A 57671-nucleotide genomic window follows, 5' to 3' on the forward strand; every position below is an offset into this window, starting at 1 on the left:
GGTTCTTGGTGTTTGGTTCTTGGTGTTTGGTTCTTGGTGTTTGGTTCTTGGTGTTTGGTTCTTGGTGTTTGGTTCTTGGTGTTTGGTTCTTGGTGTTTGGTTCTTGGTGTTTGGTTCTTGGTGTTTGGTGCTGGTGCTTGGTCCTTGGTTCTTGATCCTTGATGTTTGGTGCTTTTGGCGCTTCATGCTTGATGTTTCATGCTTGATGTTTCATGCTTGTGCTTAATGCTCGGCTTACTCGCGCGCCAAACTAGAGCTGCGTTCAACCAAAAGAACCCAATCCCTACATCCCTACATCCCTACATCCCTACATCCCTACATCCCTACATCCCTACATCCCTACATCCCTACATCCCTACATCCCTACATCCCTACATCCCTACAAATGGTAAAATTATTAAACTTATTATTTAACCTGCTTCCTTTCCTCAGCTTACGCTGACTCCTTCCACCGGACTGCTTGCCGATGCATAGCGTTTACGCGGAATACGGCCAGCTTCGTACCCGGCACGTCCGGCTTCTATCGCAAGCTTCATCCCTTGGGCCATGAGAACAGGATCTTTCGCTCCGGACACCGCTGTATTCAGCAGAACGCCGTCCGCTCCCATTTCCATAGCCAGAGCCGCATCCGAAGGCGCTCCAATTCCCGCATCCACAATCACCGGCACGGTCGCCTGTTCGATGATAAAGCTCAAATTCAGCGGATTGATTATGCCCTGTCCCGTACCGATCGGAGATGCCCCCGGCATAATGGCATGCACGCCCAGCTCCTGCAGACGTCGTGCCAATAACACATCATCGGAGGTGTAGGGCAGGACCAGAAATCCTTCTTCCAGCAGGATCTCGGAAGCTTTGAGCGTTTCCACCGGATCCGGCAGCAAAGTGCGGTCACAGCCGATCACTTCAACTTTGATCATGTCGCATAGGCCGGACGCACGAGCCAGTTTAGCGATCCGCACCGCTTCTTCAGCCGTTTTGGCACCCGCCGTGTTCGGTAGCAGCTTAAATTTGCTTACGTCGAGCATCGACAGGAAATTGGGCTGCTGCGGGTCATAGATGTTCATTCTCCTCACGGCAAACGTCAGGATTTGCGATTCCGATACATCTACCGCCCGCTTTTGTACCTCGAAATCCGGGAACTTGCCGGTACCAAGAAGTAGCCTTGATTTAAACGTATAAGGTCCGATTGTCAGCATGATTATCCTCCTCCTACAAAGTGAACAATTTCGATCCGGTCCCCATCCATGATGGGCGTATCCGTGTGGTCTTCCGCTTGTAAAATGCGGCCGTTCGTCTCGACGACGAGTAAAGCTGCGCTCAGCCCCAAATGTTCCAGCAGCTCTGATACCGTCGCTGATTCGTCTGGAACTTCAATGGCATCGCCGTTAACATGAAGCTTCATATCCCGATCTCTCCTTACCTTTGAGAAAATAAGTACCGGCAGCGCGCAGAGATTGCCTGCCCGGATTATTCATGGCTCACTCCAGCAAGGACGCCCCGCTCCGGGCGGAACGCTTGGAGCAATTTCTCGGCGCCAGGCAGCTCCCGCGCCACTGCGGCAGTGCCTCCGGTGATCGCGGTTGCAGCCAGTACTCCCGTCGCCTGCGAGAGCAGGATGCCGTTGCGATAGTGGCCCAGCGCCGCGAACAGTCCCTGGAAGGCGCTGATTTCGCCGATGTAGGGCAGCCCGTCGGGCGTCTGAGGCCGCAGCCCCGCCCAGGTGCGCTCCCACGCTGCTTCTGCCAGGACCGGTGCCAGCCGCTGCGCTTTCGCGGCCAGTGAGATCAGGCTGCCCAGACGCGGCTGCAGGTCGTACGAACCCGGCAGTGCCGTCGCGCCCACGATAATGCGCCCGCCGGGCTTGGGCACGATGTAGCAGCCGGCCGAGGTGAGCGTCCGCTTGAGGAGCGGGGCAGCGCCAGTGAGGGAGAAGCATTCTCCCTTCACCGGATACAGCGGAAGCTCCACTCCGAGCGGAGCCAGAAGGCGGTCGCTCCACAGTGCGGCTGCAAGTACTGCCTCCGCGCAGCGGATCGTGCCCCCGCGTGTCCTCACGCCGCAGATGCGGCCCCGCTCCGTCAGCAGCTCAAGCGCCTCGGCGTGTTCAATCACTTGGACGCCCAGCAGCTCTGCGCCGCGAGCCAGCGCAGCCGTCAGCTCCGGCGCAAGAACATGTCCCTCGTCGGGCAGATACTCCGCGCCGCGGATATCCCGGCTCAACGCGGGTTCGAGCCGGCAGGCATTCTCCGCGTCCAGCCACTCGGCGCGGCCGCCGGCACCGTGCTGAAAGTGTATGTCCGCTTTCAGAACGGCTGCATCGGCGTCCGTGAACGCCGCTTTGAGCATACCGCTTTGCGTCAGCCCGGTATCCATCCCGGTCAGCTCGCGAAGTTCATCGGCAGCCGCCGGGAACAACTCCCGGCTCATCCGTGCCAAGTCGAACATGGGCCCGGGCTCATGCATCTCCGATTGGGCACCGAGCATACCTGCGGCCGCGCCGGATGCCTGCCCGCCGATCCGGCCACGTTCGAGCAGGACCACAGCCCGGCCTCTTTTGGCCAGCTGGTAAGCGATGGAGCTTCCAATCACACCTCCTCCGATGACAACCGTATCTACACTGAGATTCATTCTCTGTCTCCTCCTGTCTGTTCCCTTAAGCTCATCCACACTTTCAAAGCCTGAGTTCCTCCTCGTACATCCCGCTCGCCAGCAGCAGGCACTTCCTGTAACGCTCCGCCGCTTCAGCGGGATGATCCGCATTCCATATCCCGCTCAGCACCGCAATCCCGCCCGCACCCGCGCTCAGCAGTTCCTCCGCGTGCTGCGGCTTGATTCCGCCGATGGCGATCACCGGCACATCGCAATTCTCTGCCGCCTCCCGGAGCCATCCGATTCCCCGGGGTTCAAGACCGGGCTTAGAGGCTGTCGGATAAATATGTCCCGCAAGCACATAATCCGCGCCTGCGGCAGCGGCCTGCCGAGCTTCTTGCGGCGAATGCACCGACACCCCTACTCTCAGCCCGGGAAACCGCTGCTTTACAGCAGCAGGAGGGAGCCCGCTGCCAGGCAGCTGTACTCCCGCGGCGCCCGCACACCAGGCCGCATCCGCGCGGTCGTTAACGACCAGCTTATCGAGCGGGAATCCCTTGGTCACCAGACGCTCGATCAGCCTCCAAAGCTCACGGGGCGGGAGTTCTTTTTCACGAAGATGAAAGAAAGTCAGATAAGGATGTATCTCGCATGCAATTTGTACGAAAGTGTCAGGAGATTGCCGCCCGGTCGAAACCGCATGCAGCTGCGGATGTGCTTTGTATCTGTTCGTTGACCCATCGGTTTTTCTCATATCCTCTCCCCTTCCCTGGCTGCTTCCCGCCTGCCTTCCGTGATGCAATCGCTACTTCCAAAGGGGCTGCCGGTAAAAGATACAAACGCAAAAAACCACTTCCCGCAGAAAGTGGCTGACCCGTATCCATACTGCTCCTTACTGCCGCCCGCTTCAATAGCTTGAAGCAATCTTCAACTCTTCCCCGGTAGCGGGCACCCATGATGATCATAGGGATCTAACACCTGTGGGTAGGGATATGAAGATGAAGGTTCCGGCTTGCAATGAACATAAAAAGACCGAACGGAATATACCGTGCGGCCTTGGATTGGCAGGGTTATTCTCTCTACGCTGGCATTACCCAGATCAGATACGGTTAGTGACATGCGGTCACAGTCTCAGCCAGACTTCATCCAGCTCCCGATACATATAAGGTTATTCTTACCATACCCTATCGCTTTGACGATTACAAGCTTTTATTTTCCAGTTGAAAACTCTCTAATTCCTTACGGATTGCTGCTTCTTCCCGTAATTGAAAGGAAGTTTCCCACATACTTCCCGTGTCGTCGCTTGTCTTCGTGCGTCAAACGAAGGCTTGCCCGGGTAATAGATTTGTACACTTGCTTCGGAGATTTGATGAAAGATACCGGCCGATGCAAACCTGTTTATACGAAAGGGGAAATCGACGATGGCAGGGCTAACCAATGAAGAAAAACAATTGATAGAACAACGTTTATATAGCGAAAAAAACGAGCTTGAACATATTCTGGATAACGACCGGAAGGAGGAATCCATCCGCGATTCTACAGGAGAACTGTCCTCTTACGACAATCATCCCGCCGATATAGCTACAGAAGCTTTTGAACGGGGGCGTGATCAGGCAGTGGATGAGAATATCCAGCAGCAGCTTGCGGACGTCAAACAAGCGATCGGCCGTTTTGAGACAGATACCTACGGTAAATGTGAGGTATGCGGCGAGCCGATTCCATTCGAACGGCTCGAAGCTATTCCTTGGGCGTCCACTTGTGTGGAGCATTCCGAAGTTCGTGAGAGCGGGGATACGGCCGCAGAGGTTCAGCGTCCTATCGAAGAAGAAGTGCTGGAACCGATCCTTGCTTCTCCTAACGATGACGATCGGGGTCAGGCCGAAATCGACGATACCGATGCATGGAGAACAGTTAAGAACTACGGCAACAGCTCAGATACCCAGGAAACGGGTAACAGTCGTCCGAAGACCAACGAAGATCCTTGTGAATGAGCAGAATCCCGGAATCCGATCATAGGTCGGGTGATCCCATAAAAAAAGCAGCGGCTGCTTCCCTCTTCATTCCGGGAAGCAGCCGCTGCTGCGTATAAGGGTCGTATGGCCTGATGCAGGGATATTGTTATAGCATACACCGCTATAGTTGCAGGCAGCGCTGGATTTTACTAGTGTGGGGTCTTCTAAAAAAAGTCCCGGAGTCTATTAGCGCAAAGCGATAAGATTCCAGCTCCCAGCTTATTTATTGTCCGGCTTATTCTCATAGCTTCCGCCGTAGCTGTTCCCGTAATATCTGTTGTCCGTTTCCTCGCGGGCATCTTCAGCATGATTGTCATCCCGCTGCACATACTGGTTCGACCGGCCGCTGTTTCCCTGATCACGGTCCTCTTGATTAACCGGGGAGTCTGCGAACGCCTCCTCATATTTACCCGCGTATGGAACTCCGCCTTCTTGCTCCTGCTTGGCGATATCCTCTTCGCTCAAATGATAGCCGCAGCCCGTACAGTACTGCATGCCGGGTTCGATATCTTCTTTGCAGTGCGGGCAGAAAGGCTTGAGATCCACGATCGCATTAAATTGGGCCGGCTCTGTATACGGCTCGAATTTTCGGCCGCAGTTAGGACAGAACCTGGTATCGATGGCGACAACATGGCCGCATTCGCATGACTTTTCGTCATACAGGCTGTACATGCGGTCCCGCATGGCTTTGATTTCGGCGTCAAGGGTGCTCAGATCGCCCGTTACGGCTGCAACCTGACTGTCTGGGTATGGATCTTCATGTTTGTAGGCTTCATAGACGATTTCACCGATTTGGGTATACAGTTTCTGCATATCTTTCTGCTTGGCCGCTATTTGCAGCTTCAGCCGGTTTACTTCGATTGTTTGCTGCGCTCTCTTACCCGCTTCGGCTGCGCCCTGTTTAATCTTCCCAATAAATCCGGACATAGGTACCTCCTCAATGATCAAGATTGCATGGGCACAATCTACATATTTCGACATCACCATTATACCTGTTTAACGGCAGTTGTGCGAATGACATTCACCCTATATTCTATGGGCCTGTTCCGGAAAAAAGGACAACAGTTCTTCAGCATCCCCTGAATACTAGGCCAAAACACTAAAAAAGCCGTCCCTGTCCATGACAGAGAACGGCTCCGGCAGGTCCCAGGCAAGCAGGACAAACCGTTTTTATTCGCTCTTCAAAGCAAGGTCAAAACCAACCTCAAACATCCGGTTCCAAGGCAGGTGCACATTGGTAATATCGATCCGAAGCGGTGTAATGCCGTTAAGACGCTCTTCCGCAAAAGTACGGAGCTTGTCCGCGATAAGATCTTCAACCTGCTGCTGTACGCCAGGCAGACTGAAGTAGTTGGCTCCGAGCCCGGGCAGGACTTTCTCCGTTACTTCCTTGCGGATAATCGCCTGGTAGCCCCAATCCTCCACCAGCCGGTACAGATAGAACGCCCGGCTGCTGCGCTGCTGATCTACGCTGCGCGTGAGCGCCCCTTGCGAGTCAAGAGGCACTCCGGCGGCTTCGCCGACACCGGACGCTGCGGCCGGAATTCCGGCCGCGGAGACAGCCGCTGCCGCCTCTGCTGGCAGAGAAGCGCCAGACACAGCCGCCTGCGCAAAGGCGCCCGCAGAGGCGCTCTCTGCGCCCGCGTAGTACGCTTCGATGATCGCGTGGGCGATCACCGTGCCCAGCGTATTGCCGGAGGTGTTCCATCCGGCATACGCGGACAGCCCCTCAAGCAGGCCCAGGCGGGCTAGCAGCTTGAGCAGGACTGTGTCTCCGCCGTTGCAGACGGAGACGTCAGCCAGCGCCACGGTGCGGCCTTCGCCGAGGTAGACGCGCATCGCCTGGGCGAACTCGCGCATATTCACTTCGGAGAAGTAGGTGCGGTGGCGCTGTCCCCACGCGTGGGACGTCTCGGCCATATCGGCCTCGCCGGCAGCCGGCGAGTGGACCATCAGCACGGCGTCTGCACCATGCGAGCTGTCCGCCATAAAGGCGCCCGCACTGGTCAGGTGCGCCTTGATGCTCTCGCCCAGGCTGCGGTCCTCATACTTCGGAATGCAGAAAGGCCCGCGTGTAGACGAATAGCGCACATATACTTTGGGCAGATACTGCTTCGTTTCGCAGAAGATCCGCGCGAACAGCGTGCATCCGATCTCATCGGCGCCCGGATAGATCGCTACACGGTCAAGCAGATCCAATTCCTCGGAGCGGATGGCAAGCGCCCGCTGTTCCAGCGGCGAGAAGCCGTAACGGGAGTTATCGTCCAGAGGAATGATCAGATAATCGATGATGCCCTCTGCAGCAAGCTGCAGGGCCTGATGATTCACAAAGGAGTTAATACCCCGGCGGCCTACGAAATCGGCCAGGACCTCCGGCGGTACTTTTGCCAGAATATCCGCGTAAGTCTGCTCCTCTTCCTCCGTCAGCACTTCCTGCTCCTTCTTATCCCGGTACCAGCCGTACAGGAACAGTTCGCGGCCATAGTCCGCGTAATAATCCGGCTCCTCTTCACTGCTGGAATAAGCCGGTACGCGCATAATGAGATTGAATGCATGAATACGCAGCTGAGGGCGTACTCGCTTCAGTTCACGCAGTACTTCCAGGCGGTCCAGCGTATCCTGCTCCGTCAAGTGGTGCAAACGCGAGGGCACAATGCCCCCATATACGAGCATATCGAGGGAAACGATGGCATGATCCGCCTGCTCCCCTTCATGAAGCAGCCAGTCCTGCAAAGCAGCCGTGTCTGCCGGCGACTTCTTCCGGCCTAGAATGGCTACGGGCGGTACCGACATTTCCAGATCGGTCATAGCCGCCAGCTGACGCGGGAATTCCAGATTGCAGGGCCGCTCGTCCAAGGGTACAAAAGCGATTTTCGTCATTCTTGAGATCCTCCTCATATACATGGAAAAATAGGTTCGGGCTTCTTCCGGATCTGGATAGGTATGTGAATAACAAGATGAACGTCATCCAGCCCAAGCAAGAATTAACTGTGCTTTCTATTGTATTCCATCCGGTTCCGTCCGCTTCCTTCTACGAACTTCCTCCCTGTTCACTTCCAAGCTTCATTTGCCTGTAACGCCTGACGGAAGGACAGGCAGCCGGATCTATGTCATACCGCTTTTACCCTTGAGACCGGACAAAGTCGGTAAACCGCTTCGTAATCTGCTGAGGACGCGTTATGGCTCCACCGATTACGACCGTATAAGCGCCGCTGCGGAAGCATTCGACCGCTTCTTCCCGGGTATGGATGCGCCCTTCGGCAAACACAGGTACAGAAGCTCTCGCAGAGAGCTCCCGGATCAAATCAAAGTCCGGGCCTTCCTGCTGCGGGCTGTACGGAGTATATCCGGACATTGTAGTCGAGAGAATATGGAACCCGAGCTCTTCCGCCCGCAGCCCTTCCTCCACTGTAGAAATATCCGCCATCAGCAGGGCATCTCCCCGGCTTCTGAGCTTTGCCGCCAGCTCTTCCAGCGTCTCCCCTTTGGGACGGGGACGGGAGGTCGCATCCAGCGCTACGATGTCCGCTCCTGCGCGAATGACCTCTTCGGCTTCCTCCAGAGTAGGAGTGATATAAACTTCACTGCCTTCATAATCGCGTTTCCACAGCCCGATCAGAGGCAAATTCACTTCCGCTTTAATAGCTGCAATATCTACCGGGGTGTTGGCCCGTATCCCGACTGCGCCTCCCGCTTGCGCGGCTATTGCCATTTTCGCCATCACTTCGCTGCCGAACAAAGGCTCCTCAGGCAGCGCCTGACACGAAACAATGATTCCTCCCCGTACTTTTTCCAGCATGGTTTTGTCCATAATTGTACCTCCAGTGTGTGTAGGACGATCTGCAAATTAAGACGTATCCCCATTCATCTTACGGGTCTCTCCCACGGATGGCCTTTGTTCTTGTTCGTAGTTAGGCCAATCTATCTGTATGTGCGCTGAATTGTTCACTTGTACGATCTAATCGTTCTTGCCGGTAATCCCCGTCTAAAAAGATCGGGTTGATCTCATTATATGAAGTAATTATCCGTAATTCAATATAATTTTGGAGTAAATTTTCTTTCCATTCTCCGTACATAACCCTTTCTACCCCTATCATCGCATAAAAAAGAACCGTGTGCTTGCGCACACGGCTCTATCTTCCCTTCTATTAGCCCTTCATCCATCCGAAGGGCTCGGAACCCGGGGCCCCGGTCGGAGCAGGCTCCTGCCCGTCCTGGGCCATAAACCAGCCGCGCAGCATCGTTAAGAGCTGCGTGCTGTTCACCGGCTTCGTGATGTAATCCGAAGCTCCCGCTTCCAGACACTGCTCGCGGTCGCCCTTCATCGCCTTGGCGGTCAGCGCGATGATCGGGAGGTCTGCGAAATGAGGTCTGCTGCGGATTTCGCGCATCGTTTCGTAACCGTCCATAACCGGCATCATAATATCCATCAGGACGATGTTGATATCCGGCGACTGCTCCAGGATTTCAATTGCATCATGCCCGTTCTCGGCGGAGAGAACCTTCATATTCTGACGTTCCAGAATCGTTGTCAGTGCAAAGATATTACGGATATCGTCATCGACGATCAGAACCGTTTTAGACTCGATATGCTCATTGGACTGATGATTCTTAATCAGAATTTGTTTCTGATCATCCCTCAGGTTATCCAGTTTGCGGTGCATGAACAACATCGTTTCATCAATAATGCCGATTGGCGTTCTGACATCCTTGATCACCGCAATGGAGCGCAGTTCCTCCAGATCCGCTTCTTCTTCTCTGGAGAGCTTCTGGCTGCGGTTAATCAGCACCGGCTTGTGTTTATTTTTAGCGTTCTTCTGCATCTCTCTGACAAACTGGGCCGGGCCCATATCCGGTAAATCCGTATCGACGAGTACACAGTCGAAATCTTTGGATTTCAACTGGTTCAGCGCCTTACGCCCCGTATCTGTCGAGCTGATTTTGATATCTGAATTCTTAACAAGATCCACGGTCTGCCTCCGGCGGTCCGCATCCGACATCCCGACAAGCAGCTGCTGGTAAGGCTTCTCGCTGAATGCATTCAGCTTATCGATAGCATTCTCCAAATCCTCGTTCTTGATCGGTTTACACAGGAAATCGAATACACCGCGCTGCAGAAGTTCGGTCGCATCATCTTCAATCGTCATGACCGTAACCGGAATATGACGCAGCTCGATGTCATCTTTCAGCTGATCGAGTACAGAGGAGCCATTCATGTCTTCGAGCCTTAGATCCAGCGTAATTGCTACCGGGTTGTATTTCTTCGCCAGCGCCGCAGCTTTGTTGCCTTTAGGCGTGATAACACCCTTCAGTCCTTTTTTATGAAGCAGATCCAGCAGAATTTCGTTGAACTTCATGTCATCTTCGATAATCAGGAACACACGATCTCCGGGTTCGATATTATTGCGGTCATCTACAAGCTGCGTCGGCTCAACCCGCTCCACATTGAGATAGCTCTGAGGAGGAGGCGTAACGTCAATCACTTCCGGCACATAGGTTGCAGCAGCTTCCAGCATAGCCGGATCAAGATCAACCGGCAGGAACAGCGTGAAGGTGCTTCCCACGTTTACGACACTGAAGAGCGTAATTTCGCCGCCCAGCATGCCGGCAATTTCACGGGAAATGGCCAGCCCCAGTCCGGTACCGCCATATACGCGGTTCGTACTGCCATCGGCCTGCTGGAACGCTTCGAAGATAATTTGCTGCTTGTCCTCCGAAATTCCGATCCCGGTATCCCCTACCGAGAATGCGAGAACCATCCGGGCACGGTTCAGCGATTCATTATCCGGACTCCAACCGCTGGAAACGCGGCGCATAAGCAGGACAATTTCACCCTTCTCGGTGAATTTAAACGCGTTGGACAACAGATTTTTCAAAATTTGCTGCAAGCGCTTGGAATCAGAAATAATGGATTCAGGCAGAGCTTTCTCCATCTTAATCTTGAAATCAAGCTGCTTGTCATGGGCAATATGACGGAACGTACGCTCCATCGTATCGGAGATTTCGGTCAGCTTGATTTCGTTGAGATCCGGTGAAATCGTACCTGATTCAATCTTCGACAAGTCCAGAATATCGTTAATGAGATTAAGCAGATCCAGACCGGATTCGTGAATGGTCCGGGCAAACTTCACTTGATCGCCGGTCAAGTTATGATCCGGATTCTCGGACAGCTGCTCGGCAAGAAGCAGCAAGCTGTTGAGCGGAGTCCGTAGCTCATGCGACATATTCGCCAGGAATTCGGACTTGTATCTGGACGTCAGGGCAAGCTGCTCCGCCTTCTCTTCGAGGAAGTGCTTAGCCTGCTCCACTTCGTTGTTCTTGCTCTCCACTTCCGCCTTCTGAATGACGAGCAGCTTCGCTTTGTCTTCCAGTTCGTCGTTCGTATGCTGCAGCTCTTCTTGCTGCTTCTTAAGCTCCTCGGCAAGAGATTGGGACTGGGACAGAAGTTCTTCTGTCCGCATGTTCGCCTGCATCGTGTTCAGCACAATACCGATGCTCTCGGTCAGCTGATCCAGGAAGGCAATATCGATCTCGGTAAACCGGCGGAAGGAAGCGAGCTCCATAACCGCCAGGACCTGATCCTCGAACATAATCGGCAGCAGCACGATATTGAGAGGAGCCGCCTCACCCAGACCGGAGCCGATAACTACGTAGTCTTCGGGTACATTGGTCAGGAGGATACGCTGCTTCTCAATCAGGCACTGGCCGACGAGCCCTTGCCCCATGCGGAACTCATTCGACAGATGTTTGCGCTGCTGGTAAGCATAGCTGGAGAACATCCGCAGGAGCGGCTCTCCCCCGTTAGCCTCATTCATATAGAATACACCGTGCTGCATGGAGACAAGCGGTGCAAGCTCGGACATGATCATGCGGCAGACTTCATACAGATCACGCTGGCCTTGAAGCAGCCGGCTGAATTTCGCCAAGTTCGTTTTTAACCAATCCTGCTCGGTATTGATCCGGGTCGTTTCTTTGAGATTACGGATCATCTCGTTGATATTGTCTTTGAGTGTGGCAACTTCCCCGCCCGCGGCAACATCAATGCTCCGGGAAAGATCACCTTTCGTTACGGCCGTGGCTACATTCGTAATCTGCCGCACCTGAGTGGTCAAGGTTGACGCCATGTAGTTAACGTTATCCGTCAAGTCGCGCCATGTACCCGCAGCTCCCGGAACATGCGCCTGGCCTCCCAGTTTACCTTCCGCGCCTACTTCCCGCGCAACAGTGGTAACCTGGTCAGCGAACGTATCGAGCGTATCGATCATACTATTGATCGTTTCGCTCAGATCATAAATCTCACCCGCCGCGTCTACCGTCAGCTTCTGTTTCAAGTTACCGTTCGCGACGGCAGTCACGACCTTGGCGATGCCCCGCACCTGGTTGGTCAGGTTCGTCGCCATCGTATTTACGTTGTCAGTCAAGTCTTTCCAGATCCCGCCGACCCCGTTCACATGCGCTTGGCCTCCCAGCTTGCCGTCCGTACCTACTTCACGGGCAACACGCGTAACCTCGGAGGCAAAGGAACTGAGCTGGTCCACCATCGTGTTGGTCGTGTTCTTCAGCTCCAGCAGCTCGCCTTTCACATCAACCGTAATCTTCTTGGACAAGTCTCCGTTTGCTACGGCTGTCGTCACGTCCGCGATATTACGAACTTGACTGGTCAAGTTGCCCGTCATGTAGTTCACCGTATCCGTCAGGTCTTTCCATGTCCCGGACACGCCTTTAACATCCGCCTGGCCTCCGAGCTTGCCGTCCGTACCGAACTCGCGCGCCACACGGGTAACCTCGGAAGCAAAGTTGCTGAGCTGATCCACCATCGTATTAATCGTGCTTTTCAGCTGCAGCATTTCACCCTTAACGTCGACCGTAATTTTGCGCGACAAATCACCTTTCGCAACGGCAGTCGTTACGTCCGCGATATTCCGAACCTGATCCGTCAGATTGCTCGCCATGTCGTTAACGCTCTCCGTCAGGTCTTTCCAGGTCCCCGCTACACCTTTAACCTGGGCCTGTCCGCCCAATCTTCCTTCCGTACCTACCTCACGCGCCACGCGCGTAACTTCGGATGCAAACGTACTGAGCTGATCCACCATCGTATTAATCGTGTTCTTCAGCTCCAGAATTTCGCCCTGGGCGTCTTCGGAAATTTTCTTGGACAAATCACCGTTCGCTACCGCCGTTGTCACAACCGCGATATTCCGGACCTGATTGGTCAGATTGCTCGCCATGTCATTAACGCTGTCGGTCAAATCCTTCCATGTACCGGATACGCCTTTCACGTTCGCCTGACCGCCAAGTCGTCCGTCCGTGCCTACTTCCCGCGCCACACGCGTGACCTCGGACGCAAACGTGCTGAGTTGATCCACCATCGTGTTGATCGTGTTCTTCAGCTCCAGAATTTCACCTGTCGCATTTACCGTAATCTGCTTGGACAAGTCACCCTTCGCAACAGCGGTTGTCACTTCCGCGATATTGCGGACCTGATCAGTCAGCGTACTCGCCATGTAGTTTACGCTATCCGTCAGGTCTTTCCATGTACCGGACACGCCTTTAACATCCGCTCTGCCGCCCAGCTTGCCCTCGTTACTGACCTCACGGGCTACACGCGTAACCTCGGAAGCAAAGATGCTGAGCTGATCCACCATGATATTGATCGTACTCTTCAGCTGTAGAATCTCGCCTTTGGCGTCTACGGCGATCTTTTTGGACAAATCGCCTGTCGCTACCGCTGTCGTAACCTCGGCGATATTCCGCACCTGATTCGTCAGGTTCGTCGCCATGTAATTCACACTCTCGGTCAAATCGCGCCATGTACCGGACACGCCTTTCACGTCCGCCTGACCTCCGAGAATACCTTCCGTACCTACCTCACGCGCCACACGCGTAACCTCGGAACCAAACGTGCTGAGCTGATCGACCATCGTATTGATCGTATTCTTCAGTTCCAGAATCTCGCCCTGCGCTTCTTCGGTAATCTTCTTGGAGAGATCCCCGTTCGCTACCGCCGTCGTCACAACCGCAATGTTCCGGACCTGATTGGTCAAATTGCTCGCCATATCGTTAACACTTTCAGTCAGATCGTACCAGGTTCCCGACACGCCCTTAACGTCGGCTTGTCCGCCGAGCTTACCTTCCGTGCCTACCTCACGGGCCACACGGGTAACCTCGGAGCCGAACGTACTGAGCTGATCCACCATCGTATTGATCGTGTTCTTGAGCTCCAGGATTTCACCTTTGGCGTTAACTGTAATTTTGCGCGACAAATCGCCCTTCGCCACAGCCGTTGTCACGTCCGCGATATTCCGGACCTGATCGGTCAGGTTGCTCGCCATATTGTTCACGCTTTCGGTCAAATCGCGCCATGTACCCGAGACGTCCGTAACCTCGGCTTGTCCGCCCAAGATTCCCTCCGTACCTACCTCACGCGCCACGCGCGTAACTTCGGCAGCAAAAGTGCCCAACTGGTTAACCATCCGGTTAATGTTGTTAGCCGTACGCAGAAATTCTCCCGTCAGAGAACGCCCTTCGAAATCGACTTCGACTTTCTGGGACAGATCTCCCTGCGCAACTGCGTTAATCACACGAACCATTTCGCCTGTCGGCTGGATGAGATCACTGATCAAATTATTCAGCGAATCATTGAACGTATTCCAGCTTCCACCATTAGTTCGGCACATGAAACGGCGGTTTGTATTGCCTTCTTTGCCTACGATGCGCTCAACGGTCTGGACTTCCTGCACCACATTTTCCTGCATATCCAGAATATCGTTCAGGGTGTCCGCAATCTTACCCGGCATCCCGTTCAGGTCGTAAGGCATCCGAACAGAAAAGTCGCCTTTTTTAAAAGCCAGCAGCACTTGAAGCAATTGCTTTTCGTCTAAAATATCCGTTGATTCACTGGATTTCTTTTCATGTTCCGACATACGGCTTTTCCTCCGAATTTGTATATAACATAGTATGATTTCATGGGTGGTCGATAGTTATGTTAACTCTAATGGTAGTGGTTCTCCAGTATGATTACAATAGCAAGTAGAGGAAATTCAGCAAAATATTTTGTAAATAGAACTTATTTAGAAGGTGTAATTTTCGTGTCTCCGTTCCCCGCTTGCCTCGTCAGGCTCTCCCCTCTTTTCCCGTATTGTCCTGGTAAGCCCGTTAGATGTAAAACTGTGAATACCTTGTGCTGCTATTGTTACGCAACTTTGCCTTTTAAGGTTCCCTAACAGAACAATTCGCACGCCTCGGGAAAAAGGAAGTTCCTTCAAATTCGCTTGACAGCTTTCGACACCAAGGCACGTTGCTGCGCTTTTATACCCCAAATAAGCAGGTATGAAACAGGAAATTATAGAGAATATCATTTTTTTTTAAAAAAGCCCGAATTTTCGTTTTACCTGCCGCTGAAAGAAGAGATTTTGACCCAATACAGCAAGTTAACGGGCGGGTCCCAAAAAACCTTACATTAAATAGAGGAAGATTGTGAGGATTTCTGTATCCATCCGGCAGCTGCCAGCGCTTAGCTTCACTTATTATCATTTACACATCTGCAGCCTTCTCCTATAATAAAAAGGAGCTAAGCACTCTTATTTACTTCATATTACGAAAAATAGTTTCATTTCAAAAATAGACGAACGGGGGATTTCCCATGTCTTCTCACGCAGCCATCGGTATCGACATCGGCGGAACTCATATCAAAAGCGGGCTGATCGGACCGGATGGTACGGTGCACGCAACCCGCAAACTGGAAACAGAAGCATCAGCGGGCAAGACCGGGCTCATGGCCAAGCTCAGCGAACTCATTCAGGGTTATAAGCATGAGGCCGATCAATTGAGCCTGAATATCGCCGGCGTCGGTATCGGAAGCGCAGGCTACATCAACCGGGAAGGCAGCGTCGCCTTCGCGACCGATAACCTGCCCGGATGGAGCGGCACGACCCTGCGTGCGGACATTGAGGAACTGTCCGGTCTGCCTGCAGCCGTGGACAATGACGTCAACGTCATTGCGCTCGGCGAGCAATGGCTTGGCGCAGGACGAGACTGGGACAGTTTCCTCTGCGTCGCGCTCGGCACCGGGGTCGGCGGCTGCTTCATCCGGCAGGGCCTTCCGCTGCGGGGCCGTGACGGTTTTGCCGGGGCCTACGGCCACATGGTCGTGGCGGCAGGAGGGCAGCCGTGTACATGCGGCCACCGAGGCTGCTGGGAGCAGTACGCGTCGGTGACCGCGCTGAAGCGCCTCATGCGCGAGCATGGCGCGGAGTCGCTGACTAGAGCGACTCCGCCGGAGCTGTTCGCGCAGGCGCGCGCCGGGGATGAGGCTTCGATGGCTGTCGTCCGGCAGTATGCCGAATATATTGCCATCGGGCTTAGCAGCCTCATCCATGTGTTCAACCCGCCCGCCATTGTCGTGGGCGGGGCGGTTACCGAACAGGGGGATTTCCTGTTCGATCTGATCCGGCGGCATGTGAAGGATATCACCATGCCCGCTTATACGGCGACGCCGGTGCCGATCATCCCGGCCGAGCTTGGCGGATCGGCTGGCATGTTTGGCGCCGCGAGACTGCTGTTCGGCCAGATCGCGGCCGTACAGAAGTAAAGGCAAGAGGCCCCCGCGAATTCATCTTCGCGGGGGCCTCTTCTTATGCAGCGGGCAGGCTGTCCCGGAACGGGATCGCCCGCTGGGAGCGCACAACCGTACTAATCCTGCGCCCGGCCGGTACGCTGCTCTCTCCTGAGCTGGTACCTCTGGTACGTCCAGATGCACACGGTCAGCCAGAAAGCGCTGGCGAGGAACCCTCCCAGTACATCGCTGGGGTAATGAACGCCAAGATAAATACGGCTAATTCCCATCACCAGTATCATCCCTCCAGCCAGCACAAGCAGAATCGTTCGTCCGACCGTGCTTCTGATATGTTTCCACAGCAGGAAGATCAAGATTCCATAGAGCGCAAATCCAGCCATCGAATGTCCGCTCGGAAAACTGAAACCGGTTTCTTCCATAATAATATTAAGCGTCGGCCTTTCGCGCTGGAACATTTTCTTCAGAATCGTATTCAGAAGTGCCGCGCCGCCTATCGCTGCGATCAGAAGCACCAGCTCCGACCTGTGCTTCAGCACCACGTACAAATACAGTCCGGCCGCAACCGTAATGACGGGCACAAAAGCAGTAGAGCCTACTTTATCCAGCAGCATAGCGAATCGGGTCCAGCCGGGACTCTCCAGGCCCTGTACGGCTGAAATAATGGCCAGATCAAAGGCGGCAATTTTCTGCTGGCTTACCATCAGCGCAATCACACCAAAGCCCACCGCAGTGAATAAACTTATCAGAAAAGCGCGCGTTAACATTCCCTGTAATTTTGTATGCATGGTGATTGGATTACCTGCCTTTCTATGCGACAGTCTGCCCTTGCGGGCCTTCAATTCTCAGAGAGTTGTACCTGCCTGATCATACCATATTCTATAAGTAGTTTAAAAATCCGGATCATTCCCGTGCCCGTCCGGCCACCGTCATCCACTCCGCTTCCACATGAGGTAAAAAGAGGAAAGTCCCCCTTCAAAGTAAAATCTTCTCCCTTCTACTGACAAGCGATATCTTAGATAATTGAAAGAGTAAACCATGTTTACAGAAACAGGGAGCGCTTTAGTTCAACGTGTTATGAAAGCGCTATCTCAACCGCTTTTCCTACCTCATCGGCAGGCGGTTCAGACGGGGGTGATGCTACCAATAACATACCGATCTTCATATCTATCCATCTAATTCAATTATTAAGGAGGAATTCAGATTATGATCAGACAGGCTTTCCTGTCGGGGAACCCCCTAGTTGTGCGTATCCTGCTTGCTCTCATGCTATGTCTTAGTCTGCTCCCTACAGGGGCATCTCAAGCCGCAGACCAAACGCCGGCCCACTCACCGGAGGTCATATTCCGCGTGGATGCCACGGACTCAAGCGCCGCACAAGCAGCCGAGAAGACGGCCAATTTCAAGGCTGGCGCGATCACAGTTGCCGCAGCTTGCACCCCTGCAGAGTGGAACGCAAGCACTGCCTACACGGGCGGGCAGCAAGTTACCTACGCGAGCAAAGTATACGAAGCCAAGTGGTGGACACAAGGTGACCGGCCGGACTTATCCGGCACATGGGGCGTCTGGAAAACCATCTCGGATTGCACGGGCGGAGGCGGCGGTACGGACCTCACCGCTCCATCGGCGCCTGCTAATCTGAGCGCAGCTCCGGCATCCGCAACAAGTGTGGCACTTTCCTGGCAGCCTTCCACAGATAACGTCGCCGTGACGGGTTACAATGTGTACAACGGAGCAGTACTTGCCGTATCGACAACGGGAACAAGCACGACCGTAACGGGGCTTACTCCCAATACGACATACTCCTTCACGGTAAAAGCTAAAGATGCAGCCGGGAACCTCTCCGCAGCCAGCGCGGCTTTGATCGTTAAGACATCGGCTGGCGGCGACGGCGGCGGCTCCAACCCGCCGAGCGGCATTATCGGCGCTTATGTAGCGGCCTGGAATTTCCCGAATGTCAGCACGGTGCCGGCCCATAAGCTGACGCATGCTTTCTACGCCTTCGCGGACGTGGCCGGCAATGGCGTGAGCGGCGGCAATGCCTCGCATCTTGCCCAACTGGTTACTCTGAAACAGAAGAATCCCGCTCTGAAGGTGCTGATTTCCGTCGGCGGCTGGGGACGTTCGCAGGGCTTTGTCAGCGCGTCTTCCACCGAGGCTAACCGTACCGCTTTTGCGAACAGCGCTCTTCAATACATTCGCACGCATAAGCTGGATGGCATCGATCTGGACTGGGAATATCCGGCGGCAGGGGACAAGCAGAATTATACGCTGCTGCTGAAGAAACTCCGTGAAGTGCTGGATGCCGGAAGTGCGGCCGATGGCCGCACAGGCGCAGCGCGCTACCAGATTACGGCGGCCATGGGGGCCTCCGAATATTCCCTTCAGGGAATTGATCTGGCGGCTGTCCATCCTTATTTCGACTTCATTAACATCATGACGTACGATATGCAGATTAATTCGAACAGCCACCATGCGAACCTGTACACCTCCTCCCTGAACCCGAACTACAGCGTGCATAATTCCGTACAGCTTTATAAAGGGCGCGGTGTACCGGCAAATAAAATCGTGATCGGCGGAGCCTTCTATTCCCGTGGACTCGGGGAATACAAGTATGACGATCTCAAGAACAACTACATCAACAAGAACGGCTGGGTCCGCCAATGGGACGATACGGCTAAAGCGCCTTACCTGACCAAGGGCAGCAGCTTCCTGAGCTACGATGACACCGAATCGCTTACTCATAAGGTGAATTACCTGAAGAGCGGCGGCCTTGGCGGCATCATGTTCTGGGATTACGGCCAGAATCTGGACGGCGAGCTTCTGCAAGCAATCTACAGCACAATGAACTGACACTGAGGCAGCAATCAAGCCCCAGCCAAGAAACGTGCAAAAGAGGTGCCCGGGAGTCCATTACGGACCCCCGGGCACCTCTTCTTCATAAACAGGGCTTCTTGCCGCGTCTATTGCTCTATCGTTTCCCAACTCCGCCCTGCCGCCTGCCGGCTCCGCTTACCGTCCCCGTCTACCTGGGCTTGCCGTGCTTTACCAAGCCTCAGACTTGGCAGGATCGGAGGATCAGCGGCTCTTAACGAGCAGCTCTACCGCTTCTTGTACCAGCTTGCCGGTATCTTTGCCTTCCTGCTCTTCCTGACGGATGCAGTGTTCCAAATTCGTGGCCACAATATAGGCCATGGCTTTGTCAGCCGCGCTGCGGACCGCTGAGAGCTGGGCTACTACGTCCTTACAGTTCTTCTCGTCCTCCATCATCTTGAGAACACCCCGGATTTGCCCTTCCATCCGTTTCAAACGCCGTACAATATTTTCATCATAATTCATAAGGATTCTTCCTTTCTTTACACACGCCTCTAGTTAAGATTATACCAAAAAAAACGGACGAGCTTACAGCATCCCGTTAAACGCTTCAAAATTATGCCGAGCTTGGTCCATATCAATAAGGGCAGGGTTCCCCGCGCTTCCTTCCCGGACCGTTTAGAAATTCTTGCGGTGTATAGGCACTAGAATGGAAGCCATCCTCAACTTTGGCCCTTCCGTACCTTTATTTAAAATCAGAAGACCTTCTTCTGCACGGCCTCGTGAGGCAGATTAGATAGGTCATTTATATTCGCATGTATCGGATATATCGCATTTATACCCCTATGGGTATAAATTCACTATAATACTCTCTTTCATTTCTGTCAACATGTCCACACGACTCTTTCTTCCTATATAAAAAAACCTGTGGATAACCATATCTGTGGATATGTTTATACAAACGGTTAAACTTATACACAATAGGCATTTAGACACCTGTTGATTTGTGTATAACCCTGTGTATATCTTCACCAAAACCTATCCTTACAGGATTGACGGGATACGAGTATACCACAATCTTTTCCCAGAGAACAGATGAAGTTAGTTCTCACCGCCTGCACACGCAGCAAAAAAAGCAGCCCTCCACAATCCGGAAAACTGCCCTCTAAAGTCTATCCACCGTGTGGATCTAATTACTTCTCCATGTACGTACACTTTGTACGAATTTTGCGGGTTCATCGGTCGCATCCGCCAAGGCATCCTTCAGGAAAGCCGGCTCTAATGCATACGGCCAGACATCTCCATCCTGACCCGAGTTATTCAGATGAAGCTGAATCTGATTGAGCCCCTCAAACTGTGATTGCCGAGCCTGCAGGTAAATCTCCTGGATGCGCTCGGCGCTCCCTCCTATCCCCAGCATGCTGCGGACACCGGAAGCGATCGTCTTCATCCGCTTGCAGTTGTCCTGGACATTGTGGGTCGCAATCACCTGCTCGTGAACTACGTATTCGTCAATCAGAGCACCAAGCTGCTGCAAGTCCACTTCCTTGAGATCGAGATAGAACAAGCGCTCGGGGCTGCCGCGCATCTCTTCGAACACTTCCTTCAAGGGTGGAATCCGCTCGCCCTTGAAGAATTCACTGAATTTCACCCCCTCATCCCACTGCCGGATTGCCTCGAACGTAAAGGAAGAGACAGGACGGTCCTTGACATCATCCGGCGCCGTTGTCGTTCTTGCAGGCGTCTCATCATGCAGGCATACCATGATCCCGTCGCTTGTCGTCCGGATATCCCCTTCGGGGATTCCTCCGAGGCATCCATGCGTACAGATTGGCCGCCATCGTATTGTCGGGGCGCTCATAGGCTCCGCCTCCACGGTGTGCCTGCGAATCGAACAATGCCACGCAATAAAGACACTTTAACCGTGAGGTCAAAGTGTCTTCAAGCGTGCATCCGCGGGTCCAATGCACCTGATCTGCTGCCGCAACAGGAGAACGGATGGGATACACCCCTGTCTTACAGAAATCTCAATCGATGTTCACCATTATGAGAGCTTACTTCCCGGACTCTGCAAACAAATAAAACATATAATCGGTCGGAACGCTCCGATGACCCAGCTGCCGCAGCATAGAGGAAAGGTTGCCCCGGTGGTAGGTTCCGTGATTAACGACATGCTGGACGGCTTCGGAGAGCTTTGTACGATAAACGCCGAACTGAGGATGGGACAGAACAAATAAAGCATCCAGGTCCGTTTCCTTAAGAAATACGTGATAACGCTCGTAAATCCCGTTATACCGTGCCCACACCTCTTCTAATGGAATCTCTTTGCTTTCATCCGTAAGTTTCGTCAGCAGCTCGCTGCTTTCTTCAAAACTTGCACCCGAGAGCACATTAAGCCACCTGGCATCTATCGCATACATGTGGATAATCGCATCCGCGAGAGAAGCAAACGTACTCTGTATGCGGCGGCGGTGTTCTTCGGCTGGCAGCTCCAGAATGGACGTGATGACTCTTCTGTTGGCCCACTCATGATAATTAAACTGCCGCTGAGCCGGGTGAAGATTTGTATGTCCGCCGGACGTGAGCGATTTCTCCTGATTTATATCCATTTGGCGTTCAATCCTCCTGTTTATATTTTATTCCTAAATTTGTTTTATTCTAGATAACTTATCTATATCCTGTATGGGGCGGCAAAAACATAAAAAAGCTCAGCCGTCTGGCTGAGCTTCTCAGGAAAGTAATCCTGTTTATTTAATAGCGCTGCTGATTTCTTTCACCATTTCAGCTACGGACACCAATCCGCCGCCGGACAGGTACCAGTAATCCGGGTTCAGGTAAACAATGTTGCCTTCTTTGAAAGCTTTCGTTGTTTTGACCAGTTCGTTCTCGATCACTTTCTTACTGGCTCCTTCGTTGCCGATCGCGGAATCACGGTCAACTACGAACAGGTAATCCGGGTTTTTCTCAACTATGAATTCATTGGAGATGGTATCCCCGTGAGTGGACACTTTAATGGTCGGATCTACTGGTTTTACACCCAATACGTCATGAATAATACCAAAGCGGGAGCCTGGGCCGTAAGCACTGATTTTACCGCCGTTTACCAGCGTAATCAGACCCGTCTTGCCATTTGCTGTCGCTTTCTCATTCAGCGCCTTGATGGAAGCTTCTACGCTCGCCACTTCTTTCTCCACTTCAGCTTCTTTACCGAAGATCAGACCGAGGTTCTTATTGTTTTCTTTGTAGGAATCCATGTATTTGGAAGCGTCCACGCCCATGAAGATCGTCGGAGCAATCGAATTCAGCTCTTTGTATGCTTCCTGTTGACGACCGGAAATAATGATCAGGTCCGGCTTCAATTTGTTAATGACTTCAAAAGCCGGCTCTTTCAGGCTGCCTACGTTCGTGTACTTAGCATCTTTGTATTTCTCCAGGTATTTAGGAAGTCCGTCCTGCGGTACGCCCACTACCGGTACGCCCAGTTTATCCAGGGAATCCAGTACGCCCATATCGAAAACGACAACTTTAGCCGGATTGGTTTTGAACGTCGCCTCACCAAGCTGGTGCTTGATCGTAATGTCCTTGGCCGGTGCAGTTGATGTGGTCGGCGCTGCCCCATCCTTGGATGCGCCGGATGTTACCTCTTTATTGTTCCCGCAGGCCGCTGTAACGACTGCCAGGATTAACGTCATGAACAGCATCGAAATTCTTCTTTTGCTCACTTGAATCACTCCTATAAAATAATTTGTATTGTACACATGTGGATAAGCCGCATCTCGGTGTGAGTTTATCCACTGTTGAATAACATCTTCAGGTAGTACAGATAGGCTAAGATTCTCAACTGCTAGTTAAAATAGAGACAGAATCGGTTGCCATTCACGTTGTGGATCTCGATATCCATATCGTAGATCTCCTTCAACACGGCAGATTCTATAATCTCGTCCGTCGTCCCTTCCTTGACGACCTTGCCGTCCTTGAGGGCGACAATGTAATCGGAATGGCAGGAAGCGAAGTTGATATCGTGGATTACGATGACAATCGTCTTACCAAGCTCCTCCACCAGCCTTCTGAGCACCCTCATAATTTGCACGGAATGCTTCATATCGAGGTTATTCAATGGCTCATCGAGCAGAATATACTCCGTATTCTGAGCCAGCACCATCGCCAGATAGGCTCTTTGCCTCTGGCCGCCGCTGAGCTCATCCAGGAATTTATCCTGCATCTCTTGAAGCTCCATATAAGCGATCGCTTCATCGACGAATTTGTCGTCTTCGGCAGTAAGTCTGCCCTGAGAGTATGGGAACCGCCCAAAGTTAACCAAATCCCGGATAGTAAGACGTATGTTAATGTGGTTGGACTGCTTGAGAATGGAAATTTTCTTGGCCAGGTCGTTACTTTTCCACTGCCCGATTTCCTGGCCGTCAATCACCACTTCACCTTCGTCCTTTGTAATCAAACGGCTGACCATCGATAACAAAGTACTTTTGCCGGCGCCGTTAGGTCCGATAAAAGAAGTAATCTTCCCCTTCTCGATCCTGACGGAGACATTGTCGACCACTTTTTTGCTGCCGTATTGTTTGGATACGTTTTTTACCTCTACCACGATTTTTTCTCCTTTAATAGAAGATAGATAAAGTAGACACCACCGATGAAGTTGATAATCACGCTCAAAGTTGTTGAGAAGGTGAATACCCGTTCTACAATCAGCAGACCTCCCACTAAAGCAATGATGCTGATCAGGATGGAGCCTGTAATAAGATCCTTGTGCCGGTAGGTTCTCAGGAATTCATGAACCACGTTCGCAACCAGGAGACCCAGGAACGTAATCGGCCCGACGAGCGCAGTGGCAATCGAGATGAGAATCGCGACTACGACCAGCAGCCTTTTGACCACATAATCATAATCAATCCCCAGGTTTATGGCATGTTCCCTGCCGAGCGCCAGCACATCCAGATATTTGGTAAACCGGGCGAAGTACGCAATGACCAGCGCCAGCAGGACAATCGAGATGATCAGCAAATCCGTGTTCACGTTGTTAAAGCTGGCGAACATTTTGTCCTGTACCCGCAAGAACTCATTCGGATCAATCAGAACCTGCATGAACGAGGAAATACTCTGGAAGAACGTCCCGAAGATTAGCCCGACCAGCAGGAGAAAGTACAGATTGTTGCCCTCTCTTTTGAAAAGCAATTTGTACAGCACCCCGGTGAACATAACCATGAGCGCAATGGAAAGAAGGAAGTTGACGTTCTTGTTAAGCAGGAAGCTGGCTGAGCCGCCCAGGAAGACGATGGCTGTCTGGAACAGCATATACAAGGAATCCAGTCCGATAATGCTCGGCGTCAGAATCCGGTTATTCGTAATCGTCTGGAAGACCATTGTCGAGAAAGCGATCGCTCCGCCCGTCAGAATAATGGCGAGGATCTTCTTGGGTCTACTCCGCAATATGTAGTCCCAGTTGCCTGCTGCATCAATCGTCATAAAGATGGCAATCAGGACGAGTGCGATGACGGCTAGGATACTGATTTTCAGTTGTACTTTTGCATTCATAATGCCTTTCTCCTCATAAGCAGATAAAGAAAAATTCCACTTCCGATAACGCCGACGGTCAGTCCGATGGAAATCTCATACGGGAAGATGATAATCCGGCCCAGGATGTCACAGAACAGAACGAAGACGGCGCCCAGCAAAGCTGTATGAGGAAGACTTTTCTTCAGGTTGTCGCCCGTGTACAAAGTAACGATATTCGGAATGATGAGACCCAGGAAAGGCAGCATACCGACGGTTAGCAGAACTACGGAAGACACAAGCGCTACGATGATAAGGCCGATGTTGACGACCTGTTTGTATTTGAGACCGAGATTCGTGGAGAACTCCGCCCCCATTCCCGCAATGGTGAAGCGGTTCGCGTAGAAGTAAGCAATGATCAGAATCGGTATGCTTACATAGAGCAGCTCGTAGCGTCCTTTCATGATCATCGAGAAATCACCCTGCAGCCACGCGGACATGTTCTGGATCAGACCATTCTTATAAGCAAAGAAGGTTGTAATGGAATTGACGATGTTACCGAACATCAATCCAACCAAAGGAATGAAAATCGTATCCTTGTACTTCACCCGGTCTAGAATCTTCATAAAGATGAAGGTACCGAGGAGGGCGAAAGCAAAGGCCACAAGCATCTTCTGGAGCGGAGTCGCAGATCCGAACAGCATCATCGCAACGAGAATACCGAACCTCGCAGAATCCATCGTTCCGGCCGTTGTCGGTGATACAAACTTGTTGCGGCTTAGCTGCTGCATAATCAGACCGACAACGCTCATTGAGATTCCCGCGATCAGAATCGCGATTAATCTTGGCAGCCTGCTGACAAGCATAATTTGTACTTTATCATCACTCAGGTTAAACAGATCCAAAGGGCTTATGTTCTTAACCCCAATAAACAGTGAGATAAAAGATAAGACGATTAGCGCAATGACGAGATATCTCTTTTTCATAACAGTTCCTTTGGGCGGCGTAGTAATGTTGAATGAAAATTTCATTAATCGGAATCTTTATCAGTAAGAATGAGACTCATTATCATTTAGGCTTACTTAGAGTATTATAGCACCTCCCCCTCATCTGTCAATCTTATAAAGCGAATTTGGGTTGTATATTTATACATTTGAACAAATATTGAAAAAATCAGCTGTTTATGCGGGATTATTAGGACAAACCAAGGGTTTATATTTCATATAGAAACAAAATTATGCAGATTATAATGATTATTAATCACCTTGTATTCAGGCGCAAAAAAGCACGGAGGTGAACCTCCATGCTTTTTTACTTCCCGTGTATGCAATTAAATAAACAAGTTCACTTTCGCCTGGCTGGCGTCGCCCAGATAAGCGGCTACACCGGCGTATTCGATATCATCGATCAACTCTTCCTCTTGCAGGCCGAGCAGATCCATTGTCATCGTGCAGGCAACGAGCTTCACGCCCTGCTCCTGCGCTAACTCAATCAGCTGAGGAAGCGACAGCGCGTTGTGCTTTTTCATGACGTGCTTGATCATCTGCGGACCCATGCCGGCAAAATTCATTTTGGACAGGCCCAGCTTCCCGGGGCCTCGCGGCATCATCCAGCCGAAGGCTTTCTCGAGAAAGCCTTTCTTCACGTTCACGGCTTCGTCTTTGCGGAGCGTGTTGAGGCCCCAGAAGGTGAAGAAAATCGTGACCTCGTGGTCATAAGCGGCTGCACCGTTAGCTATAATAAAAGCGGCAATGGCTTTGTCCAGTTCACCGCTGAAAAGTACAATGGTCGTTCGTTCCTTCTGATTCTCCATCTCCATGAATCGCACCTCATTACTCTTTGTATTTTACCTTTACCCGTATAGGTATACACTAGATTAAAATTTTTTTGATTTCAACCGTTAATATCCTCCATGACCTCTTCGGAAGCCCCACAAAAGGGAAGCGAACACCGGGTTCGGGTCCGCTTCCTTTTCCTAGCTTTTTTTCACATAAAACGTGTACACGCCATTGTCTTCCTCATGCTTCACAAGCTCGTGCTTCGTCTGTTTCACCCAGGCCTGGAAATCATTCAGCGAGCCTTTATCGGTGGAGATGACCTGCATAACCTGCCCGCTCTCCAGCGTATCGAGAGCTTTCTTGGCTTTAACGATCGGCATCGGACAAGCCATGCCTTTGGTGTCTACTGTAATGTTGGATTCCATGAGTATCTTCCTCCTTAGTTGTCATGAACGGCGCAGCGGTTCGGCCCTATCTCCATCTCGCGCTGCTCTTCTTCACCGGGCGTAATTCTGCCCATGTTCGTCTGTCTGATTTCCTGATAAGCGTTCGGCTGCGGCGGCAGGTTCTCGGATACCGTGCTTCTGAACTCCGCTTCATTCTGAATATTCAGGCCCGGATTATCTTTGAACAGGTCACCCAGACGGGCGGATACCAGGCCGCCTTCGCCCAGCTCCGCAAACTTGCCGAAGTGAGCCGGAAGAACGAGCAAGTCGTCCGACAACTGCTTGTAGCGGTCATACAGCGTGGTCCGCAGGTCCGCGACCCAGTCCTCCGCTTTACCCGCCAAGTCCGGCCGTCCAATCGATGCCACGAATAGAATATCGCCTGTCAGCAGATACTGGTCATCGACAATAAACGATGTGCTCCCGATCGTGTGGCCCGGAGAATAGATCGGCTGAATGCCGATTCTTGTGCTGCCTACCGTGATATCTGAGCCTTCCTCCAGCTTCTCATAGCTGAAAACCACTTCATCGGCGTCTTTCGGAGGCAGCCAGTAGGTTGCGCCCGTCTGCTCCGCTAATCTACGTCCGCCGGAAATATGGTCCGCATGCAGATGCGTATCCAGCGTGTGCTTGATGACGGCGCTATGCTCCTTAGCAAAATCCGCGAATACATCTGTGGTGCGCACCGCGTCGATCACAGCCGCTTCTCCGCCGGAGATCACCATGTATGACAGACAGCCTTTACCGATGCGTACGAACTGGTAGATTTCTCCCCCGTCCTTCAGGTCGCCGGCTTTAACCGGCTCCAAATGCTCGCTCCAGGATTTCATTCCTCCCAGTAGATAAGCTATATTCGTCCGGCCGCTCTCTGCTAACTGCTCTGCGACGAACTTGGAAGAGCCTTCCTTGGCGCAGACAACCAGCACTTCCCCGTCAGCCGGAATCTTGTCCAGTACGTGGTCCACGCCGTCAAGCAGCTCGAAATAAGGGACGTTAATAACCTCCACCCGGCTGCCTTCGATCTTCCAATCGTTAAAATCATCCTCATTGCGTACATCCAGTATAAAAAGAGGCTCGTCACGAAGCACTTTGCGGGTTACTTCAGCTGCTGTCATTCCCCGTATTTCCGCTGTACTCATTCCTTATTCTCCTCCCGTTCCCTATTGTGTTTGTACACCTATTGCTATTGCGCCTTTAATGATTCAAGCAGTTAACTTTCCTTAGAATGTGAGAGTTACATTCGCGTCGAAGGCAAAATCCAGGAAGGTTGCCGCGCCGCCAACTTCAATACCCGGTACGAAATCTTCTTCTTTAAGTCCGATTACGTCCATTGTCATCTGGCAGGCGATAATGCGGACGCCCATTTCCTGCGCCATTTCGAGCAGCTGCTCGATTGCGGGTACGTTGGCATTCTTGAAGCCTTCGGCCATCTGCTCTTTGCCTGCCGGAAGCGGCAGCTGCTTGTGCATGTCCTTGTGAATCAGGTTCAGCCCTTCGAAGGTAAAGAAGACGGCAACCTGGGCATCGGTCGCAGCCGCTGCCGTGGCGATGTTAAATACTTTATAAGCGTCAAATAATCCGCCGTTGGATGCGATAATCGCTACTTTGTTAGTCATGATCGTAAGCCCTCCTGAGATTCTGATGTCATAAGTCAAATTCAATTAGTCCTGCTCTTGGGAACCATTCCACTCCGACATGCCCGGCACTACATTCTTGATCTGTTTAAATCCCTTCTCCGTCAAAAGCTGCGCAGCCATATCACTGCGTCTGCCTGTCCGGCAAACTACGTGCAGCTCCTCCTCCGGGTTAAGCTCGCCCAGTCTTTGCTCCAGCTCTCCGAAGGGAATCGAAATCGCGCCAGGAATACGGCCGAACGCATATTCAGCCGGCTCGCGCACGTCCAGCACCCGGGTTTGCGGGTTATCCTGAAGTTTCTGCTGCAGTTCTTCATTAGATAAGGTGTACGGAAACAGGCGAGCTTCTTTTACTTCGGAAGGATCGGATTTACGGATGAAATGGTGCAATACATCCCCTTCCTGATTAGAGCCCAGATACTGGTGGCCGGTTGTCCTAGCCCAGCTCTTGAGATCCGCTAGGGAGCCTTTGTCCGTCGCCTGCACTTCCAGCACTTGTCCGGACTGCAGCTGTTCGATAGACTTCTTCGTTCTGACAATCGGCATCGGGCATGCCAGGCCTCTCGCATCTACGACTTGGTCCGCTTTAATGGATGACATAATATGGGGTGCCTCCTTGGTAGGTAGTTTGCTCTACTAGTCCGACCCTACTCCTGCATCGAAGACCTTCATGCCTTCTTAGCAAGAGCTGCGTCTGTTTAGTATCCATTCTTTCTCCTGGCTTCATTCACGAGCCAAGACTTCGGATTTTCTAAACCTTGTCTTCATTTATACCGATACCCGTATGGGTATATAAACACTATACTTGGATTTGTTCACTTCGTCAAGTCGGGGTGGCGGGTAATCTTTGCCTGATTCCATCCGCATACAGAGCAAAATTCTGGTTTGGGCGGCTGCACAATCGATAAAGGTTACTCCCGCGAAGTTAATCCGGTATAATGGACAAGGCTGTTAACCTTAAACTACTGTAAGGCGGGGCGGTATATACCTATGGATTTTATTATTGCCGGGATCGTCGTGGTCTTGAGTCTGATCGTTCCGGCGGCGGTCAGGATGATCAGGCAGCGGAATACGTTTATCCAAGAGATCCGCAAAACAAAACATATTCTTACAAACGGCACACCCGCAAGCGCGGTCGTAACGGCCTTCACCCAAACCTCCGTACAAGTGGATGACCAGCCGGAAGTCCTTCTGGAACTGGCCGTCACTATGGAAAGCGGAGAGACATTCCAGACAGAGTTAACCACCGTTGTTGTGAGGGATCTGCTTCCCCGGTTCCAGCAGGGCTGTACTATTGCCGTGAAAGTTCTGGAGCGCAGCAATCAGCGCGAAGTTGCGGCCGAAGGGGCTTATTTTGCCGGGTTGAAGATTTAGGGGGCGAAGGATAAGCGGCAGTCGTAATCCTCCCTATAAAAAAACAAAACGCTTCTCGCACGTTGGACGTGTCTGAGAAGCGTTTTTGGTGAGTTTTTTGCTGCGACGATTACCTGAGAGTTTGAACTTTAATAAGTTTTACCGCAATCATAGATATATTGAGTAAATGAGTTATGCTTCATATGAAGAGTATCAACCAACCTGATATAGACCGAAGAAATCACCCTGAAAATTAAGTAACCTGCGACTACACCTGTTAAATTCATCACAACATCGTTACTGTCTATAATTCGGTAAGGGTAATTTAAGAGAACAGAGATCCCAAACTGGATCAGTTCAATACAAATCCCCACTAGTACGCCAAGCATGAGTATCCTCGCGGAACCACGAGGTTTTATTAAATAATTAATGATAAAACCAAATGGGATCGTCATCAGTATATTTAAAGCATGTTCTTTAGTAAATGAGAAGTGGCCGGATAACCATAATGGCTGCATACTTATGTTTTGTTTAAATGTTGTGCCAGGCCTTACAAGGCTCAAGTAATTTTCATTCACCGGAATTGGAAATAAAGTGTACTTGATGACATAGCATACATAGATATAAAAGATTCCATGAAAAATTAAGCTTATATATACTTTTGGGTTATTTTTTCTTTGTTGCAGATAAACAAAAATCAAATAAACAGGGAGGCTTAGGATTATATACAGAATATGAAATCTCAGCATAAATAGGCTCCTTAAACTATTAATTGAGCTGCACCGAGATAGCAGAGCAGCTCAATTAACAGGTCTTCCTATGCTGAAGTTATTGAACCGGCTTACTCCTGGCGCTCATGAACCAATCATAACCTGCCAACTTAATCATTTCATGCCGCTAAAGTACTGTTTTATTGCCTGCCTCGATTTGATTGGGTCCCACCTTTTACTCCCCTTTAGTATCCAAAGGTTTGAGGTGTGCCTCGATCTCCGCTCTGCGGGATTCGAGGAACGGCGGCAGCGCAAGAGATTCACCCAGATGAAGAATATCTTCATCCGTATCGAATCCCGGGCCGTCCGTTGCCAGCTCGAACAGAATGCCGTTCGGCTCTCTGAAATAGAGCGAACGGAAGTAAAAACGATCCACAAACCCGGAGTTCGCAAAACGCGCCGCCCGGATCCGCTGAATCCACTCGCGGAGCTCCTCCTCGTTGTCTACGCGGAACGCCACGTGGTGCACACCGCCGCGGCCCAGCTGTTCGGGAGCGAGGTCATGCCGCTCCTCGACATGCACTTCAGCCCCGCTGCCGCCTTCCCCCGTCTCGAATACGACGATGTCCGGCTGACCGGCAGCCTCGGAGGCGTACTCGCCTGCGCGGCGGAAACCGAGCAGCTCCGTGAGCACGACAGTGGTCGGCAGCGGATCTTCGACGGTCAGCCGGACCGGACCGAGTCCGGGAATGCCGAACTCGGCGGGAACCGGGCTCTTCGTCCAAGGAATGCCGCCCTGGACGCCCTGGTTCTTGTGATCCGACACGAGAATGAGCCGCTGCCCCTCCAAATCCCGGAACGCCAGCGTAGCTCTGCCCGCCCGGTCCTTGATCTCATCCCGGTCCACTCCGAACTCGTCGAATCGCTTAGACCAGTAGGTTAAGGCATCGTCGCTCGCTACGCGCAGCGAGATCGCCGAAATACTGCTTACTCCCTCGCGGTTCTTGCCTGCCATCGGAATTTCAAAGAACGTCAGCTCCGTTCCCGGATTCCCCTTCTCATCGCCGTAGAACAAGTGATAGACGCTGATATCATCCTGATTGACCGTCTTCTTGACCAGCCGGAGGCCGAGCACTTTTGTGTAAAACTCGAAGTTGGCAGGAGCCTTGGCCGTAATTGCGGATACGTGGTGAATGCCTTTCAGTTCCATAGAGATACCCTCCTGATTGCATATAGTATTTGCGTGATTCATGAAATGTATGACGAACGGGCTTGGCTTTCTCTCTGCGGGACATTCCTCTTCTTTACGAGCAGCGAGCAGTCGGTCGCTAATTACCTGAGAAGTCAGCCTTATAATAATCAGTTTAGTGGTAAACTGATTAAAAGTCAACCGTTCGGCTTCCTTGAAAATGGTCAATGGCTCTGTGTGGATGAACTGCGGGACATACCCTGCTCATCACTATCACTACACTATAGGTCAAATTGGAGGGCGCCATGACTCAGCTGCTTCTTTTAACATCATATACTTGTTTGCACGTTCATAAGAAAAAGACACCGCGCCGCCAGGCACGATGTCTCTCGTTATTCACGCCATTCTTAGACAAAGGAAAGCAGCTATTGCTGAGCAAGATCCATTTCACAGGTACCGACTCTCTCAACTGCCGCCGCTTCCCGCTGCATGCCGGAATCTCATTTGTATGCCTTCTATCTGACCCACTGCTTCTGAGCATCGAATAGCATGACCTGTTCCCTAAAGACATTCACATGCTTCTGGAAAACCTCTACTTCCTCATCCAGACGCTTCAGATGGATAGGGCGCATATTCAGGCGCCGATCCAGCATTTCCTTCTGATCCTGAATCTTGAAGCGGAGCGTACCCAGCTCTTCCGAACGAATAGCGGCTTCCAGCCTATTCGTCGAAATGAGCGCTACCGCCGCCTGGAATGTGTGCCAGAGATGGCCGAATTGAGCTCTATGCTGGTTAAACTCTTCCATCGCATTCTCATATACCTTCAGACGGGACATCTTGTTGTACAGTTCTGTGTAAGATTCCAGCAGAGCCATAACCTTCTCACCCGCTTTGCTGTAACGGCCTGCCTGCAGCAAATCTCTTGCTTCGGGAAGTTCGTCTCTCAGTCCTTCATAAGCTTTCATAAACTCCTTATAATCCAGCTCCATGGATGACCACACAGATTCATGGAAAGTTTCTTGAACCCGCTGCAGTTCTTCCCTGTACTCCGCATCCGGGTAATGGAGATCACGGACATTATCGTCCAGCAATTTCAAATTCTTATGGACACTATCCCGCAGCTCCAGCGTATCCTGTACTGAGCTGCCCGCACGCCGGATCGTAATAGCTATATCTCGGGATAACCGTTCCGCATCCCTGATCTTCCCCGCCTGCAGCTGCTCCAGCAGGAAAACAGCCTTCTCCTGGGCACGATCCAATTCATGGTGCACATCAAGTTCGGCAGGAGTCAAACCGTTGTCATGCATACTCCTGTCTACGGTAGACCGCACCTCACTGATTTCGCGGATAAACTGCTGCTGCCTGTCATACAGCTCCGGAATCACCTTGAGCAGACGCTCAATATCCGACAGCTGGTTAAGGATAGGCTGAATCCCGACGTTGACATTGATAAAATCGGACAACTGCTCCCTCTTCACAATCTCGATCCGGTTGTTCACCTGGGTAAGCTCGGCTTCGATCTCCGCCACGCCGTAAATACCCGCGCGATCCCGCGTCCTGTTCATCAGGAACTGGATCTTTTCTTCCAGCTCACCCATTGCTTTGTTGTTTTCTTTCTCCAGCTCGCTGAATTTCTCGACTTTCTGACTCAGATTCTCGTACACGCCCTGATACTCCTTAAAAAGCACCTTGCAATCCTCTATGGAGGCTCCGGACGAGAACGAGAAAAAAGCAGACGGAATTGCAGAAGCAACCCTTTGTAGTTCTTCGATAATCGTGAGCATCTCGCTCACCTCTGCATCCACCGGCTGAATAAGCCGTCTTGCGGAAGGACCGGAGTACAGCTCCAGCAGCAGCGACAATCTTGCCTTGTCACGATACAAAGCTGCCGAGAACCGCTCCATTTCCTCCAGAAACTTCTTCTTCTGACTCTTCAGCTTGCTGATGCGCACTAACTGATACAGAAGCAGCACCGCGCAGGCCAGAAGCACAATGAAGATGATAAAAATCTGAAAAGCCTGACTAAATGTGGTTACTTGAGCCGGGTTAGCGGCAGGAGCAGCGGCATAGGCCGTATTCGTTAAGAATAGAAAAGCGGATAATGCAAGTGACAACCCTTTTTTCATCGAAAAGCCTCCTGGTGAACATACTTTGTCGTGTATCGGAACACGTGAATGTGGTTAGGAAAAGGTTCCCGGGCAGGTACTTTATGCAAACCGCCCTACCATCTCGGCAGCAGGTTAAACTTGGCAGTCTTCTCCTTAATTAAACCATAAGACCAGTAAACATTTGGAGTAAAAAATTTACATATACCAACTAGTTTTAATACTAGGTTCCAGCGTGAAATTCCTCTTTAAAAGGGGCCAGCTATTTGATGAAGATGGGATTGTGCGCAATAAGTTCGATGGAATAGAAAAAAGCCACTCGGTTATGTCACCGAATGGTTTGGAGGATTAGGTAGCTATCACGCGGCGGTAGAGATAAAGAAGTTAATGCAATAAAATATATCAAAAACCGATTGTATATTCCTTTGATAATATATTTATAACTGGAGTTTGTATTATACAGCTGTAAACTTAAAGTAATCACCTTATAAAGGCTTGTTAAATCATTAATATTACCAAATTCATAAGTTTACTTATTATTATGCATTTATAAAAATTAATCATCTATAAATCAAAGAAATTATATTCAATTCTATTTTGTAATATCAAACAGAAATGCTTATAAAATCGATATTGATACTCTGTTCTAAAAATTCTTTAAATTGGCCTGATTTTGCAACTGCATCAATTGAAATTTTATATGTTTCATGAAATTCATATACTTTCTCCGGAAACCAATTTATTGATTTATTCAATAATTCTATATTTATTGGCTGATTCATAATTTTAATAATATCTGATAGGTGATATTTTGAATTTTTAATTACTATAGCAACATAAATAAATGCAATATGAAACTTGAAATTTAGTTTAAGTGCATTTACTTTATCTCCGTAATCATTTCTTAAAAGAGATTGAATTTCCATCATCAACTTACCACAAAACAGATATACTGGCAGAGGTGTCTTTTTATTAAATACTTTTTGATAGTCGCTTTCTTTTTTTAAAAGAGATGATGGTCTAGCACGTGCAAAATCCGGCTCTCTATGGATTATTGATATGATTGATTGGGCAAGAAAAGGTATACTGATAATCTTATCAGGTGATTTACCTGTATTTTTGTAATAACCTTTTCTTCTATCATAGAATAGATCATTCTTCTTAAAGTACTCTTCTAACTCCCGTTGAAATATATCTGTGGCCTTCAATGATGAAATAGCTATTGGGGTTTGAAAATTAGAAGCTTTTATTACTTTATCAATAACTTCTGGATCGTCTTTTATAATAATTTTCACCAAAATAGATCTATTCTCTGACTCAAGACCATATTCTTTCAAGTAGTTATATATAGATGTTGATGATTGTAAACCATTTACAATTTGAACATTCTCAAGCGTTAAATCTTTCGCTATCGCAGATCCTTTATCCGCTAGAATAGTAACTCCGTTGTTCAAAGCCCAAAAATTTATTTGATGATCATTCTGTAAACTTTTCTCAATGTCCTTATTTACTTCTACTGCCCCTTGATAATCTCTTACATTCAAATCAAAAATATATTTTCTCAACTCTTTTTTTTCATCGACAATAAAATCAAAATAATCTGTTAGTTTAACTAATGCTAAATATCCCTCTTTTGCAACAATAGGATTTTCACTTAACTTTAATGTAAGTGTATATGGTTTCTCTTTCCGATGAAGCTCGAGCAATTCACTAATACCATAATAAAATAAATCAACTTTTGCATTTCTAAAATATTGTTTTGTTTTTTGAATGAGAATTGCTTCCTTTGCTTGTACATTCTCATGAATATTTTGTGTAGAACCTCTGGAAGCATAACAAAACCTTATATTAAGATCAGGAAATTTTGAGGCTGTTTTTTTATATACTTCTTTAAACAAAAGTGATTTTTGGAACAATCTATTGTTTATTATTTTTTCCATAGACTCCAAATTTTCAAAATTGAATATTTGGTCGACTGTTACAATAATTTTATCAATCGGAGTAGCTTCAAAGGATCGCGTTGTTTTGGATTGAATTATCCAAATTTCAACTTTAACATTTCTTCTTATAGCTTCCAAATCATCTATATCTTCGATTAACTCTCCGTCAGTAAACAAGTAAAAAGAATCAATACCACCATCTAAGCCCCCATCAACAATTCCTTCTTCTATTTCTTCAAAAGATAAGTTATTTTCTTTTAATATTTGGTCAGCCGTGAATATTTCAAACATCTGCGAAGGCTTTAAATCACCAGTAATTGTCTGCTTATAATCGTCTAGAATTGCATCAAGTAATATTTGATCATTTGAGTTATTATTCACCTTGCGCCTCCATAAATTTCTATTTAAATTGATTCAAAAGCAAGCCTCAGCAGCATCCTATTTGTTCAAATAAGTTTGATAGGTTTTGTATTTATAAAATCTATTATCATTTTCGTTTGTATTCTCTTAACTATGAGAATCCATGAACGTTCTATATTCGATAATCGTTTACCAATATCCTTTTATTTACAACCTTTAGAATTATAAAGTATTCACTCAAACAAAAAGCCCACGCACCAGCGCAGGCTTTCCTTGGTTTCCTAACCCTTCACACACTTCCGAAGCGTCTCTACGATCGAAGCTATAACATCGTCTTCCCGGTACTTCAGAATCGGCATCGTATCTGCCGGATCCAGATAAGCGTCCCGGTCCTGAACCTGTACAGCGACGCCCATGTGGATGCCGTGCTCTCTACCCGCGGCCGCTGTGGCTGCGTCATGCTGCTCCATGGCTGGCTTCATCTGATCCAGCGGCATCACCACAACCTTGGTCTCGGTCTGGCCGAGCTCGTCCAGAATCATTTGATGAAACTCGCTGTGTTTCATATTTATGCCGCTAATCGCGTATTTACCGCGGTGTTCCCCATGCTCCATGGCACCGACTGCCGCTTCGGCAACCTGCTGCGCGGTTACCATAGCGGTTCCGCCACCCAGTACCGGCGCGATTTCCTTGCCTTTGACCTGGTCGACGAACATGGTCCACAGCGGCATACGGCCCGGCATCGTTCCGAAAATATACGGCAGACGCAGAGTCGTTACGTCCATCGCGCCTTCGCCTTCCATACAAGCGACTTCTTCTTGAAGCAGACGCGTACGCGGATAAGGATTGTCCTTCATCGGCAGATCGGTCCACACTTCAGCGAAGTGCGCGAAATACGAGCCGAACAGGACGAATTTCTTCACGCCTGCTTGTCTCGCCAGACGAGCCAATCTCTGAGTCGGCCGCACATTCGCCTCATAAAAGAATTTCATGGCCGGGGCTTCCGGAACGATCCGTTCATCGGCACCCGCCGCATATATAAACCCATTCACGCCGGCTAGCAGCTCCAGGACTTCCTCGTCACTCATCTCATTGATATCACCTAACTTGCAATCCACTTCGCTAGGCAGCAGATCTTCTGCCGGCATTGGCGGCAACGACAACGTCGAAACCTTGTAGCCGCGGTTTAGCAGTTCTTTGATCGTGTAATAACCTAAAAATCCTGTTCCACCCAATACGAATACGTTTGCCATGGAATTCATCCCCTATGCTTGTTGGTTTAAGAAAGGTTGTGAATGAAATCTTTTTCATACTTCTATACTAAAGAATTTTTATTCCAAAATATACCCTTCGCCTTGTATACTTTGTGGATTTTTTCTCAAAGTATTCGACGTGAAAATCTGCCCACATTAATGCAGAATCTATTTCTATCCCTAAGCCCTAATTAGCAGGAAAAAGATCAAGCTCCCCTGTGAGGAACTTGATCTTCCTTTCCCGGTAAAAGCTACTTGCCGCTATCCAGAGCCTCTGCGATAACGCCTGCTAACGTAGAAGTCAGCAAAGTAGATACGTTGCTCAGCACAATGACGGCGGCTTTCTGATCCAGCAGTTTCATATAAGAAGCGGTATAGCCGTTAATGCCGCCGTGATGGAAAGCTAACGCTTGATTACGGGCCGTTCTGGCCAAATGCCAGCCGTACCGGTAAGGCTGCTGCTCATCGAAGTCAAAAATCTGTGCTGTCCTCCCCCTGGAGAGCAGAACACCTTGATCCAGCGCAGAATCAAGCAGATGCAGGTCCTCAGTTGTAGAGACAAGTCCTCCAGCCGAGTAGGCATTGGACATGTCCATGTACGAAGCATTCTGCAGCTCTCCCGGGGGAGTCAACTCATAGCCGCTTGCTTTATGAAGCAAGATCGCCCTGGAATCAAGGCCGGTATTCTGCATACCGGCAGGCTGAAAGATTCTGTTGTCTAGGAAATCCTCATACGTTAAACCACTGACAGTTTCGATGATTTTGCCCAGAATGAGGTAGCCTGAGCCAAAGCCGTGATCGATTTGGTAACGGAGCCTATACGGAATCGGGTGGTGCGTGTATTTGGAATGTTCCATTCCCTGCTTTACTTTACTATACCAAGGAAACCCCCGGTCTTCTACTTCAAGCTGGCTTTCATCTCTTTCACAAGCTCAACGACCGCTTGATCCGGCTCCGTTCTATAATAAATGATGCCCTGCTTGTTGAATTCGAGAGCCCACCACAACCAGTGAAGGCTGGACTTATTGCGGATCTCCGACTTGGATTGGGCAATAAAGACCCGGCCTTGCTCATCAACTAACAGGCTTCTGCCCTTGTCCGAATCATAGAAAATCTTTGTAAAGGAGGATGGTTTCATATGCTTTAGTATCCGCTCGGGTGTTTTTGACACCCATTTGTCATCGTTCAGGGAGAAAAACTTACTTACCAGAGCCGTCTCTTTCAGATCAGTCTGTTCCTCCATAAAATATAAAGTCTGCGCATCTCCGAAATCGGCGAACGCCATACGATTGGGAAGCAGTATAGCGGACAGCAAACTTGTAACGAGCAGGTATACCAAGGCGGCAGATACAAAGATGAGTATTCCTTTTTTGATGTTTAACGCTTGCAGAGCTTTCTTTTCCAACCCTTTTCCCCCTAAATTCTTTTCTATTATCGTATCACATCCGTGGAATATTTTGACTAGAAACTCTATACTAAATGTAGACTTTAGGTGATGTCTCTGCTTATCACGACTGCAATACTTCTCTGGTATATTCTGATATTAGTGAAAACTGGACATACACGGAAATAAAGAGAAGACTCCAATCACTGTTGTCCCAACATGATTGGAGCCTTTTTTCTTGGATTATACTGTTTTTTCTCAAACGTTAAGCGCCCGATCCTGTTGCACCACTCTTCCGCAAACCATACGAAACCGTCAGGTCCCCGTGCAAGGCCATGTGCTTCAGCATGGTCTGTAGGGATGGGATACTCCGATATATCCCCGTTCACCGTGATGCGCCCGGTTCCGGAAGCTCATATTCAGTGATTTCACCTGATGCACAAATGTTCCCAACCCTCGGCTGCGTCTAAAGATAGAATGATTCTAGTCATTTTGTATCTTCACCAGGACGTCTCTTATCCATTACAATGCGTTCGCCCTCATGTATAATAAAAAAAGTCTTACCCCTACACTCCACAATGTGAATATGACGAAGCTCAGGTGATATGAAGTGACTGTTCTGTCTATCAAGGATTTAGAAAAATATACGGAGAATATGATCGTATTTCCCGCGTTTAGTCTGGAAATCAGCCGGCATGATGTGGTAGCACTATATTCCAGCATGAATGTGCGTCACACGCTGCTTCATATGCTCCTTGGCAAAATCGCGATCTACAGCGGCGAGATTCATATTAATCAGCAGCAGCTTTCGAAGAATAAAGCGCGGTATTTTGCCCAAATCGGCTTTTCCTTATTAGATGACGGGATGTATGAACGGCTGACGGTGAAAGAGAACTTGGTTTTCTTCAAAAAGCTGTATGATTCGCCTCTTCCATTAGAAAAAGTCATGCGGACGGTACAGCTGGAAATGAAGACGAAGATCCGGGTGAGCAAGCTCTCCGTATCGGAGAAGAAACGGGTGCAGTATGCCCGGCTGCTTTTTCAGAATCCGGCTCTGCATGTGTATGAGGAACCGGATCAGAATGTGGACAATGAAACGAAGATGGTTTTTCAGAAAATAGTCAGGAGTCTCAGCGCAAGCGGCAAAAGCATTCTTGTCCTGACCGGGAACATGGAAACGGCTCTCAGTCTTACAAATAGAGTGTATCGCCTCGATCATAAAGGCCTTCACGCCTTCGATATCGCCGACGACCAGGATTCAGATGCAGATAAACCGGAAAACAGTGCCCCGGAGGAAGAACAAGGAGTTCTCACACAAGGAAGAGTAGAGCAGGAAGTCTCAGCGGCTTCTAAGAAACCCGCGGAGGTAACGAGTACGGAGACGACGCATCCGGCAGGGCCAATTGCCGCCGAACCAGATGAGGCAGCGGTTGCTGCGGAAACTGCAAAGGATGAGGATGATGCGGAACCTGAGGTTACTTCGCAGCCCGTCCGGTTCGGCAAAATTCCAACGAAGATGAACGATAAAATCATCTTGTTCGATCCCCCTGAGATTGACTACATCGAAAGCAGCGAAGGGCAATCGAATATTTACATCAAGGGCGATGTATATCCGAGTGCGTTCAAAATCAATGAACTGGAGGAGCGGCTGCGTCCTTATGGATTTTTCCGGTGCCACCGTTCCTATATTGTGAATCTGCAGAAGGTCAAAGAAATTGTGACCTGGACGCGGAACAGTTACAGTCTCATTCTGGAGGACCAGGCGAAGTCATCGGTACCTCTGTCCAAGACGAAAATGGCCGAACTGAAGGAAATGCTCGGACTCAAATGAGGTCTGAATGAATGCCATGCGCTAAACCGATTAAACTTGAAGAAAATAGAAATTATTCCTCGAATTAGTTGATGGCATGCGATTTTCAGCCTGAAAAATGCTCCACTGGGCCCGAAAACCGCTTCATCCGCTCATTTCACCACTCCATTCACCTCCAAATACGCTCCATTCAGAGACCCGTATGCTCCTTTCACCGGCATTATAATGCGGGCTCTCCCAGGTTCGTTTAGAGTAAGGGTATCGACAAAACGAACGAATGAGTGGAGGCAAGCGAGTATGGAAAACATCATCGAAGTCAAATCGCTAGGCAAATTATTTTCAAATTCTCCGGCCCTCCGGGACGTATCCTTCCATGTACGGAAGGGGGAAACTTTTGGGTTCCTGGGTCCGAGCGGATCGGGTAAAACCACAACCATTAAAATATTAACGGCACAACTCCATGCGACATCGGGTAGCGCTTGTGTGTTCGGAGTTCCCACTACAAAATTAAAAGAAGAATTGTACCGCAAGAAAATCGGCGTGCTCACCGATAACAGTTCCCTGTATACCCGCTTGAACATTGAAGACAACTTGAAGCTCTATTGCGACCTGTACGATGTTCCGGTCCGACGGATCGGCGAGGTGCTGGAGATGGTGAATTTGGCTTCCGAACGGAAGAAAACCGTGGCCAAGCTATCCAAGGGAATGCTGCAGCGGGTGACCCTGGCCCGTGCTTTCCTTCATGAACCGGAGCTCTTGTTCCTGGACGAGCCAACCTCGGCGCTGGACCCCGTGAACACCAAGCATGTCTATGAAGGGCTCGCTCGTCTGAAAGCCGGTGGAACGACGATCTTCTTAACGACACACGACATGAATGAAGCGGAGACGCTGTGTGACCGGGTCGCTTTTCTGAACAACGGGTCGATTCAACTCATGGATTCCCCCCGCAACCTGCGTGAGAAATTCGGAGATGCCACACTCACCGTAGAATTAAACGATGGAAGTCGGGTGATCGTGAAGCGCGGGTCGGAAGGCGCCCAGACGCTGTACGACTACATGAATACAAACCAGGTTAAATCCGTATATTCGAACAACCCCACATTGGGAGACATCTTTGTAGACATAACCGGGAGGGAACTGGCATGACATTTTCATGGAAGCGTTCGATGGCTATTTTACAGAAAGATTTTAAGGATATTTCCAAAAATTTGTATGTCTCCACCACGCTGTTCATTCCTCTTCTCATGGCTGCAATGTACAGCCGGATGGGAATCGAGACGGTTAATTCTTACTTTATGGTGTTTAATATTACGTTTACGCTGGTAGCCACGTTTATCCAGTGCTCTCTTATTGCAGAGGAAAAAGAAAAGAATACCCTGCGCGGACTCATGCTTTCCCCTGCCAGTACTTTAGACATCATTGGCGGCAAAAGCCTGCTCAGCCTGATTGGAACCGTCATTATCCTGGCTGCTTCAATGCTGCTGATGGAATACAACCCGGCCAATATTGTGCTCATCTCTCTTGCGCTTCTCTTCTCAGCCGTGTTCTACATCGGTATGGGCACCCTGCTCGGACTGGTAACCAAGAACGTGATGGAAGCATCCGTCGCTGTTATGCCGATTTTCCTGCTCTTTTCCTTCGGTTCTCTGATTACCGCTTATACCGAGCAGTACCCGATTCTCAAAATCGCAGAGTACATGCCGAACATCCAACTGGTTGAATTAGCGAATCAGGTGGAATCCGGCGCAGGTTTGGCAGGTGTGTGGCCGAATCTGGGGGTCATTCTGCTGTGGGCTATCGTTGTTCATATCCTGACCGTCGTGGTGTACAAAAAGCGTATGGTGGACGAATAGAGCAAACAAGCGGGCGCCGGAATTCATCCGGTGCCCGCTTTGTTTTATTTGGTACGTAGAGCCTTATATAGAAGGATTACGCCCAGTACTGTCAACACAACCCCGATTATCACTAAAGCGATTAGAGTCTCTATAATGTGCTCACTGGGAATCTCATACTCCCACAAGAATGCCACAAGTCCCGGCTTTCCTCTCAATGCTTCAGGCTCGCTTATGGAATATAAACGGTGTGCCAAAAAAAGGGAAAGGAGGCCTAGGGGGATGATCAGGAATGAAATGATTATTTTTAAAAATTTCATGAATTACCTCATTCTTTTTAGTGAAAGTGCGAGAAATTGAGTTAATTTACTCGGAAAGAGTCATAGTATTATCTTCTAAATTCCAATACTGGCCTACTGGAAATTTCTTTTTGGGATTACTCTTTATCTTTGGATCGCCGTCCGTATCTGTAAGATAAACAAGTTTTTCTTTATCAATTTTATCCACCATTCCAGCTTTGATATAACCATTTGCTTCAATGATCCCTTTATATTCACCACCAAAATTTTTGATATAGTCATCAATTAATCTTTTATTAATATATTGAGTACCACTAACCTCATGAAGAGCCGTAACTCGAAGATCTTGTCTATCTATAGACCTCGTGTATACATATTTTAGATCCAAGCCATATTTATCCACTAATTTCTGAATCTCTTGTTCTGTTAATGCTTTCGAGAAAGTAAAGGTTGCCAATATCATTTCATTAGCGTCTGCCTTGTCTTTTAATTTAGCAGTTCTTTCTTTTTTTTGCTTCATACTCTTTTCAAAACCTTGTTTTGTTTTTTCTACTTGAGCATAATCGGAAACAGGCTCGAACGGCAATTGATCAGCAAAACTACTCTGCGATACACTTAGACTGGTAATGGTTAAGGTCAAAGCAATACCGACACTGAAAATTATTTTTGAGGTTTTCATTTTAAGTCTCCTCTTTTAATTATATAAATTCCTAGAATGCAATAATTGAACTCTAACTGTCTGTAATTCCTTAGAGCCATCATACCAATCATCACTCTCTATTGCATTAAATTCAAAAGTTACCGGCTTATTATTATTAACAACTTCATAAAAAGAGGCAAAGGTATATTCTTTGGGCATTGCTGTCATTAAATCAGGCCTAAGTGAAGAAACCTCAGATTCGTCATTATATCCATTATTTTTATCATCATCCACATCATAATATGGATTCGGTAAGTTACTGATTAAATTAGCTTTTACGGCATTGACTGTAGTATTGTAATCATCCGTTATAGAAATGTCCATCCCAGGATAACACCTATCTTTAAAACAATTTATCCCAGGAACGCGGTCGTTATAATAATCATTTATTGCATTTATTTGAGCCTTATTGTATTTCCAGATTATCATAGGCTTTAAATACCTATATCCCGTACTATCATTCACTTCCTCAACAAACCAAGCTGATCCCGTTTCTGGAGCATAAGATTTATCGATATTAGGATCAGTCGGTTTATACCAAGTTGCTGTAGGATAAGTGTACGAAGCCGCAGAAACATTGCTTGTAACAGTATTTAAGCTAATTAAAATAAAACTTGAAATGACCACTGATTTCAGTAAGTTTACTTTTCTCAAAAAGTTCAACATCCTTTCTAACGAATTAATACAAGTTATTAAATATATATTAATCCATTTATATACTTTTGAACCCTTTTCACTCTCCTTTTCAATAACTCAGACGTAAATTAATGTAAAAGGTTTCAAATTTAAATGGAATCTTTATTATCATTATGGAATTTCTTGTTTTGTAAATGCGCTGAATTGCGACACCTAAGCAAACAAAAAGATTACTGCTTATACTCCCAGTACCCAATTCTCTTAAATCACGGAGTGGTGATGTATAAGCAGCATATAAGCGATGGATAGGTTTTATAAAATAAGAACACCTGGGTACCGAATAATCTCCGGCGTCCCGGTTGTTCTCGTTAAATATCCATTGATACCAGAATGAGCAGCAAGATGAACAAGCTGGAAGCAAATCGGCTAGATTTGAATAGATATCCCCCTTTATCTCGAATACACGAGTGCGCCTCCCGAACCCAGCACCACAAAATGCCGGCCCGATGGGGAAAACCCGCATTTGACCGGTCCATCCAAGCGCTTAAGGTCAATCATGACCGCATCCTCCAAATAGCGGTAGCCTTGCCTGAACACGTTATCCAGAACAACGGAAGCTCTCGGCCACCACGGATAAATAACATCGAGCCGCCAGCCGTCATCCGTCCCGAAGATGCCATCCCCGGCTTCAAATCCAAAAACACCCATTACCAGGCCCGTCAAAGGAACTGTAAATGTTAAATAATCCTTACTCATTCCTGCGTCTGTTAACGAGGAGTCCCGGTCTCTATGTATCCTCTTTCCCGTAATCGCCTGGGTAATGCTGTACCCGGAGCCGCTGATCAGCACGAGGTTCTCATCCTCATCCCAGCCGCATGCGGTAACGCCCGAAGCCGGTACGATGACTTCATAGATCCATGGCTCCGGCGGGACGGTCTGCTGCATATTCTGAGCTTTTCCAAGCAAATCAAGCTCGAAGGGGGTTCGGATTTCATGGGTGGATTTTTTAAAAAAATTCATAACGGCTCCTTTCGCACTCCATACTCTGCTTTATTCTGCTTGCTGTTCTATACTAGAGTTTACTATTTCCGGGGACCAGGTGTGAATAGAGAAAGGACCCTTCTGCTGAAGGGCCCCTATCTTATCGCTCGCAAGCGATCAGATCTTTATCCCGATCACTCTTCTTATTAGCGTCATAAAGTTCCTGTGAAACGTAAGGCTTGTACTTGGTTTTACCGCCTTTGTTCTTGACGGAAGCCGAACGGGCTACGCCGCCTTTGTAATCTTTGTTAAGTTCGGTGCAATTCTTGTACGTCTTGGCCTTTGCTTCTGCGACATTGCCGTAACCTAGAGGAATCCCGATAAATAGTGCTACAGCCAAGGCTGCTGCGAGCTTTTTCTTCATTGTATTTATCCCCTTAGACGAAAGTAATTAAGCCCATTCATCATAAACCACCTGTTTATTATTTCCTATACTATTCCGGCTTAATTTTTGCTAAAGATTTGATCAACAGATGCCCTTTACTAAAAAGGTTACAGCCTCAAATCTTCTAACTCCAGCAAAGTTATCGCCTGCGGAAATTCTCTTGTGACCGAACACACCGACAGCTTGTAGGGCCCATCCAGTTCATATTGTTTAAAAAAATGCGTTTCTTCCGGTTCGAGTACGATGCTCTCCCCGTTTTTGCGAAGCGTGAAAGACCCCAGCGGAATAGATAAGCCTTTGCCTACGGCCTTAATGTAGCTTTCTTTCAACGTCCACAAGTCATAGAAATAGTCCAGCTGCTCCTCTGGCCGAAGCCTTCCCAGATCTTCATTCTCTCCCCTTGAGAAAAACCGCTCCGCAATCCCCCGGTCGATCGGCTTGATCTGCTCCACGTCGATTCCAACTTCTACGTCTGCGACCGCCACCGCCACCCACTCGCCGGAATGAGTAACATTGTAGCCGCACTCCTCTGCCGCGCCGGTTAAAAAGGGCTTGCCGTAGGCATTCGCCGAGAACTGGAGCTCTGCATTAGGCACGTTAAGCTTCCTGCACAGGCTCCACCGGGCCAGTACATCCGCAGCAATCGCCCTCATCCGGTCTTCGGCACGGACAAAACGCTGCGCTTTCGCTCTCTTTTCCTCCGTTATGCAGCCCGCGAACCGCTCTACTCTCCTGAGTTCATCTTCGTCATCCAGCTTCAGTTTGATTGCATAAATATCCACGGCACGATCTCCTGTAAATTTCTCATATTGTTTTGACAGCTGTTAAACTAATAAACACCGTACTATAAAAGATAGTACTACTGGAAATTTTACTCCCCCGCTAAAATACAAGAGAAGCTTCTTCTCTTCCAGTTCATCTAAGTTAGAAAAGGCAGGTGCAGGCTCTATGATGCGATTTCTACTTTATATCCTGGTAATCAGCGCAAGTTATTTTCCAGGGAAGCTGCTTGGTACACTAGCCCAACTGCCTTTTCATAAAGAGGTCTTCAACCACAGGGAGGAGTTCTACGATCCGACGGCTGTCATCTACTTCTTTATTGCCGTCCCCGTCTATATCACGCTGCTCTGTATCCGCAGAATCCTTGACTTTACTTCAGCAGTTTCCGATGCCCTGACTCTGTCTCTCTTTAGCTTGATTGGCTCCGGTTTGCTGGTCCCCTATTTCATGTACTTCGGTATTTTCTGGGACCCGGGTTATTATTTTTCGCCGGATATCCTGCGTTTTCTGCTGTTTTTTACCGGGACGGGTTTGTCCTTTGCTATAGGTTCATGGGCCGCAGAGAAAGTTTTACACCGTCAATCATCAACGTGATAAAAGTTCGGATTGCCTGCTATGCGCAGGCAGCATCCGGCACTCCAGCCAGGAAGGGGATCGGCAGCTCCTGCTCCCGCACCTTCATGTATCTTAAGCGTAATCCACCCGGCCGCCATGGAATTTCAGCGTATAAATTTCTTTCCCTTTGTATGCAATACGCTCCTGCCCGGCAAAATTACCGAAGCCGCCGCTCCAACTGCATGTATACTCAAAATTCTCAAACTCGCCATCCGTATAAGACTCCGGTCCTCTGTATGGAGCCTCGGCGGGAGCATTTCTCAAAGCTGCAAGCAGAAATTCCGGAAAATCCGGGACCGGGTCTGTCGTAATCCCATGGTAATTCATTCCCCACACCGCCTGTCCGCTGCGCCAAACTATTTCCTGTCCGATAAAGTTGAGTTCTCCGTAGTAACTATCCAGATAGGCAAACTCTCCATTTGCGTAAGGTATATCCTTGGCCCCCGGCCGGGACGGCTCCACCTTGCTGCCACTCCCGGAAGCATAAGCGTTATGCTTGGCTTCCCGCACGAAAAGCACTAAACCACGTTCGTATTCCGTCATAATTCCACTCCCCACTTAACCGTTTCTCTTACTGTTTCTTCCTAATAACTTCTACTAATAGACAGATATTTCCTCTATGGTAAAAGAACTCACTGTTTATCGATGTTTGAACAAAAACAAAGGCGTAACCGGTATACGGTCACGCCCTTGCTTGCAGTTATCTATATGAAATCCAGCCTGCCAGTGCCTATTCCGTCACGATATCATGCACAAGCACGGGTGCTTCCGCATGATCCGCAATGCGGATATTGGCATACAACATCTCGATGACATCATCGACGTTCTCGCGGTTGGAATGGATCGTCATCAGGGACTCCCCGGCTTTGACCTTGTCGCCGATCTTCTTGTTCAGCATAAGGCCGACTGCCAGATCGATTTCGGATTCCTTCGTTGCGCGTCCCGCTCCAAGCAGCATGGCCGCTGTGCCGATTTCATCCGCAACCAGTTCCGCTACCATGCCGTCTTCACGGGCAGGAAGCTCGATCTGGTAAGCGGCCTTCGGCAGCTTGTCCGGATCGTCGACAACAGCAGGGTCCCCGCCCTGGTTAGCGATGAATTCTTTGAATTTCTCCAGCGCCTTACCGCTGCGCATCACTTCTTTGAGCATTTCTTCCGCTTCTTCGAGCGAATCGGCTTTCTTCGCGAGGAAGACCATCTGTCTTCCGAGCGCGAGGCAGAGCTCTTCGAGGTCCTTAGGCCCTTGACCGCGGAGCGTGTCAATCGCCTCCTGGACCTCGAGGGCATTCCCGATCGCAACGCCGAGCGGCTGGCTCATGTCGGAGATGACCGCCATCGTCTTGCGGCCGACGCTGTTGCCGATGCTGACCATCGCGTGGGCCAGCTCTTTGGCGTCTTCGGCGGTCTTCATGAACGCGCCTGCGCCTGTCTTCACATCCAGCACGATGGCATCGGAACCGGCTGCGATTTTCTTGCTCATGATGGAGCTCGCAATAAGCGGAATCGCATCGACTGTCGCGGTTACATCGCGCAGAGCGTACAGCTTCTTATCGGCCGGCGTCAGGTTGCCCGTCTGGCCGATCACGGCGATCTTGTGCTTGTTGACGAGGTTCACGAACTCGTCCTTCGTGATCTCCACGTGGAAGCCTTCAATGGCTTCCAGCTTGTCGATCGTACCGCCGGTGTGGCCAAGGCCGCGTCCGGACATTTTGGCAACCGGAATATCCAGAGCCGCAACCAGAGGAGCCAGCACCAGCGTCGTCGTATCGCCGACACCGCCAGTGGAATGCTTGTCTACTTTGACGCCTTCAATCGCAGACAGGTCAATGGTTTCACCGGAGTTGACCATCGCCATCGTCAGATCGGCACGCTCGCGCTCGGTCATGTCTTTGAAGTAGATGGCCATCGCAAATGCGCTAACCTGGTAATCCGGGATGTCGCCTTTGGTATATCCATTAATAATGAAATTGATCTCTTCCGTTGTCAGTTCCTTGCCGTCACGCTTCTTCGCAATCAAATCCACCATTCTCATTGTCTATTCTCCTCACTTTACCCTTAGTCACCGCCAGCAGCGCCGTAAGCCAAACTCCGCTTCGTGTGTCAATGCTTGTGTCCTTCCGCACGGTGCACCTTCCAGCCGGGATTTTTCTTTTTTAGCTATCCCAGGGTCATAAGCCGGTAAGAAACAGCCCGAACGAATGAACATTTTTACATGAATAAGCTTGATCACCTATACTCGCCTCCCGATTCCCAAGAGACACTCTGTCTCAAGAAAATCCGGATCAGCCGCTAACTTCAACCGGCAGCCGCAAGGCGGGACACTTCGGGTCATTCTAACTGGTTCCAGCCACAATGATTTACAGGGAATAAGCCGTCTCCAGAGCCACTTCCATCATATCGTTAAACGTTGTCTGGCGTTCTTCCGAAGTGGTTTCTTCTCCTGTGATCAGATGGTCACTTACCGTCAGGATTGTCAAAGCATTCACACCATATTGAGCCGCAATTGTGTAGAGTGCCGTGGATTCCATCTCGATTCCAAGCACGCCGTAATCCATCAGCTTCTGCACGACGGACTTGTCTTCACGGTAGAATACATCCGAAGTGAACACGTTGCCCACATGCATGTTTAAGCCTTTCTCGGCACCGAGATCATAGGCTTTCTTCAGCAGCGAGAAGCTTGCAATCGGAGAATAATTATACTCTCTGAAAATGTGACGGTTCATAGCCGAATCCGTGCAGGCCGCCTGCGCCAGAATCACATCACGGATATGAACGTCCTTCTGCATGGAACCGCATGTTCCTACGCGCATCAGGTTCTTGACCCCGTACTCCTGAATCAGTTCATTGACATAGATCCCAATCGAAGGAATGCCCATTCCCGTTCCTTGAACGGATACACGTTTGCCCTTATAAGTTCCGGTGAAACCGAGCATGCCGCGCACTTCGTTATAGCAGGTCACGTCCTGCAAGTACGTTTCCGCAATATATTTCGCCCGGAGCGGATCTCCCGGCAGTAGTATCGTTTCCGCAATCTCGCCTTTGCCAGCTCCAATGTGTGTGCTCATGAACAAATACCTCCGGTAGGGTTTATTTTAAAGCGCTCAAAAAGCTCGTTCCGTGTTCCGGCATTTGAACGCCGAAGTTCTCTGCAACGGTAGCGCCGATATCCGCGAATGTCTTAAGCAGAGGCAGTTCTTTACCGCCGTTTGTGAAGCGCGGCGAGTAAACCAGCAGAGGCACATACTCGCGCGTGTGGTCCGTCCCCTTATAGGTCGGGTCATTCCCGTGATCCGCCGTAACGATCAGAAGATCGTCATCCTTCATCTTCGCGAAAACTTCCGGCAGCCGCGCATCGTATTCCTCCAGCGCCTGCCCGTATCCCTTGGGATCGCGGCGGTGTCCGTACAGGGCATCGAAATCAACCAGATTCACGAAGCTCAGCCCTGTGAAAGACTCATCCATCGCAGCAATCAGTTTGTCCATACCGTCCATATTGGATACCGTTCTGACTGCCTTGGTAACTCCCTCGCCATCGTAGATGTCGGAGATTTTACCCAATGCGATGACATCAAAGCCTTTATCCTGCAACTCATTCATCGTCGTGCGGCCGAAAGGCTTAAGCGCATAGTCATGACGGTTGGAGGTCCGGGTATAATGACCGCTCTCTCCTACGAATGGACGGGCAATAATCCGGCCAAGCATGTACGGGTCATCCAACGTAATTTCACGGCAGAACTCACAGATTTCATAGAGTTCTTGCAAAGGAACCACTTCTTCATGGGCCGCGATTTGAAGAACCGAGTCCGCAGACGTGTAAACGATCAGCGCGCCTGTCTTCACATGCTCGTCACCGAGCTCCTCGATGATTTCCGTTCCGCTGGCAGCCTTATTGCCGATGACTTTGCGGCCGGTCTTCTCCTCGATCCGCTGAATCAGCTCATCCGGGAAGCCGTTCTCGAACACGCGGAAGGGTGTGGCGATGTTCAGGCCCATGATCTCCCAGTGGCCGGTCATCGTATCCTTGCCGCTTGAAGCTTCCTGCATCTTCGTGTAGTAAGATAGAGGCTTTTGTGCAGCAGGTACACCCTCAATCTCGCGGATGTTGGACAAGCCCAGCTTGGCCATATTCGGCATGTGCAGACCACCCATTTCGCGGGCGATATGACCGAGGGTGTCGGAACCCACATCATCGAATTCGGCTGCATCGGGTGCCTCGCCAATTCCTACGGAGTCCATTACAATCAGGTGAATTCTTTTAAACGCGTCCATGTTGTATGCATCCTTTCCATTCTCGTCTCTTTAAAGGAACAATTATAGAAACAATCCGGCAATCGTTGCCGACAGTACACTCACCATTGTAGCACCGAAGAGCAGCCTAAGACCAAAGCGTGCTACAACATTACCCTGTTTCTCATGCAGTCCTTTAACAGCTCCGGCAATAATACCGATGGAAGAGAAGTTCGCAAAAGATACGAGGAATACCGATACGATTCCGACGGTGCGTCCGGACAAGTCGGTCATTTTGCCCAGATCCAGCATTGCCACAAACTCGTTGGAGACCAGTTTGGTTGCCATGATGCTTCCCGCATCGACTGCTTCTTTCCACGGTACACCCATAACGAATGCGATCGGCGCGAACAGATACCCCAGCATCTCCTGGAACGAAATTCCGAAGATTCCGCTGAAAATCCCGTTCACCATGGCGATGGCGGCGACGAAACCGATCAGCATCGCAGCTACTACAATCGCGACTTTAAATCCGTCGAGGATATACTCCCCCAGCATTTCGAAGAAAGACTGCTTCTCCTCTTCCTGTACTTCCAGAATATCTTCTTCCGGCGATACCTTGTAAGGATTCAGAATCGAAGCGATGATGAAACCTCCGAACAAGTTCAGCACCAGGGCGGTAACGACATATTTCGGTTCGATCATGGTCATGTAGGCACCTACAATGGACATCGACACCGTCGACATGGCAGATGCGCACAGCGTATACATGCGATGCTTCGGAAGCAGACCGATCTGCTTTTTTACCGAAATGAACACTTCGGATTGCCCGAGAACCGCGGAAGCGACAGCATTGTATGACTCCAGCTTGCCCATTCCGTTAATTTTACTGAGGACAAGACCAATATATTTAATCACGAACGGCAAAATTCTCGTATACTGCAGGATACCGATCAGCGCAGAGATGAACACAATCGGCAGCAGCACGTTCAGGAAGAACGGACCTGCGCCTTCATTTGCAATACCGCCGAATACGAAGTTAATCCCTTCCGCCGCATAGCCTAGCAATGTTTCAAAGACGCCTGCAAAGCCTTTTACTAAAAATTCGCCAATACCCGTGTTCAAGAGAGCAAACGCCAGCAGAACTTGAAGGACGATCATCACAAACAAAGGCCGGTAACGGATTTCTTTCTTGTTGTTGCTGGCTGCGTATGTGAGACCGAAGATAACAAGTACGCCCAAGATTGCGATTAGAAATTTCATTTGTGCTTCCCCCATTGGTGAGCTTGTGTATGGTGTAAGCGGCTGGGTGCTGTGAGGTATGTCACTTTTCTATAGCGCTTACAAACCAGGTGAAGAAGGGCATATCCGGTTGTCCAAGAACAAGATTAACTCTCGTTCTGGTGATCCATATCTTGTGCCTGGAAAGCTCCCGGCAATAACCTCTCCATCGTCCATTCTTCCGTATGTCCGTGAAGATTCGTGAGATAAATAACCGTATCGCTATCGCAAAATTCCGATAGTACCTGTCGGCAAGCGCCGCATGGAGATACCGGACCTTCGGTATCGGCCACGACCGCGATGGCTTCGATCTTGCGGTCTCCTTCAGAAACCGCTTTGAAGATGGCCGTCCGCTCCGCGCAGTTGGTTAACCCGTAGGATGCGTTCTCAATGTTGCATCCCCGGTAGATCTTGCCGCCTGTCCGCACGGCAGCCCCGACTTGAAAACCGGAGTATGGAACGTACGCCTGTTTGCGGGCTTCAATCGCTTCTTGAATCAGTTGATCCTTCATGATTCAGTCCTCCCTTTAGTAAGAAGAAGTAGACGTGCCGCCTTCCATGATCTTAACACCCGAGCTTGCGCCGATACGGCTTGCTCCCGCTTCGATCATGCCGTTCATATCTTCCAGGCTGCGCACACCGCCGGATGCTTTAACTCCCACGCCTGCACCGACCGTTTTACGCATCAGCGCGATATCTTCGCGTGTAGCTCCGCCTGTGGAGAAGCCTGTGGATGTTTTAACAAAATCAGCGCCCGCCTGGACAGCCAGTTCACATGCGCGTACTTTTTCCTCATCCGTAAGCAGGCAGGTTTCAATAATGACTTTCACCAGCGCTTTGCCTTTAGCCGCCTCAACGACTGCACGGATATCCTTCTCTACCAGCTCGTTGTCTTTCGCTTTCAATGCGCCTATGTTGATGACCATATCGACTTCGGTCGCGCCGTTTGCAATTGCATCCTGTGTTTCAAAGGCTTTTACAGCAGAAGTAGTGGCGCCCAGAGGGAATCCGATTACCGTACATACTTTAACTTCCGTGCCCTTCAACTGGTCCGCCGAAAAAGCCACCCATGTCGGGTTCACACATACAGAGGCAAAACCATATTTCTTCGCTTCTTCTGTCAGTTTGGCAACCTCTTCCCGGGTCGCATCCGCCTTCAGGAGCGTGTGGTCAATCATTGCGGCTATATTCACATTCAACAACTCCTTCTATTTATATCTTCTGTAAGATGTTACTCTTTCATTCAATTAGTTATTGGTTACATAATCTATGATAGCACAGACATGAACATATGTAAAACCATCATTGAAAATTTGTTCATACACAAAAACGGCCCTTCGCTCCCTCATCATTAGCGGAGCCTTTAAGCCGCATTAACCCGATGAGGGCTTGGTCGCAGAGCCTTTTTGTCAACATTCCTCTTCCTTACCCTTTTTAGCATTCTATGAAAAAAAGCCCGCACTCTGCTCCATCTTCTCTTCCTCAAGCAAAAAAATACCCTGCAGCTGTGAAAAGAAGAGGATGACCGTTACGGCTGGCCATCCCATGTTCCACATCTGGAGGGTATTTGTTTAATCCCGGCTTGGTGCTGATTCGTGACTCTCATGATGAATTGCCGCTCGTGACGGCTTGGTTTGCGTGCTTGCGTGCTTGCGTGCTTGCGTGCTTGCGTGCTTGCGTACTTGCTGCTTGCGTGCTTGCGGCTTGCGTGCTTGAGGTTTGAGGCTTGAGGCTCAAGCATACCAGAGACCTGCGCATTTCACCCCAGCAGCGCTTGAGCGGTGAACTGATCCGTCACCAGAATGTTCGCATAGCGGCCGATGAGAGCCGCGCGGATCGCCTCGATCTTCCGCTGGCCTCCCGCAACGAGAATCGCTTTTTCTTTGTTACGCAGATCGGCAAGGTCAATCCCCACGGTACGATTGTTGATTTCCTCGCTGCAAATATTCCCGTTCTCATCGAAGAAACGGGAACAGATATCGCCGGCGCCGCTGCTCTGAAGCAGCTTCTGCTCCTGGGGAGTGAAGTATCCCAGCCGGAACAGGAGCGCATCGTCTTTTACCGTACCTACAGTAAACACCGCGATATTCGCTTGCTTGCCAAGTTGGATAATGCGCTGAATATGCCGGTCTTCCTCCACCATCTTCTTCAGGGCATTGCTGTCGAAAATAACAGGCAGAGGCAAATAACGGGCAATCGTATGGTAAGCTTCCGCGAACAGATTAACTGTTTCGGCCGCATAAGTATTCACGTGGGAATGGCTTACGCCCCCTTTTAGTTGGACGACCTCAACACCTCTGACCTGCTTGTGCTGAAGCTCACGCGCGATCGCATACATCGTTTTGCCCCAGGTAACTCCGATAATATCGGCGTCCTGGATCGTCTCGTGCAAATAATCGGCTGCTTTCTTGCTGATCTGTTTCGTGATTTCCTGGTATTCATCCAGGGGCGAATAACACACCAGCACGGTATCCAGGTTATATTTGGCTTTCACCTGATCGCCAAGAGCATCCAAATCCTGCAGAGGATCTACGATATTGATCCGCACATAGCCCTGTTCCTTGGCATGCTGCAGCAGCCGGGACACTGTCGGACGAGATACGCCAAGCCTTGTTGCAATCTGCATCTGGCTGTAATCCGACAGATAGTAAAGTCTTGCCGCCTCAATACTTAGTCGCTGCTTCTCGTTCTCCATGTTTACAACCCACTTTTTGTTCAAGTTCAATCTTCATTGTATTGATCAGTATACCACTGCTGATCCGTCATTTGGCAAGTCCGCCGATACTTTCTTTGGAAGGACATGGAATGATTCTCATTCACGCATATTTGATGCCCCTATAAGAAATCCTATTTTCGACACGTTGGTTATACTCCTTAAAATTCCCGGCTCCTGAACCGTGCCCCGTTACTTGCAAGTACCTTCTTCCTACCCACTGTCTTAGCCGGAACAATCCGTAATACTAACAAACATAAGGAGGAAACACTCATGAATCGCCCCGTTTATCCGCGTTCCTTTTCTCATATAGGACTTTCTGTACCCGACATCGACCGGGCTGTCCAATTCTATACGGATGTCCTCGGCTGGTACGTAATTATGCAGCCTTCTGTTATAGAAGAAGATGATAGTCCCGTAGGCATAATGTGTACGGATGTGTTCGGTCCCGGCTGGGGAAGTTTTAAGATCGCTCACTTATCCACAGTGGATAAAGTGGGAATTGAAATCTTTCAATTCCCAAACCATGAACAACCCGGGGATAACTTTGAATTTTGGAAAACGGGTACCTTTCATTTTGCAGTACAAGACCCGGATATAGAAGAGCTGGTTAAGAAAATCATCGAGCACGGCGGCAAGCAGCGCATGCCGATCCGGGAATATTACCCGGGGGAGAAGCCTTTTAAGATGGTCTACTGCGAGGATCCTTTCGGTATACTGATTGAAATCTATACCCACAGCTATGAACTTACTTACTCATCCGGCGCTTATTGAAACAGTGGCAATACGATTCTAAGACAACAAATGATAAAAAGAGACCAAGGGAACGCTGCGTTCCCTTGGTCTCTTTATCGTTTGTTGTCTAGCTGTGATCGGGCGACCGGAACACCCGCAGCGGGCGATCCGGCATCCCGGCACATGCATGACGGACAACCGAATCTACAAAAGGCCTGCTTCTGCAGCCTTTTGCACCGCTTCTTCGCGGTTGCGCACATCAAGCTTCGCATACACGGCTGAAGCATAGTTACGCACCGTGCCATCGGACAGATACAATTTGGCCGCAATGGTTTTATACCGCAGCCCGCGGGAGAGGAATTGCAGAATCTCAATCTCCCGCGGTGTCAGGCCGTACTCGTTCTCGGCTTCCCTCTGTTCCGTCGGCCTCTCCTCTGCGGCAGCCGGCTCCTTGTGCAGAGCGGCCGCAGGAAGATCCGCCTCCTCAAACAATTTAGAGGAGATGTCCTGAGCGATCATCGTCCCGCCCCTGTGGACGAGGCGGATCGTTTCGGCAAGTTCGCGCGGCTCGATCGACTTGAGCAAATACCCGTCAGCCCCGCTCCGCAGAACTTCCATAGCCCTTTCCACGTCCTGGAAAGTCGTCAGAATCACAATGCGGATGTGCGGCCACTTGCACTTGATAGCCTGTGTCGCGGACAATCCGTCCATATTCGGCATATCCAGATCCATCACCACCAGATCCGGCTCCAGAGTGCCGCACATTTCCACGGCCTCTTGGCCGTCTGCCGCGAGGCCCGCTACCTGCAGATCCTTGTGCTCTTCAAGAATAGTCCGGAGACTCTCGCGGATGAACGGCTGGTCGTCTGCAAGCAGCAGGCGGATGACCTCTTCAGGCTGCTCCACTTGTCTGGGCAGCGTACACATGACTACCGTTCCCTCATCAGAACCGGAGTAAACCGAGACCTGCCCCTGCAGGTTGAACGCCCTTTCCTTCATCGCCTTGAGGCCGAAACCGTCCTGCAGACGGTCTGCCCCCCGTCCGTTGTCGCGTATTTCAAGCCGGGTCTGCCGGTCCTCGAATTGCAGCGATACGTCTATTTCCGTCGAACCGCCATGCCGTACAGCGTTCGTTAGCGATTCCTGCAAGCAGCGGTAGAAAGCCATCTGCGCCTGCTTCGGCAAAGGATGATCCTCCCCATACGTGCGGAACCCGACTTTCACTCTCGCATTCTCTTCAAAGTCTTCAGTGAGCTGCTTGAGAGACTCGACCAGCGGAAGGCTCTCTTGGTCGGATTCTATCCCGTGCAGATAACTTCGCACATTGTTCATGCTTTTACGCGCCACCTGGAGCAGGGAGCCGAGTTTTTCTTGCCCGGCCTCAGTAGCCAGCTCCGGTTTCAATGTCTCCAGCCCCATAATAATCGTCGTATAAGAATGTCCCATCGTATCATGAAGATCCTTGGATAACCGGTTGCGCTCTTCCAGCAGCGTAATCCGCTCAATTTGGGACATATACTGCTTCATGATGTAATTCTGGTCCCGGATAATCTCATTCTGCCGGTGGTTGACCACAAGCAGGTGAAAAGCAAATCCGAGCGTATAAGCCAGCCCGTAATTGATGAAAATGACCCCGCCTTTGTCTATCTGAGAGAAGAGCAGGATGAGCACCGGAAAGCCGATTACAGTGATGGGGGCCGTCCACTTATAGGATTTGCCTGCACTATTGGCTGCGATCAAAAATGCGGGGACAATATACGTCAAATAGGCTTGGGGAAACAGGGTGACCAGATATAGGACTATCCCGCCGAATAGAATCATTTCGGTAATAAGATAAGATTTATAATTGAGAAGCAGTGCCAGCCACGGAATAGAAAAAGCGGCGATCTGCCAGAAAAGTACGATAGCTAACGGGAGCGTTAATTCATTACGAACCTGGATCTCCGTGAGTAGGAGGGATACACAGCTGA

At 49.8% G+C, this 57671-nt stretch carries 52 protein-coding genes (1 of these 52 running past the window's edge); 9 read left to right on the top strand and 43 right to left on the bottom strand.

Annotation, left to right across the window (positions count from 1 at the left end; translation table 11 throughout):
- Window positions 1–428: 428 nt before the first annotated feature.
- The 4 genes from EDM21_RS10125 to EDM21_RS10140 form a co-directional block, all read right to left on the bottom strand.
- Window positions 429–1196 (bottom strand): thiazole synthase, encoded by a 768-nt coding sequence (locus EDM21_RS10125; protein WP_157335215.1) that lies wholly within the window; start codon window positions 1194–1196, stop codon window positions 429–431.
- A gap of 2 nt (window positions 1197–1198) precedes the next feature.
- Window positions 1199–1402, bottom strand: a complete 204-nt coding sequence (gene thiS / locus EDM21_RS10130; RefSeq protein ID WP_157335216.1) for a sulfur carrier protein ThiS — start codon at window positions 1400–1402, stop codon at window positions 1199–1201.
- A 65-nt stretch (window positions 1403–1467) separates the two neighbouring features.
- Entirely contained in the window at window positions 1468–2667 is a 1200-nt protein-coding gene (gene thiO, locus EDM21_RS10135; RefSeq protein WP_338043965.1) for a glycine oxidase ThiO, read from the bottom strand.
- 4 nt (window positions 2668–2671) lie between these two features.
- Entirely contained in the window at window positions 2672–3343 is a 672-nt protein-coding gene (locus EDM21_RS10140; protein ID WP_157335218.1) for a thiamine phosphate synthase, read from the bottom strand.
- A gap of 667 nt (window positions 3344–4010) precedes the next feature.
- Here EDM21_RS10140 and EDM21_RS10145 point away from each other — a divergent pair.
- Complete coding sequence (locus EDM21_RS10145) at window positions 4011–4580, top strand: TraR/DksA C4-type zinc finger protein (RefSeq protein WP_157335221.1); 570 nt, start codon at window positions 4011–4013, stop codon at window positions 4578–4580.
- A 240-nt stretch (window positions 4581–4820) separates the two neighbouring features.
- Here EDM21_RS10145 and EDM21_RS10150 read toward each other — a convergent pair whose 3' ends face one another.
- The 4 genes from EDM21_RS10150 to EDM21_RS10165 form a co-directional block, all read right to left on the bottom strand.
- Window positions 4821–5528: a zinc ribbon domain-containing protein gene (locus EDM21_RS10150; RefSeq protein WP_157335223.1), complete on the bottom strand. Its 708-nt coding sequence runs from the start codon at window positions 5526–5528 to the stop codon at window positions 4821–4823.
- A gap of 243 nt (window positions 5529–5771) precedes the next feature.
- Window positions 5772–7481 carry a DUF4127 family protein gene (locus EDM21_RS10155; protein ID WP_157335225.1) on the bottom strand — a complete coding sequence of 570 codons (1710 nt, stop codon included), beginning with the start codon at window positions 7479–7481 and terminating at the stop codon, window positions 5772–5774.
- 241 nt (window positions 7482–7722) lie between these two features.
- A complete protein-coding gene (locus EDM21_RS10160; RefSeq protein ID WP_157335227.1) occupies window positions 7723–8412 on the bottom strand; it encodes an N-acetylmannosamine-6-phosphate 2-epimerase in 690 nt (229 codons plus the stop codon).
- Between the two features lie 337 nt (window positions 8413–8749).
- Window positions 8750–14524, bottom strand: coding sequence for a HAMP domain-containing protein (locus EDM21_RS10165; protein ID WP_157335229.1), 5775 nt, complete (start codon window positions 14522–14524; stop codon window positions 8750–8752).
- Window positions 14525–15243: 719 nt separating this feature from the next.
- On the opposite strand from EDM21_RS10165, the gene EDM21_RS10170 reads away from it, so the two are divergent.
- Window positions 15244–16191 (top strand): ROK family protein, encoded by a 948-nt coding sequence (locus EDM21_RS10170; RefSeq protein WP_157335231.1) that lies wholly within the window; start codon window positions 15244–15246, stop codon window positions 16189–16191.
- A gap of 101 nt (window positions 16192–16292) precedes the next feature.
- Here EDM21_RS10170 and EDM21_RS10175 read toward each other — a convergent pair whose 3' ends face one another.
- The gene (locus EDM21_RS10175; RefSeq protein WP_157335233.1) at window positions 16293–16961 is read right to left on the bottom strand and encodes a phosphatase PAP2 family protein; all 669 of its coding nucleotides are present in this window, start codon (window positions 16959–16961) and stop codon (window positions 16293–16295) included.
- Between the two features lie 418 nt (window positions 16962–17379).
- Between EDM21_RS10175 and EDM21_RS25310 the strand changes: the two genes are divergently transcribed.
- The gene (locus EDM21_RS25310; protein ID WP_201280769.1) at window positions 17380–19026 is read left to right on the top strand and encodes a glycosyl hydrolase family 18 protein; all 1647 of its coding nucleotides are present in this window, start codon (window positions 17380–17382) and stop codon (window positions 19024–19026) included.
- Window positions 19027–19251: 225 nt separating this feature from the next.
- Here the strand turns inward: EDM21_RS25310 and EDM21_RS10185 are convergent, their stop codons facing one another.
- The 12 genes from EDM21_RS10185 to EDM21_RS10240 all read right to left on the bottom strand — a co-directional run bounded on the left by EDM21_RS10185 (window position 19252) and on the right by EDM21_RS10240 (window position 28953).
- Entirely contained in the window at window positions 19252–19512 is a 261-nt protein-coding gene (locus tag EDM21_RS10185) for a metal-sensitive transcriptional regulator (protein WP_068776826.1), read from the bottom strand.
- Window positions 19513–20176: 664 nt separating this feature from the next.
- Entirely contained in the window at window positions 20177–20848 is a 672-nt protein-coding gene (locus EDM21_RS10190; RefSeq protein WP_235918130.1) for a glycerophosphodiester phosphodiesterase, read from the bottom strand.
- A gap of 193 nt (window positions 20849–21041) precedes the next feature.
- Window positions 21042–21596, bottom strand: coding sequence for a DinB family protein (locus EDM21_RS10195; RefSeq protein WP_157335235.1), 555 nt, complete (start codon window positions 21594–21596; stop codon window positions 21042–21044).
- Between the two features lie 138 nt (window positions 21597–21734).
- Window positions 21735–22688 (bottom strand): siderophore ABC transporter substrate-binding protein, encoded by a 954-nt coding sequence (locus EDM21_RS10200; RefSeq protein ID WP_201280774.1) that lies wholly within the window; start codon window positions 22686–22688, stop codon window positions 21735–21737.
- Between the two features lie 143 nt (window positions 22689–22831).
- Complete coding sequence (locus EDM21_RS10205; RefSeq protein ID WP_166541931.1) at window positions 22832–23590, bottom strand: ATP-binding cassette domain-containing protein; 759 nt, start codon at window positions 23588–23590, stop codon at window positions 22832–22834.
- Window positions 23584–24537, bottom strand: a complete 954-nt coding sequence (locus EDM21_RS10210; protein ID WP_157335237.1) for an iron chelate uptake ABC transporter family permease subunit — start codon at window positions 24535–24537, stop codon at window positions 23584–23586. Before EDM21_RS10210 ends, EDM21_RS10205 begins: the two co-directional genes overlap by 7 nt.
- Window positions 24534–25481 (bottom strand): ABC transporter permease, encoded by a 948-nt coding sequence (locus EDM21_RS10215; protein WP_157335239.1) that lies wholly within the window; start codon window positions 25479–25481, stop codon window positions 24534–24536. Before EDM21_RS10215 ends, EDM21_RS10210 begins: the two co-directional genes overlap by 4 nt.
- A 344-nt stretch (window positions 25482–25825) precedes the next feature.
- A complete protein-coding gene (locus tag EDM21_RS10220; protein ID WP_157335371.1) occupies window positions 25826–26308 on the bottom strand; it encodes a DsrE/DsrF/DrsH-like family protein in 483 nt (160 codons plus the stop codon).
- Between the two features lie 162 nt (window positions 26309–26470).
- Window positions 26471–26698, bottom strand: a complete 228-nt coding sequence (locus EDM21_RS10225; protein ID WP_157335241.1) for a sulfurtransferase TusA family protein — start codon at window positions 26696–26698, stop codon at window positions 26471–26473.
- Window positions 26699–26712: 14 nt separating this feature from the next.
- Entirely contained in the window at window positions 26713–27858 is a 1146-nt protein-coding gene (locus EDM21_RS10230; RefSeq protein WP_157335243.1) for an MBL fold metallo-hydrolase, read from the bottom strand.
- Between the two features lie 81 nt (window positions 27859–27939).
- A complete protein-coding gene (locus tag EDM21_RS10235) occupies window positions 27940–28335 on the bottom strand; it encodes a DsrE/DsrF/DrsH-like family protein (protein ID WP_157335245.1) in 396 nt (131 codons plus the stop codon).
- 45 nt (window positions 28336–28380) lie between these two features.
- Window positions 28381–28953: a sulfurtransferase TusA family protein gene (locus tag EDM21_RS10240; protein ID WP_157335247.1), complete on the bottom strand. Its 573-nt coding sequence runs from the start codon at window positions 28951–28953 to the stop codon at window positions 28381–28383.
- Between the two features lie 390 nt (window positions 28954–29343).
- Here EDM21_RS10240 and EDM21_RS10245 point away from each other — a divergent pair, with 390 nt between their 5' ends.
- Window positions 29344–29727, top strand: a complete 384-nt coding sequence (locus tag EDM21_RS10245; protein ID WP_157335249.1) for a hypothetical protein — start codon at window positions 29344–29346, stop codon at window positions 29725–29727.
- A 128-nt stretch (window positions 29728–29855) separates the two neighbouring features.
- Here the strand turns inward: EDM21_RS10245 and EDM21_RS25505 are convergent, their stop codons facing one another.
- The 7 genes from EDM21_RS25505 to EDM21_RS10280 form a co-directional block, all read right to left on the bottom strand.
- The gene (locus EDM21_RS25505) at window positions 29856–30455 is read right to left on the bottom strand and encodes a VanZ family protein (RefSeq protein ID WP_157335250.1); all 600 of its coding nucleotides are present in this window, start codon (window positions 30453–30455) and stop codon (window positions 29856–29858) included.
- A 196-nt stretch (window positions 30456–30651) separates the two neighbouring features.
- Window positions 30652–31626, bottom strand: a complete 975-nt coding sequence (locus EDM21_RS10255) for a ring-cleaving dioxygenase (RefSeq protein ID WP_157335251.1) — start codon at window positions 31624–31626, stop codon at window positions 30652–30654.
- A gap of 494 nt (window positions 31627–32120) precedes the next feature.
- Window positions 32121–33731: a septation ring formation regulator EzrA gene (locus tag EDM21_RS10260; protein WP_157335253.1), complete on the bottom strand. Its 1611-nt coding sequence runs from the start codon at window positions 33729–33731 to the stop codon at window positions 32121–32123.
- A gap of 584 nt (window positions 33732–34315) precedes the next feature.
- On the bottom strand, window positions 34316–36031 hold the full coding sequence (locus tag EDM21_RS10265; protein ID WP_157335255.1) for an AIPR family protein: 1716 nt from the start codon (window positions 36029–36031) through the stop codon (window positions 34316–34318).
- 260 nt (window positions 36032–36291) lie between these two features.
- A complete protein-coding gene (locus EDM21_RS10270) occupies window positions 36292–37263 on the bottom strand; it encodes an NAD-dependent epimerase/dehydratase family protein (RefSeq protein ID WP_157335257.1) in 972 nt (323 codons plus the stop codon).
- Between the two features lie 251 nt (window positions 37264–37514).
- On the bottom strand, window positions 37515–38120 hold the full coding sequence (locus EDM21_RS10275; protein WP_157335259.1) for a serine hydrolase domain-containing protein: 606 nt from the start codon (window positions 38118–38120) through the stop codon (window positions 37515–37517).
- Between the two features lie 41 nt (window positions 38121–38161).
- A complete protein-coding gene (locus EDM21_RS10280; protein ID WP_157335261.1) occupies window positions 38162–38668 on the bottom strand; it encodes a hypothetical protein in 507 nt (168 codons plus the stop codon).
- Between the two features lie 589 nt (window positions 38669–39257).
- On the opposite strand from EDM21_RS10280, the gene EDM21_RS10285 reads away from it, so the two are divergent.
- From EDM21_RS10285 to EDM21_RS10295, 3 genes are all read left to right on the top strand, one after another.
- Window positions 39258–40478 (top strand): LytTR family transcriptional regulator DNA-binding domain-containing protein, encoded by a 1221-nt coding sequence (locus tag EDM21_RS10285; RefSeq protein WP_157335263.1) that lies wholly within the window; start codon window positions 39258–39260, stop codon window positions 40476–40478.
- A gap of 276 nt (window positions 40479–40754) precedes the next feature.
- Window positions 40755–41603 carry an ABC transporter ATP-binding protein gene (locus EDM21_RS10290; protein WP_157335265.1) on the top strand — a complete coding sequence of 283 codons (849 nt, stop codon included), beginning with the start codon at window positions 40755–40757 and terminating at the stop codon, window positions 41601–41603.
- A complete protein-coding gene (locus tag EDM21_RS10295) occupies window positions 41600–42310 on the top strand; it encodes an ABC transporter permease (RefSeq protein WP_157335266.1) in 711 nt (236 codons plus the stop codon). Before EDM21_RS10290 ends, EDM21_RS10295 begins: the two co-directional genes overlap by 4 nt.
- A gap of 345 nt (window positions 42311–42655) precedes the next feature.
- Here the strand turns inward: EDM21_RS10295 and EDM21_RS10300 are convergent, their stop codons facing one another.
- The 5 genes from EDM21_RS10300 to EDM21_RS10320 form a co-directional block, all read right to left on the bottom strand.
- Window positions 42656–43267, bottom strand: coding sequence for a hypothetical protein (locus EDM21_RS10300; RefSeq protein ID WP_157335268.1), 612 nt, complete (start codon window positions 43265–43267; stop codon window positions 42656–42658).
- Window positions 43268–43282: 15 nt separating this feature from the next.
- Complete coding sequence (locus tag EDM21_RS10305; RefSeq protein WP_157335270.1) at window positions 43283–43942, bottom strand: hypothetical protein; 660 nt, start codon at window positions 43940–43942, stop codon at window positions 43283–43285.
- A 432-nt stretch (window positions 43943–44374) separates the two neighbouring features.
- Window positions 44375–44944 carry a hypothetical protein gene (locus tag EDM21_RS10310; protein WP_157335271.1) on the bottom strand — a complete coding sequence of 190 codons (570 nt, stop codon included), beginning with the start codon at window positions 44942–44944 and terminating at the stop codon, window positions 44375–44377.
- Window positions 44945–45065: 121 nt separating this feature from the next.
- Window positions 45066–45329 carry an excalibur calcium-binding domain-containing protein gene (locus EDM21_RS10315; RefSeq protein ID WP_157335273.1) on the bottom strand — a complete coding sequence of 88 codons (264 nt, stop codon included), beginning with the start codon at window positions 45327–45329 and terminating at the stop codon, window positions 45066–45068.
- A gap of 128 nt (window positions 45330–45457) precedes the next feature.
- Window positions 45458–46132: a 4'-phosphopantetheinyl transferase superfamily protein gene (locus tag EDM21_RS10320; protein WP_166541932.1), complete on the bottom strand. Its 675-nt coding sequence runs from the start codon at window positions 46130–46132 to the stop codon at window positions 45458–45460.
- Window positions 46133–46298: 166 nt separating this feature from the next.
- Here EDM21_RS10320 and EDM21_RS10325 point away from each other — a divergent pair, with 166 nt between their 5' ends.
- The gene (locus tag EDM21_RS10325; RefSeq protein WP_157335274.1) at window positions 46299–46724 is read left to right on the top strand and encodes a hypothetical protein; all 426 of its coding nucleotides are present in this window, start codon (window positions 46299–46301) and stop codon (window positions 46722–46724) included.
- Window positions 46725–46817: 93 nt separating this feature from the next.
- Here EDM21_RS10325 and EDM21_RS10330 read toward each other — a convergent pair whose 3' ends face one another.
- The 9 genes from EDM21_RS10330 to EDM21_RS10370 form a co-directional block, all read right to left on the bottom strand.
- Window positions 46818–47288, bottom strand: a complete 471-nt coding sequence (locus EDM21_RS10330) for a DUF5680 domain-containing protein (protein WP_157335276.1) — start codon at window positions 47286–47288, stop codon at window positions 46818–46820.
- A 187-nt stretch (window positions 47289–47475) separates the two neighbouring features.
- Window positions 47476–48777, bottom strand: coding sequence for a pyrimidine-nucleoside phosphorylase (locus tag EDM21_RS10335; protein ID WP_157335277.1), 1302 nt, complete (start codon window positions 48775–48777; stop codon window positions 47476–47478).
- Between the two features lie 325 nt (window positions 48778–49102).
- Window positions 49103–49810 (bottom strand): purine-nucleoside phosphorylase, encoded by a 708-nt coding sequence (gene deoD, locus EDM21_RS10340; RefSeq protein WP_157335278.1) that lies wholly within the window; start codon window positions 49808–49810, stop codon window positions 49103–49105.
- Between the two features lie 22 nt (window positions 49811–49832).
- Window positions 49833–51014, bottom strand: a complete 1182-nt coding sequence (gene deoB / locus EDM21_RS10345; protein ID WP_157335279.1) for a phosphopentomutase — start codon at window positions 51012–51014, stop codon at window positions 49833–49835.
- Window positions 51015–51056: 42 nt separating this feature from the next.
- A complete protein-coding gene (locus tag EDM21_RS10350; protein WP_157335280.1) occupies window positions 51057–52235 on the bottom strand; it encodes a NupC/NupG family nucleoside CNT transporter in 1179 nt (392 codons plus the stop codon).
- Between the two features lie 125 nt (window positions 52236–52360).
- Window positions 52361–52765, bottom strand: a complete 405-nt coding sequence (locus EDM21_RS10355; RefSeq protein WP_157335281.1) for a cytidine deaminase — start codon at window positions 52763–52765, stop codon at window positions 52361–52363.
- A 15-nt stretch (window positions 52766–52780) separates the two neighbouring features.
- Entirely contained in the window at window positions 52781–53446 is a 666-nt protein-coding gene (gene deoC, locus EDM21_RS10360; RefSeq protein ID WP_166541933.1) for a deoxyribose-phosphate aldolase, read from the bottom strand.
- Between the two features lie 335 nt (window positions 53447–53781).
- On the bottom strand, window positions 53782–53994 hold the full coding sequence (locus EDM21_RS10365) for a hypothetical protein (RefSeq protein WP_157335282.1): 213 nt from the start codon (window positions 53992–53994) through the stop codon (window positions 53782–53784).
- Window positions 53995–54012: 18 nt separating this feature from the next.
- Window positions 54013–54948: a sugar-binding transcriptional regulator gene (locus tag EDM21_RS10370; RefSeq protein WP_157335375.1), complete on the bottom strand. Its 936-nt coding sequence runs from the start codon at window positions 54946–54948 to the stop codon at window positions 54013–54015.
- A gap of 291 nt (window positions 54949–55239) precedes the next feature.
- Between EDM21_RS10370 and EDM21_RS10375 the strand changes: the two genes are divergently transcribed.
- Window positions 55240–55740 (top strand): lactoylglutathione lyase family protein, encoded by a 501-nt coding sequence (locus tag EDM21_RS10375; protein WP_157335283.1) that lies wholly within the window; start codon window positions 55240–55242, stop codon window positions 55738–55740.
- Window positions 55741–55905: 165 nt separating this feature from the next.
- Here the strand turns inward: EDM21_RS10375 and EDM21_RS10380 are convergent, their stop codons facing one another.
- A protein-coding gene (locus EDM21_RS10380) for a hybrid sensor histidine kinase/response regulator transcription factor (RefSeq protein WP_157335284.1) crosses the window boundary here: on the bottom strand, window positions 55906–57671 show its 3' portion. Its footprint extends 61 nt past the window's final position; only the last 1766 of its 1827 coding nucleotides appear in the window; its start codon lies off the right edge, out of view — the gene reads right to left on this strand; its stop codon occupies window positions 55906–55908.

The sequence above is a fragment of the Paenibacillus lutrae genome (genome assembly GCF_009757775.1).
Lineage (GTDB): Bacteria > Bacillota > Bacilli > Paenibacillales > NBRC-103111 > Paenibacillus_F > Paenibacillus_F lutrae.

Coding starts and splice junctions, on each gene's coding strand:
- EDM21_RS10165 (WP_157335229.1), bottom strand. CDS start 14,524: ATGTCGGAACATGAAAAGAAATCCAGTGAATCAACGGATATTTTAGAC.
- EDM21_RS10235 (WP_157335245.1), bottom strand. CDS start 28,335: ATGACTAACAAAGTAGCGATTATCGCATCCAACGGCGGATTATTTGAC.
- EDM21_RS10255 (WP_157335251.1), bottom strand. CDS start 31,626: ATGGAACTGAAAGGCATTCACCACGTATCCGCAATTACGGCCAAGGCT.
- deoD (WP_157335278.1), bottom strand. CDS start 49,810: ATGAGCACACACATTGGAGCTGGCAAAGGCGAGATTGCGGAAACGATA.
- EDM21_RS10350 (WP_157335280.1), bottom strand. CDS start 52,235: ATGAAATTTCTAATCGCAATCTTGGGCGTACTTGTTATCTTCGGTCTC.
- EDM21_RS10125 (WP_157335215.1), bottom strand. CDS start 1,196: ATGCTGACAATCGGACCTTATACGTTTAAATCAAGGCTACTTCTTGGT.
- EDM21_RS10355 (WP_157335281.1), bottom strand. CDS start 52,765: ATGAAGGATCAACTGATTCAAGAAGCGATTGAAGCCCGCAAACAGGCG.
- EDM21_RS10185 (WP_068776826.1), bottom strand. CDS start 19,512: ATGAATTATGATGAAAATATTGTACGGCGTTTGAAACGGATGGAAGGG.
- EDM21_RS10200 (WP_201280774.1), bottom strand. CDS start 22,688: ATGCTGTTCATGACGTTAATCCTGGCAGTCGTTACAGCGGCCTGCGGG.
- EDM21_RS10335 (WP_157335277.1), bottom strand. CDS start 48,777: ATGAGAATGGTGGATTTGATTGCGAAGAAGCGTGACGGCAAGGAACTG.
- EDM21_RS10145 (WP_157335221.1), top strand. CDS start 4,011: ATGGCAGGGCTAACCAATGAAGAAAAACAATTGATAGAACAACGTTTA.
- EDM21_RS10215 (WP_157335239.1), bottom strand. CDS start 25,481: ATGAAAAAGAGATATCTCGTCATTGCGCTAATCGTCTTATCTTTTATC.
- EDM21_RS10240 (WP_157335247.1), bottom strand. CDS start 28,953: ATGTCATCCATTAAAGCGGACCAAGTCGTAGATGCGAGAGGCCTGGCA.
- EDM21_RS10300 (WP_157335268.1), bottom strand. CDS start 43,267: ATGAAAACCTCAAAAATAATTTTCAGTGTCGGTATTGCTTTGACCTTA.
- EDM21_RS10230 (WP_157335243.1), bottom strand. CDS start 27,858: ATGAGTACAGCGGAAATACGGGGAATGACAGCAGCTGAAGTAACCCGC.
- EDM21_RS10310 (WP_157335271.1), bottom strand. CDS start 44,944: ATGAATTTTTTTAAAAAATCCACCCATGAAATCCGAACCCCCTTCGAG.
- EDM21_RS10270 (WP_157335257.1), bottom strand. CDS start 37,263: ATGGCAAACGTATTCGTATTGGGTGGAACAGGATTTTTAGGTTATTAC.
- thiS (WP_157335216.1), bottom strand. CDS start 1,402: ATGAAGCTTCATGTTAACGGCGATGCCATTGAAGTTCCAGACGAATCA.
- EDM21_RS25505 (WP_157335250.1), bottom strand. CDS start 30,455: ATGCTGAGATTTCATATTCTGTATATAATCCTAAGCCTCCCTGTTTAT.
- EDM21_RS10150 (WP_157335223.1), bottom strand. CDS start 5,528: ATGTCCGGATTTATTGGGAAGATTAAACAGGGCGCAGCCGAAGCGGGT.
- EDM21_RS10330 (WP_157335276.1), bottom strand. CDS start 47,288: ATGACGGAATACGAACGTGGTTTAGTGCTTTTCGTGCGGGAAGCCAAG.
- deoB (WP_157335279.1), bottom strand. CDS start 51,014: ATGGACGCGTTTAAAAGAATTCACCTGATTGTAATGGACTCCGTAGGA.
- EDM21_RS10190 (WP_235918130.1), bottom strand. CDS start 20,848: ATGAGCGCCCCGACAATACGATGGCGGCCAATCTGTACGCATGGATGC.
- EDM21_RS10260 (WP_157335253.1), bottom strand. CDS start 33,731: ATGAAAAAAGGGTTGTCACTTGCATTATCCGCTTTTCTATTCTTAACG.
- EDM21_RS10225 (WP_157335241.1), bottom strand. CDS start 26,698: ATGGAATCCAACATTACAGTAGACACCAAAGGCATGGCTTGTCCGATG.
- EDM21_RS10220 (WP_157335371.1), bottom strand. CDS start 26,308: ATGGAGAATCAGAAGGAACGAACGACCATTGTACTTTTCAGCGGTGAA.
- EDM21_RS10325 (WP_157335274.1), top strand. CDS start 46,299: ATGATGCGATTTCTACTTTATATCCTGGTAATCAGCGCAAGTTATTTT.
- EDM21_RS10295 (WP_157335266.1), top strand. CDS start 41,600: ATGACATTTTCATGGAAGCGTTCGATGGCTATTTTACAGAAAGATTTT.
- EDM21_RS10160 (WP_157335227.1), bottom strand. CDS start 8,412: ATGGACAAAACCATGCTGGAAAAAGTACGGGGAGGAATCATTGTTTCG.
- EDM21_RS10375 (WP_157335283.1), top strand. CDS start 55,240: ATGAATCGCCCCGTTTATCCGCGTTCCTTTTCTCATATAGGACTTTCT.
- EDM21_RS10365 (WP_157335282.1), bottom strand. CDS start 53,994: ATGCTTGAGCCTCAAGCCTCAAACCTCAAGCACGCAAGCCGCAAGCAC.
- EDM21_RS10370 (WP_157335375.1), bottom strand. CDS start 54,948: ATGGAGAACGAGAAGCAGCGACTAAGTATTGAGGCGGCAAGACTTTAC.
- EDM21_RS10245 (WP_157335249.1), top strand. CDS start 29,344: ATGGATTTTATTATTGCCGGGATCGTCGTGGTCTTGAGTCTGATCGTT.
- EDM21_RS10275 (WP_157335259.1), bottom strand. CDS start 38,120: ATGGAACATTCCAAATACACGCACCACCCGATTCCGTATAGGCTCCGT.
- EDM21_RS10210 (WP_157335237.1), bottom strand. CDS start 24,537: ATGAATGCAAAAGTACAACTGAAAATCAGTATCCTAGCCGTCATCGCA.
- EDM21_RS10195 (WP_157335235.1), bottom strand. CDS start 21,596: ATGGATATAAATCAGGAGAAATCGCTCACGTCCGGCGGACATACAAAT.
- EDM21_RS10290 (WP_157335265.1), top strand. CDS start 40,755: ATGGAAAACATCATCGAAGTCAAATCGCTAGGCAAATTATTTTCAAAT.
- EDM21_RS10175 (WP_157335233.1), bottom strand. CDS start 16,961: ATGCATACAAAATTACAGGGAATGTTAACGCGCGCTTTTCTGATAAGT.
- EDM21_RS10140 (WP_157335218.1), bottom strand. CDS start 3,343: ATGAGAAAAACCGATGGGTCAACGAACAGATACAAAGCACATCCGCAG.
- EDM21_RS10170 (WP_157335231.1), top strand. CDS start 15,244: ATGTCTTCTCACGCAGCCATCGGTATCGACATCGGCGGAACTCATATC.
- EDM21_RS10315 (WP_157335273.1), bottom strand. CDS start 45,329: ATGAAGAAAAAGCTCGCAGCAGCCTTGGCTGTAGCACTATTTATCGGG.
- EDM21_RS25310 (WP_201280769.1), top strand. CDS start 17,380: ATGATCAGACAGGCTTTCCTGTCGGGGAACCCCCTAGTTGTGCGTATC.
- EDM21_RS10155 (WP_157335225.1), bottom strand. CDS start 7,481: ATGACGAAAATCGCTTTTGTACCCTTGGACGAGCGGCCCTGCAATCTG.